This window comes from Actinoplanes sp. NPDC051470 (genome assembly GCF_040682035.1).
Classification (GTDB): domain Bacteria; phylum Actinomycetota; class Actinomycetes; order Mycobacteriales; family Micromonosporaceae; genus Actinoplanes.
Map to the genome: position 1 here is coordinate 342,227 of NZ_JBFBAA010000003.1, position 55,788 is coordinate 398,014.

Sequence of the window (55,788 nt, forward strand, 5' to 3'; positions counted from 1 at the left end):
CGGCTACCCGATCCTCAAGCTGCCCGACCCGATCGACGTGGTGGCCTACGTCCGCCGCACCGAACAGATGCTCATTGACGTGTGCGCCGAGTTCGGGGTGGCCGCCACCCGGGTCGACATCAAAGGGCGCAGCGGCGTCTGGGTGCTCGCCGACGACCGCGGCCCCGACCGCAAGATCGCCGCGATCGGCATCCGCGTCGCCCGCGGCGTCACCCAACACGGCTTCGCGATCAACTGCGACTGCGACCTGTCGAACTACGACCGTTTCGTTCCTTGCGGCATCCGCGACGCCGGCGTGACCTCGCTCAGCTGGGAGCTGGGCCGCGACGTCACCGTGGCCGAGGTGCGGCCCGTGGTCGAGCGTCACCTGCCGACTCTGCTTTCCTAGGGCATGGCCTTCGAGAAGCAACCGGACGACCCACGGGTCTTCCTGCCGCGGCCGGGCGGCGGCGTCTACCTGAACTTCGCCCACGGCATCGCGTGGGCGATCTTCCTGAGCATGACGGTGGTCCCGCTGGTCGTGGTCATCGCGACCACCCTCCTGCTCATCCTCTAGTCGTTCCTACGGGGTCAGCCGGTGCAGGTCGCGGGGAAACGCGGTCACCTCGCGCACGTTGCGGACCTCCAGCAGCCGCGCGACGAAGCGCTCCAGGCCGATCGCGAACCCGCCGTGCGGCGGCATGCCGTAGCGGAAGGCGTCCAGATAGCCGGCGTACGGTTCCAGGTCGCCCTTCAGCGCGGTCACGTAGTCGTCGTAGCGATGGAGCCGCTGCCCGCCGGTGACCAGCTCCATCCCGCGGAACAGCAGGTCGAAACCGTTCGACCAGCGGGCGTCGGCCGGGTCGGGATGGGTGTAGAACGGCCGCTTCGCCATCGGGTAGCCGGTCACGAACACGAAGTCCGAGCCGTGCTCCCGCTTCGCCCACGCGCCGAGCGCCCGCTCGCGGGCCGGCGCCAGGTCGGGCTCGTCGTCCGGGGCGCCGGCGATCCGCAGCGCCTCGGTGAAGTGCACGGCCGGCAGCTCGCTCTCGACCGTCAGGGCGGCCCACGGCTCGACGGCCGCCGCCATCCCGGCCAACGCCGAGGTCAGCACGGTCATCACGTCCCGGTGGTCGGTGATGAACCCCAGCTCGGCGTCGAGCGACGTGTACTGGGCCAGATGCCGGCCGGTGTCGTGCGGCTCGGCCCGGAACACCGGCCCCACCTCGAAGACCCGCTCGAACACCCCGACCATCATCTGCTTGTAGAACTGCGGCGACTGGGCCAGATAGCCGGGCCGCCCGAAGTAGTCGAGGGCGAACACGTTCGCGCCCGACTCGGTCGCCGACGCCACGATCTTCGGCGTGTGGATCTCGACGAACCGCTGCTCGGCCAGCGCCGACCGGAACCCCTCGGTCGCGGCGGCGGCCATGCGCAGAGCCGTCGCCCGGGTCGGGTGCCGCAGGGCGAGAGCCGCGTGGTCGAGCTGCGTCGGCAGGGTCGCGGTGAGCGCGGGTCGATGCAGTTCCAGAGGCAGGGGTACGGACACAGCGCTCCGTACCCGTACCGAAGGAGAAGTGAGCTCGACCCCCGCCGGCGCCGCCGCGTTGACGCTGACCCGAGCCGTCACCTCGACCACGCTCTCCTCGGAGATCGTCTCGATCTGAGCGCGCGTGGCCGGGTCGGTGACCACCACCTGGCTGAAGCCGGCGGCGTCCCGGACGATCAGGAAAGCGACCTGCTTGAGCAGGCGGCGACGATGCACCCAGCCGGCGATCATGACGATCTCACCGGGGTGCCGGGCCAGTTCGGTGGAGAGGATGCGTTGCATGGCGTGGTGACCTCCTTGGTTGCTGCAACGCGGCCCCAGGGAGGTGTGGGCGAGCGGGAAACCTCGCGGTGCCACCACACCTTCGCGCCTCGCGGCGCCTCTTGTCGTACCGCGGCTCAGGAGTGTCTTCGCGCCCGGCGCCGGGCCACCTTCACAGCTCACGGTGGCTCTCTCGGCCGGCGTGGTCGGGCGCTACTTGGCTCCGTCACAGCCGATGGACCGGACGTTAACAGGGGGCGACTCCGTGGCAAAGCGGGTTTACACGTGTCACGTGAGGGCACTCACACCGCCAGCCACGTGAGCCACGTCGCCCAGAGGCCAACGTCCGCTTGATCCGGCGTAACCTCGGCATTGTGACTATTGCTCCCGAGGGCCGCCGCATGCTGCGCATCGAGGCGCGCAACGCCGAGACTCCGATCGAACGGAAGCCTCCGTGGATCAAGGTCAAGGCGAAGATGGGCCCGGAGTACACGCAGTTGCGCGGATTGGTGCAGCGTGAAGGGTTGCACACGGTTTGTCAGGAAGCCGGCTGCCCCAACATCTACGAGTGCTGGGAAGACCGCGAGGCCACCTTCCTCATCGGCGGCGACCAGTGCACGCGGCGCTGCGACTTCTGCCAGATCGACACCGGAAAGCCCGCCGAGTTCGACGCCGACGAGCCGCGCCGGGTCGGCGAGTCCGTCGCCACCATGGGCCTGCGCTACGCCACGGTCACCGGCGTCGCCCGCGACGACCTGCCTGACGGCGGCGCCTGGCTCTACGCCGAAACCGTCCGCCAGATCCACAAGCTCCAGCAGGGCTGCGGCGTCGAGCTGCTGATCCCCGACTTCAACGCCGACGAGACCCAGCTCGCCGAGGTCTTCGGCGCGGCGCCCGAGGTGCTGGCCCACAACGTCGAGACCGTCCCGCGCATCTTCAAGCGCATCCGGCCCGGTTTCCGTTACGAGCGCTCGCTGTCGGTGCTGACCAAGGCCCGCGCCGCCGGCCTGGTCACCAAGAGCAACCTGATCCTCGGCATGGGCGAGGAGCGTTCCGAGGTGTCGCAGGCGCTGCGCGAGCTGTACGACGCGGGCTGCGAGATCATCACCATCACCCAATACCTGCGGCCCACGCCACGGCATCACCCGGTCGAGCGGTGGGTGAAGCCGGAAGAGTTCGTCGAGCTTCAGGCCGAGGCTGAGGCGATCGGGTTCGCCGGGGTGATGAGTGGGCCGCTGGTTCGGTCGTCTTATCGGGCTGGGCGGCTTTATCAGCAGGCTCTGGCCGCTCGCGGCTGAGTTTCTCGTTCTTTCCCGCGCCGCACGTTCACTTTCTTCGCGCTCCCCGGCGTTTCTTGTCGCTCGCGCCTACGCGTTTTCTTATCGCTCGCACCCGGGCGTTTCTTGTCGCTCGCGCCCCGCACATTCTCTTTCCCTCACGCCGCACGCGTTTCTTGTCCTCACGCCGCAGGCGTTCTCTTTCTTCGCGCCCCACGCGAAAGGCCGCGACCCCGCGTTCGGGGTCGCGGCCTTTCAACGCGCTCTCGCCTCTTGATCTTGATTTGGCGCGCGGCCACCGCCACCTCCCCCACCCCTGCACTGGGTGGGCGTCAAAGTAGCGGTCGGGTGTGACAGTTTCGAGTCTCTGTCCACAGGCCCGGGCGGGGCCTGCGTCTTCCCCAGGCCTGCGCGGCTCGCGCCTTCCTCAGGCCGGCGCGGCTCGCGCCTTTCTCAAATCCGCGCGGCTCGTCAGGCGATGACGGCGAAGCCGCCGGTCCAGCTGATCTTCTCGCCGGCGGCCAGGGTCATCTGCAGGAAGGCGAGCGCCTCGAGCTCGCGGGCGCGCTTGAGCGACCCCGCGTCGGCCGCCTTGAGGCCGCCCGCGGACACGATGCCGGCCAGCAGCGCCTTGGCCTCGGCGTCGTCGCCGGCGATCAGGACCGTGGTGGGCTCGGTGCCGACCGTGCCGCTGTTCAGGGTGGCGGCGAAGTTCGTGTTGAACGCCTTCAGCACGCGGGACTGCGGGAGCTTCGCGGCGATCTCGGCGGTGGCGGAGCTGTCCGCGGGTACGGTCAGCGAGTCGAAGGTCTCGAAGTTCAGCGGGTTGGTGATGTCGACGACCACCTTGCCGGCGAGCTGGTCGCCCCGCTCGGCCGCGACCTTGGCGACTGACGGGTAGGGCACCGCGAGGATCACGATGTCACCGGTGATCTGCTTGTCCGTGTCGGAGGAGTTGAAGAGCTCGACGGTGTTGCCGCCCTTGGTCACGAGCGAGGCGATGGCCGGGCCCATGTTGCCGGTGCCGAGGATGCTGACGTGGCTCATGATGCGCTCCCTGAGGTCTTGGTTGTCGCTACAACCAAGACTCTAGACCCAAAAAGTTGTCGCGACAACCTTTGCGTAGGAGAATGTGACCATGGACTCGCCTTGGCTGGACGACAAACAGCAGGCCGCCTGGGTACGCCTGGCCGCCGTCATGGAGCTGCTGCCCGGTGTGCTGGAGCGGCAGCTGCGCCGTGACGCCGAGCTGACCCACTTCGACTACTTCGTGGTGGCGATGCTGTCCGAGGCCCCCGGCCGGACGCTGCGCATGACCGAACTGGCCCGGCAGACCAACGCCACGCTCCCCCGGCTGTCCCATGTGGTGCAGCGGCTCGAGGAGCGCGGCCTGGTCGAGCGCTTCCCGTGCCCGCAGGACAAGCGGGCCACCAACGCGCGGCTGACCGACGCCGGCTGGGCCAAGGTGGAGGCCACGGCGCCGGGGCATGCGGCGACCGTACGTACCCATGTCATTGACGCTCTGACCCCGCAGCAGATCGCCCAGCTCACGGAGATCACCGACGCGATCCTGCACCGCCTCGACCCGAACGGCGCGATGAGCGGCGTCTACAACCGCTACGATCCGTAGCCGGCGCGGCGGCCCATCCGGTGGGCGGCCATGGAGAGCGCGGCGTACGCCCCGATCAGCGGCCCGTGGCGCAGCGCCAGAACGGCCAGATTCGCGCCGTACGTCTCCCGAGCGGACCGCGGCCCGACCGAGGTCAGGTCACCCGCGGCCGCCATGGTGGCCGCCGCCTTCCCCGCCCGGTAGCGCCCACACAGGAGGCCGGCCAGGTCGTACGCCCCGCGGTGCCGGACGACCATGCCGGCCGCGTACCCGATGGTCCCGCCGGCCCCGATCAGCCGCCGCGCCAGCTCCCGGTCCTGAGACTTGACGAAGCGCACGTCGAACCCGCCGACCTGCCGCAGCAGCCGCGCCCTGACCCCGAAGTTCCCGCCGTTGAGGTAGTCGACCGTCGCGCCGTTGACCCGGTCCCGGTTGTCGAACGCCAGCCGCCGGAGCCGCGACAGGGCCCCGGGCTCGACGTCTTCCAGGATCCGCCCGGCGACCGCGTCGACGGCGCCCAGCCGCTCCGTGAGGACGGCCAGCCACCGAGGGCCGGGCAGGACGTCGTCGTCGAGGAAGCCGATCAGATCGCCCTGAGCCCGCTCGACGGCCGCGCTCCGGGCGGCGCTGACACCACGCCGCTCAGGCAGCCGAACCACCTCGATCCCGGCCACGTCGGGAACGGGACCACCGTCGACCGCCACGATCACCTCGAAGGGCGGGGCCTGCTCCTGCCGGCCGAGCGCGTCGAGGGTGGCGCGCAGCGAGATGCGGCCGGTGGTCGGAATGACAACGGAGACACGAATCAGGTCACCCTAGCCCAGTGACTAGTCGCGCTCGGCGTCGGCCGGGATCCATCCGTGGTTCGGGTCGGTTGCCCAGGCAGGGTCGTAGGACTCGACGGCGGTGATGAAGGGCTCGGGCGGTGCGTACGCGTGGGCGGTAGATCACGTACTCGTCGCCGACCCGGACGATGTCATCGTCGCCATAGGTGTAGGGGGTCAGATCCTCGATGTACCCCACGGGGTCCTCCACAGACGGGAACGGCGGCCGCGCCGGAGCGCGACCGCCGTTCGATGACCGTACTGGGTCAGACGTTGTAGTACATCTCGAACTCGTGCGGGGTCGGGCGGAGGCGGACCGGGTCGATCTCGTTGGCCCGCTTCCAGTCGATCCAGGTCTCGATCAGGTCGTCGGTGAAGACGCCGCCCGCGGTGAGGAACTCGTGGTCGCCCTCGAGCGAGTTGAGCACCGCGTCGAGCGAACCCGGCACCTGCTTGACGTTGCCCCACTCCTCCGGCGGCAGGTCGTACAGGTCCTTGTCGATCGGCGCCGGCGGCTCGATCTTGTTCTTGATGCCGTCCAGGCCGGCCATCATCTGGGCCGCGAAGGACAGGTACGGGTTGCTCGACGGGTCGGGCACACGGAACTCGACGCGCTTGGCCTTGGGGTTGCTCCCGGTCACCGGGATGCGGGTGCAGGCCGAGCGGTTGCGCTGCGAGTAGACCAGGTTGACCGGGGCCTCGTAGCCGGGCACCAGGCGGCGGTACGAGTTGACCGTCGGGTTGGTGAAGGCCAGCAGGCTGGGCGCGTGGTGGAGCAGGCCGCCGATGTACCAGCGGGCCGTGTCGGACAGGCCGGCGTACCCGGTCTCGTCGTAGAACAGCGGCTCGCCGTTCAGCCACAGGCTCTGGTGGGTGTGCATGCCGGAACCGTTGTCACCGAACAGCGGCTTGGGCATGAACGTCGCGGTCTTGCCGTGCTCCCAGGCGGTGTTCTTGATGATGTACTTGAACATCTGCATCTGGTCGCCGGCGTGCAGCAGGGTCGAGAACTTGTAGTTGATCTCGGCCTGGCCCGCGGTGCCGACCTCGTGGTGCGACCGCTCGACGGTGAAGCCGGCGTCGATGAGCCGGCGGACCATGGCGTCGCGCAGGTCGGAGTAGTGGTCGAGCGGCGCGACCGGGAAGTAGCCGCCCTTGTACGCGGTCTTGTAGCCGCGGTTGCCGCCCTCCTCCTCCTTGCCGGAGTTCCAGGCGCCCTCGACCGAGTCGATGTAGTAGAACGACTCGTTGGCGCTGGTCGAGTGGCGGATCGAGTCGAAGATGTAGAACTCCGCCTCGGCGCCGAAGTAGGCCTGGTCGGCGATGCCGCTGGAGGCCAGGTAGGTCTCGGCCTTCTTCGCCACGTTCCGCGGGTCACGCGAGTAGGCCTCGCGGGTGAACGGGTCGTGGATGAAGAAGTTCAGCGCCAGCGTCTTCTGGATGCGGAACGGGTCGATGAACGCGGTGGCGACGTCCGGCAGGAGCATCATGTCGGACTCGTGGATGGCCTGGAACCCGCGGATCGAGGATCCGTCGAAGGCGAGGCCATCGGTGACGACGCTCTCGTCGAACGACTCCACCGGGATGTTGAAGTGCTGCATGACACCCGGCAGGTCACAGAAGCGTACGTCGACGAACTTGACGTCCTCGTCCTTGAGGTATCGCAGGAGTTCCTCGGGATTGGCGAACACACGTCCTCCTGGCAGGAAAATCGAACCGGGCGGGATGACCGCCACGTCGCTAGGCTGGTCGCGACGCTATGGGTACGCCGTTGCCCAGGCGTATCCCTATTGTTTCCGCCGTGTTACGGAGCCGGTGATCTGCCGCGACCTACCGGAGGTTACCCCGGTAGCGTGGTCTCCCGTGGCCGCTCGAACGAATTCCAGTCCGCCCGCCTTCGACCCCGGGTCCACCCTGCTCGCGGGCTTCGGCCGGCGGTTCGCCGCGCTGATGATCGACTGGGCGCTGTGCCTTCTGGTCGGCAGCCTGGTCGGCGATCCGCGCGGGGTCGCCTGGCCGCCGGTCGTCGCGCTGGTGCTGCTCAACACGTTCTTCATCGGCCTCTTCGGACAGACCCCGGGCATGGCGCTGGCCGGCATCCGGTGTGTCTCGATCGAGGACGGCGGCGCGATCGGCCTGGCCAAGGGGCTGCTCCGGGCCGTACTCCTGGCCCTGCTCGTCCCGGCCGTGATCATGGATCAGTCCCGCCGCGGCTGGCATGACCGGCTGGCGGGCTCCGTCGTGATCCTTCGTCCCCGAACCTAGGTCAGCGCGGGCGCTGCTGGCGGAACTGGCCCTTCGACGGGCGCATGTTCTTGGGGATCGCGCCCTTGGGCATCTGCGGCCGGGACATCAGCGCGGCGAGACGCTTGTCCAGGGCGTTCACGTCCTTGCCGGTGAGGTTGCGGGGCAGGCGGAGGAAGGTCGTGCGGAGCTTGCGTACGGAGACCTCGCCCTCGCCCGAGCCGACGATGTAGTCGTACATCGGCGCCTTGCCGATGACCTTGGAGAGGCGGCGCTTCTCCTGGCCGAGCAGGGTGCGTACGCGCTGCGGCTGGCCCTCGCCGAGCAGGATCACGCCCGGCCGGCCGATGACCACGTGCACCATGTCGAACTGGGTGGTCGAGCTGGCCGCGGCGCGCACCCGCCAGTCGCCGCGCATGTTCTCCACGATCTGCGCGGCCGAGCCCGGCTGGCCCTCGGCGACGTTCATCATGGCCGCGTTCGAGCGCAGGTTGAGCACGATCAGGGCGGCGAGCAGCGTGATCATGACGCCGAGCGGGATGACCACCCAGCCGAACCCGAGCAGGAAGAACAGCACGGTCAGCGCGATCGGGATCAGGACCGCCGCGATCAGGAGCGGCACGAACCACTTGTCCTGTTTCGCGGTGAAGGCGAAGACCTGGCCGATCTGCTTGAGCCGGGTGCCGAACGACACCTTCTCCTCGGGAGTTGCCATACCCGGAAGTGTAATGGTGCGCAGTAAGGGCCTTACGCCGCCCAGGCACCTCAGCAGCCAAACGTAAGGTACCTGCCCGCCCCAACATAGGGGTCGTTCCCCATGCGCCACGCCTGCCTTCACGCGGAAAGTCGTCATCAAGACCAAGAGATGCCGACGAGTACGCAAGGAGCAAGCGGATGTTTCCCTACACCGACGCGCAGACGATCCTCGACCTGCACCACCAGCGTGCCGACGAACTACGCCGCGAGGCCGACGCCCACCGTATGGCGCGTGGGGTGTCGCCGGCCGGACGGCATCGCCGCTTCGGCCGTGCCTCCCGATGGGCCACCGCGGTGCGGGCGCCGGCGCAGTAATGAGCTGGGCTGGTCCTCCGATGGGCATCGTCGGCGCCGAAATTCGGTCGTACCCCCATGGCATGCTCGACCTCATGACGGCGAGCGTGCGGAGCACCGACGTCCTGGTCGGCCGGGAGGCCGATCTGGCGCTGGTCCGAGACGCCCTCAAACGAACCCGCAGCGCCGAGCCGTCGGCCGTTCTGGTCGGCGGCGAGGCCGGGGTGGGCAAGACCCGGCTCATCGAAGAGTTCACCCGGGCCGCGACCGCCGACGGCGCCCAGGTGCTGACGGGTCACTGCCTCGAGCTGGGCGAAGAGGGCCTGCCCTACGCGCCGTTCGTGGGGGCGCTGCGCGAGCTGGTCCAGCGTGACGGCGCCGGGGTGTTCGAGGGGCGCGAGGGTGATTTCGTGCGCCTGCTGCCCGAGCTCGGCCCGCCCGAGTCGGGTGGCGACGCCCGCCGCGGGCACGGGTTCGAGGCGGTGGCGGGGCTCTTCGGCCGGTTGGCCGAACGGCAGCCGCTGGTGCTGGTACTGGAAGACCTGCATTGGGCCGACCGGTCCACCCGCGACCTGATCGGTTTCCTGCTGCGCGCCGCGCGCCTGCCGGGCGTCCTGCTGGTCGGCACGTTCCGCACGGATGAGATGCATCGGGGGCATCCGCTGCGGCCGTTCCTGGCCGAGCTCGACCGGGTGCGTGGCGTGCAGCGGCTCGAGCTCGACCGGCTCGACCGCGAGGGCACCGCCGAGATGCTGGCCCACCTGCTCGGCGCCGAGCCCGCACCGGGCGTGGTCGACACCCTCCATGAGCGCGCCCAGGGCAACCCGTTCTTCATCGAGCAGATCGCCGCGTCCGGCGACGAGTGCTGCGACATCTCCGACAACCTGCGCGACCTGCTGCTGTCCCGGGTCGACCAGCTCTCCGAGCCGGCCCAGCGGGTGCTGCGGGTGGCCGCGGTCGGCGGCACCAGGTTCGGCCACGGCCTGCTGACCCGGGTGGCCGGCGTGCCCGAGCCCGAGCTGGAGTCGGCGCTGCGGACGGTGGTCGCCGCCCAGCTGATCGTCGTCGACGCCAGCGGTGAGTACGAGTTCCGCCACGCCCTGGTGCGCGAGGCGGTGCACGACGACCTGCTGCCCGGCGAACACGCGCGGCTCCACGCGCGCTACGCCGAGGTGATCGAGGGCGAGCCGGGGCTGGTGTCGATCGGCCGGGCGCCCGCCGAGATCGCCCATCACTGGCACGCCGCCCACGACCACCCACGGGCCCTGGTGGCGGCGCGGGCGGCCGCGATCGAGGCGGGGCGGCGTTATGCCTACGGCGAGCAGGCCCGTCTGCTCGACCGGGTGCTCGAGCTGTGGGAACAGGTGCCCGACGCCGAGACGCTGCTCAACACCTGCCACGTCGACCTGCTGGAAGAGGCGGCCCTGGTCGCCATCGACGCCGGCGAGTCGATGCGGGCGCTGAGCCTGACCAAGCACGCGCTGCACGGCATCGACTACCAGGCCGAGCCGCTGCGGGCCGCGCGGCTGCTGGTGCGGCGCTCCAAGCTGCTGCAGAACGCGGGCAAGAGCGACGGCGCGGCCGAGTCGCAAGAGGCCTACGAGATCGTGCGGAAGCAGCCCCGAACCGCCGAGAGCGTGAAGCTGCTGGCCGACGTCGCCCACACGCTCAACCGGGCCGACGCCGAGCTGGCGGCCGACATCGCCAAGGAGGCGATGGCCGAGGCGGTCGAGCTGGGCGACGTGGCCGCCGAGGTCGCGGCGACGGTCACGTTCGGGCGGTTGTGCGCGGGCTCGGTGCCGCTCGAGGAGGCGCTGCCGGTGATCCGGACGGCCGCCGAGACCGCCCGCCGCACCGGCGATCGACAGAACCTGGCCTACGCGCTGGTCAACATCTCGGACGCGCTGTTCGAGGTCGGGCGCTACGCGGAGTCCGCCGACGCGGCGTGGGAGGGCGTGCCCAACGCCGACAAGGTCGGCATCAGCCGGACGACGGGCGTCTACCTGCTGGCGAACTACGCCGAGGCGGAGATCGCGCTGGGCGAGTGGGACGAGGCCGAGCGCCGGCTCGCCGAGGCCACCCGGCTCGACCCACCCGGCACGCTCGTGCTGCCGGTGGTGCGGCTGCGCGCCTGGCTGCGGCTGGCCCGCGGCAACGAGGGCGCCGAGGCGCTGCTGTCCCGGGCGTTCGGCTTCCTGAGCAAGCCCTACCTTCACGTGGAGACGCGGCTCTACCTCCTGGAACTACGCATCCTGTGCGCCCTGGAGTTCGGCGACAACGCCATGATCCGCATGGCCGCCAAGGCCGCCCTGGCCGAGCCCACGATCACCGACGACGCGCGGTACGGCTGGCCGGCCATCGCCGCGGCCGCGGCCGCCGCCGACCGGCTCGGCGACCCGCAGCTCACCGAGCTGGTTCGGGCGCAGGCACGCTGGCCACAGGTCAGATATGCGGTCGACCGGGCGTATGCGGCCCAGGTGACCGCCACGCTGAACCACGACCCGGCGGCGTGGCGTGAGGCGGTCGCGGCGTGGCGGGAAGACGGTCAGCGTTACCCCCTGGCAGCGGCGCTGCTGGGCTACGCCGAGGCGCTGGCCGGCGCCGGTGAGCGCGCCGAGGCGGGAATCGCCATCGAAGAGGTGGCCGAGATCGGCGGCCCCCTGGGTGCGGCGCCGCTGCTGTCCCGGGCCGAGACGCTGGCCCACCGGCTCGGCCTGCGACCGTCGGCGGCCGCGCAACCGGCCACCGAGATCCTGACCGCCCGCGAGCGCGAGGTGCTGACGCTGGTGGCCGAGGGACACAGCAACGGCCGCATCGCCGAGCAGCTCTACATCTCCCCCAAGACCGCGAGCGTCCACGTCTCCCGCATCATCGCCAAGCTCAACGTGGCCAACCGCGTCGAGGCCGCCGCCGTCGCCCGGCGCCTCGGCCTCCTCGAGCCGCAGCCGTGACCGGTCCCGCCTCCGGCCGGCCGGGCGACCTCGGCGACGCCGGGACGCACGCCGGGTGGGTGGGCGAGCCCGGCCATGCCGGAACGCACGCTGGATGGGCGGGCGAGCCGGGCCATGCCGGGACGCACGCCGGGTGGGTGGCCCTGACCTTCGACGACGGGCCGTCGATCTATCGGCCCGAGACGCTGGCGATCCTGCGGCGGCTGGCCGTGCCGGCCGCGTTCTTCGACGTCGGGATGCGGGTCGCGGCCAACCCTCACCTCGTCGGCTTCCAGGTGCGCGAGGGCCACCAGGTCTTCAACCACACCTACTACCATTCCGACCTCACCAGGCTGACGCCCGACGCGGTGCGCGAGGAGATGCGGCAGACCGAGGCGGCGATGCGGGCGGCCGGGGCGCCGATGCCGTTCCCGGGTATGCGGCCGCCGTTCCTGAACATCGACGATGCGGGGCGGAACGTGCTGGCGGGCCTCGGCTATCGCACGATCGTCCGGGTCGACGTGAACGCCGCCGATCCCGATGCGGCCACCACACCCGAGCAGGTGCGTGACGCGCTTCTCGCCGGGGTGGCGCCCGGCGTGATCCTGCTGCTGCACGACGGCAACGTCGACACGCCGTCGGGCCGGTCGGTGGTGACCGCGCTGCCCGAGATCATCCGGGGCGTCCGCGAGCGTGGCTACCGGTTCGGCGCGATCGGCGAGGACGGCGGGGTGGTTCCGGCCGAGCCTCTCCGCCCGTGCGACGAGCCGATCCCGGCGGTCACCGGCCCAGTCCCCTACCTGCCCCTGGTCGAGCGGTTCCGCGGTGACCCGCCCCAGGACGCGCCCGAGCCCTACGTGATCGTGGAGTCCCCGCACTCATGAGCTACGTCCTGGAGGCCGTGGTCGGCCGCGAACCGGCGCTGCGTTCCCTCGCCGCCGGCCATTCACCCGCCGTCGTGGTGCCGCTGGCGTTCGACCTGGCCCTGATCCCGATCACCCGGGAGGTCGCGGCGAGCCTGGCCGAGGCCTACGCCGGCGGGCTACCGAGCCGGCGACCCGACCTCGACCGGCTGCCCGACGCGGTGAAGGCCGAGCTGGCCCAGCGTTCGGCGGACGGGCCGATCGGCTACCTCGAGGCCGAGTTCTTCGGCGGTACGGGCACCCAGTGGGCCGCCCTGTGGTCGGGCGGCTCGATGGTGATCGGGCCGCTCAGCGTCGCCGAGGACGAACGCTTCCCGGCCGAGGGAAGCCCGATCTCCCAGGTGCTGGCCGCCCTCGGCGCGGAGCGGGGCGACCACTACGACGAGTTCGACGCCCCGACCTGCTCCGCCACAGGCACACCGACGACTGGACGGCAGACGCCTGACCGACGCCGGGCCGCCGCAGGCCGGGCCGCCGCAGGCCGGGCCGCCGCAGGCCGGGCCGCCGCAGGCGTGTGGACGCGAGTTGGGTGATGCGGGCATGCGGTGCGGGGCAGGGCGGCGGCGCAGGGCGGCGGCGTAGTGGTCACGATTCGAGAAGTTCGCAGGCCGGGCCGTTCCTAGCATGGGGTGAGACCAGCGAGAAGGAGCGGACGATGACCGCCAGGCAGACGAACGAGAAGAGCTACGACGGGTTCAGCGAGGACGAACGCAAGGCGATGAAGGAGCGTGCTCAAGAGCTGAAGACCGAGCGGCTGCCCCGGGGCAAGAAGGCTGACCCGGAAGCGGACCTGCTGGCGAAGATCGCGGAGCTGCCCGACGCCGACCGGGTCCTTGCCGAGGGGATCCATCGGATCGTCCAGGAGAGCGCGCCGGGGCTGGCGCCGAAGACCTACTACGGCATGCCCGCCTACGCCAAGGGCGGCAAGGTCGTGTGCTTCCTTCAGCCGGCCAAGAAGTTCGACACCCGGTACGCGACCCTCGGCTTCAACGACCCGGCCGAGCTGGACGACGGCGACATGTGGCCCACGGCGTTCGCCGTGACGACGCTGACGCCGGAGGTTGAGGCCCGGATCGGCGAGCTGGTGAAGCGGGCAGCCGGCTGACGTTCAGGGCGCCGCCATGACGACGTTGCCGGGACGCGCGGCGGGCGGCAGGCACCAAGTCGGCGGCAGGCGGCAGGCAGCGCTGGAGGCCGACGAGGTTCGCGGACCAGCGGCAGGCGGCGGGCGGCGGGCGGCGGCGGCAGCGGCAGCGGCAGCGGCAGCGGCAGCGGCAGGCAACGCTGGAGGTTGATGAGGCTTCAAGGGCGCCCGAACTGTCGTACCCGCGGATTAGCTTGGAGCCATGACGACTTTGGTGGGGCGTGAGCGCGCGGCGCTCCTGGTGATCGATGTTCAGAACGGTGTGGTGGCCGAGGCGTTCGAGCGGGACCGGGTCGTGGGCGCGGTGGCCAGGCTGGTTGAGCGGGCGCGCGGCGCGGGGGTTCCGGTTGTCTGGGTGCAACACTCGGATGACGGGCTGGTGCGCGGCAGCGACGACTGGCTGATCGTCCCGGAACTGGCGCCCGGCGAGGGTGAGACGGTGGTGGAGAAGCACCACGGGGATTCGTTCGAGGGGACGAATCTCGAAGAGGTGCTCGCGGGGCTGGGCGTGGGCGCGCTCTACCTGTCGGGGGCCGAGACCGATGCGTGCGTGCGGTCCACTCTGCACGGTGCGTTCGCCCGGGGCTACGACACCTACCTGGTCGGCGACGCGCACACGTCCGGCGATCGGTCGTCGTGGGGCGCGCCGGAGCCCGAGGCGGTCATCCGGCACACCAACCTCTACTGGAAGTACCAGACCGCGCCGGGCAAGTCGGCCGGTGTGGTTGATGTCGACGAGGTCGACTTCGCCAAGGCTTGATCCTGAAGCTAAGGCTTGATCTTGAAAACGCGGCGGGGCTGGTGGACGACCAGGTCGACGATGGTTTCCTCGGCCTCCTCGGGGTCGAGGCGGTGGGTGGCGACCAGTTCGGCCAGGAAGCCGGCGTCGAGGCGGCGCGACATGTCGTGCCGGGCGGGAATGGAGCAGAAGGCCCGGGTGTCGTCGATGAAGCCGGAGAGCTTGCTGAAACCGGCCGTCTCGGTGACCGCGCGCTGGTATCGGCGGATCTCGGTCGGGTTGTCGAGATACCACCACGGGGCGCCGGCGAACACGGCCGGATAGAAACCGGCCAGCGGGGCGATCTCGCGGGTGAAGACGTCCGGGTCGACGGTGAACAGCACCAGGTGGAAGCCGGGGTGGGTGCCGAACCGGTCGAGCAGCGGCCGCAACGACTCGGTGAACTCCACCGCCACCGGAATGTCGTGGCCGGTGTCGGGGCCGTGCCGGTCGAAGGTGGCCGTGTGGTGGTTGCGGAAGACGCCGGGGTGCAGGGTCATCACCAGGCCGTCGTCGCAGGACATCCGGGCCATCTCGACGATCATGTGGCGGCGGAAGGCGGTCGCCTCGGCGGGTGACACGTCGGATTTCAGGGCCGACCGATAGATCCGGTTCGCGTCGTCGAGTGACACCGGCGCCGCGCCGGCGTCGACGTGGCCGTGGTCGGCCGACACCGCGCCCGCCGACACGAAGTAGCGGCGGCGCTCCTCCAGCGCGGCGATGTAGCCGGCGTAGGAACCGACGTCTCCGCCGAGTTCCTTGACGATCGACGGCCACCCGGGGCGCCCGACCTCCAGGTAGCGGTCGGGGCGGAAGGTCGGCGCCACGCGCGTCGGCAGATCTCTTAACGCGGCGTGCGCGGCCAGGTCGTCGGCCGGGTCGTCGGTGGTGGCCATGAAGTCGATCTGGAAGCGGGACAGCAACGCCTGCGGCCGGTGGCTGGGCGTGCGCAGCAACGCGTCGATCTGGTCGTACAACTCATCGGCGTTGTCGGCCGACGGCCGTGAGGTGATCCCGAAGATCGAGTGCAGCTCGCTCTCGAACCAGTAGCGCACCGGCGTGCCCCGCAGCAGGTGCCAGTGGGCGCAGAACAGCCGCCACACCGAGCGCGGGTCGGCGTCCCCGAGCAGCGAGTCGAGCGGCACCCCGCCGGCGTGCAGCAGCCGCGTCACGTAGTGGTCGGGCTTGATGAACAGCGTCGCCGGGTCGGGGAACGGCGTGTCGTCGCGCAGCATCCGCGGGTCGACGTGCCCGTGCGGCGACACGATCGGCAGCGCCGCCACCGCCTCGTAGAGCCGGCGGGCGATCTGCCGGACGGCCGGGTCGGACGGCAGCAGCCGGTCGGGATGCGGTGCGAGAGCGGGCATGGCCCGAGCCTCGGGCCGTCCGTAAACGCACAGCAAGCGGTTGCCAGTTGTTGCCACGGGCGCGATGGCAACTGATGGCAACCAATTGCCATTCCGGAAACCAGCTCGTAACAGTGATGTCGGTCACTGCGGGATTGTTGGACCGGCAGGCGGACCGCGGCGAAGAAGCGAAACGGAGAACATAGCGATGCGTTACGGAAGAGCGATAGCGCTGGCCGGCGCCACCGTGCTGGTCGCCGCGATGACGGCCTGCGGCGGCGACGACGAGGGCGGCGGCGGGGACGGCGCGGGCAAGACGCTGAACGTGCTGATCGGCGCCAACACCCAGTACCCGGAGGAGTTCGCGGCCTGGCAGAAGTCGATCAGCGACAAGTTCAAGGCGCAGACCGGCGCCGACGTGAAGTTCGAGACGTTCGCCTCCGCGAACGACGAGCTGACCAAGATCCAGACCTCGGTGGTCGCCGGCTCCGGGCCCGACGTGTACGCGGTCGGCACCACGTTCACCCCGACCGCCTACTCGACCGGCGCGTTCGTGAAGCTGGGCGACGAGGAGTGGAAGAAGATCGGCGGCAAGGAGAAGTTCGTGCCGGCGACGCTCGGCATCTCCGGCCCGGACGACCAGAACCAGGTCGGCATCCCGTGGGTGAGCCGGCCGTTCGTGATGGCGTACAACACCGAGCTTCTCAAGGCGGCCGGCATCGACAAGCCGGCGACCACGTGGGACGAGCTCACCGCCCAGGCCAAGCAGCTCACCAAGGGCGACCAGTACGGCCTGGCGATCGCGTACAAGGACAACTTCGACCCGTGGAAGTTCGTCTGGGGCATGTCCACCCAGGCCGGCAACCCGCTGATCGACGGCAAGACGGCCAAGCTGCAGGACCCGACGGTGAAGAAGGCGTACGAGACGTACTTCGGCTGGCTGACCACCGACAAGGTCGTCGACCCGGCCGCCATCGGCTGGACCAACCCGCAGGCCGTCGCCGCGTTCTCCAAGGGCAAGACCGGCTACTTCGCGCTGACCACGGCGACCGCGATCAACTCGCTGGACCAGGGCGCGGTCAAGGGCAAGTGGGCGTTCACGCTGCTGCCGACCGTCCCGCCGGGCGCCACCAGCCGACCGGCCAACGGCGTCGAGGCGGCGAGCATCCTCTCCGGCGACAACCTGCTGGTCGCCGACTACTCGAAGAACAAGGACCTGGCCTTCGAGTACGTCAAGCTGGTCACCGATCAGGAGCAGCAGCTCGACTACTACAAGAAGTTCGGCAACCTGCCCGCGAACGCGGCGGCGCTGGACACCCTGAAGTCGGACCAGAAGCTGGCCCCGCTGACCGACGCGGCGCAGAAGTCGGTGGCGACCCCGTTCACCGGCGCCTGGGCCGACATCCAGCTCGCGCTGACCAACGTGGCCGTGCAGACCCTGCCCGACCTGGCCAAGGGCCCGGTGTCCGCGGCGACCCTGGACGGCCGCATCGCTGACGCGCAGAAGAAGGCCCAGTCGTCCCTGGACCGGGCCAAGTAGCCATGAGCGCCGTGACCGCCGCGCCGCCGGGGAACAAGCCGGGGAGCAAGGACGCGAAGCCGGGGAAGAAGGTGAGCGAGCGGCAGCGTCCGCTGTGGCTCCTCACCCCCGGCGGGCTCCTGATGACGCTGATCATCCTGATCCCGCTGCTGCTGGCCCTGTGGATCTCCCTCATCGACCTCGACCAGTACACGCTGCGCCGGTGGGTGGAGGCCCCGTTCATCGGGATCGGCAACTACGTCGAGTCGTTCGAGGCCGGCCTGCCGAAGTCGATCTGGCTCAGCGTGTCCTTCGCGGTGCTGTCGACGGCGGTGACGGTGCCCATCGGGATCGCGGCCGCCCTGGTCACGCAGAACGCGTACCGGGGCCGGGCCCTGGTCCGGGCGGTCTTCCTGATCCCGTACGTGCTGCCGTCGTTCGTGGTGGCCTCGGTCTGGCGGACCATGCTGCAACCGGACGGCATCGTCAACGAGACGCTGGGCCTCGGCAGCACGCTGTGGCTGAGCGGCCCGAACTCGTACTGGACGCTGGTGCTGGTGGAGATCTGGGCCGCGTGGCCGTTCATCTACCTGATGGCGCTGGCCGCCCTCCAGTCGGTCGACAACGAGGTGCACGAGGCCTCGGCGGTGGACGGGGCGAACTGGTGGGCCAAGCTGACCCGGGTGATCCTGCCCTACCTGCGGGGCCCGGTCCTGCTCGCCTGCCTGCTGGCCACCCTGAACCACATCAACAACTTCACGCTGCCGTTCGTGCTGTTCGGGGCGCCCGCCCCGGACGACGTCAACGTGATGCCGATGCTCGTCTACGTGACCAGCTTCCAGGGTCTGCGGTTCGGCCTCAGCGCCGCGATGGCCGTGATCTCGTTGATCCTGATCGCGATCCCGCTCTACGCCTACCTGCGGGCAGTGAGATTGGATGTGGACAAATGACCGCCCAGGCCGAGGCGCAGCGTCTGCTCCCCCGCCCGCTGCTGGTCACGATCACCGTGCTGCTCTGCGCGATGGTGCTCGTGCCGCTGGCGTACATCGTGCTGGCCTCGCTCAACTCGGACGTCGGGGTGGCGAGCGGCGAGTTCTGGCCGAGCTCGTTCACCGGCGAGAGCTACTCCAAGATCTGGACCACGGCCGACCTGTCCACCGGCATCGTCAACAGCCTGATCGTCTGCGCGGCCACCGCGGTCGCGTCCGCGCTGCTGGGTACGAGCACCGCGTACGTGCTGGTCCGGTACTCGTTCCTCGGCCGGCTGACGATCCTGCGGGGCCTGGTCGGGCTCCAGTCGATCCCGGGCACGCTGATGCTGCTCCCGGTGTTCGTGCTGTTCTCGTCGGCCGGCAACTACCTGGGCCTGACCGTGATCGGCACCCGCTGGGGCCTGTTCGTGGCGTACCTGACCTTCGCCCTGCCGTTCTCCACCTGGGTGATGGTCACCTACCTGCGCGGCCTGCCCCGCGAACTGGAGGAGGCGGCGCGGACCGACGGCGCGTCCACCCTGGTGGTGCTCTGGCGGATCGTGATCCCGCTGAGCCTGCCCGCGATCGTCGTCTCCGGCATCTTCGCGTTCCTGCTCGGCTGGAACGACGTGCTGTTCGCCTCGGTGCTCACCCGCCCCGAGACGCACACGGCGGCGGTCGCGCTGCAGATCTTCGGCTCGGCCCAGGAGGGCGGGGCGCTGCCGGTCTACTCGCAGATGATGGCGGCGGCGCTGATCTGTGCGGCTCCGGTCGTGATCCTCTACCTGCTGTTCCAGCGTTATCTGGTCGGCGGGCTGACCGCGGGCGGGGTCAAGTAGTGCCACGGGCGGTGGTGATCGGTCTCGGCACGATCTCGAAGGTGCATCTCGCGGCGATCGACGCCCTGCCCGAGGTCGAGCTGGTGGGCGCCACGACCCATGACTACAGGAAACTTCTCGATGAGGTACGCCCGGACGTCGCGCACGTCTGCACCCCGCACGACACCCATGCCGACATCGTCGTCGACTGCCTCGACCGCGGCGTCAACGTGCTGCTGGAGAAGCCGGTGGCCGACACGGTCGAGGCGGCCGAGCGGGTGATCGCCGCGGCCGCGCGGGCGCCGGGCCTCAAGGTCGGTGTCTGCCTCCAGAACCGTTACAACGCCGCCGTCCAGGCGGCCCGCAAGGTGATCACGCCGGGCGCTGCAAAAAGAACGCCGGATGCTACAGCAAAGGCGCCGAACCTCAGTGCTACAGCAACTTTGCTATGGCATCGCGACAGCGGTTACTACGCGAGCGCGCCGTGGCGCGGCCAGAAGAAGCGGGCCGGCGGCGGCGTCCTGATCAACCAGGCCATCCACACGCTGGACCTGCTGGAGTGGCTGCTCGGCGACGTCACCGGGGTCAGCGGTCACGTCGGCCACTACGGCGAGGTCGACGCCATCGACGTCGAGGACACCGCGAACGCGCGGCTGACCCACGCCGGCGGCGGGACGAGCGTGCTCTTCGCGACCACCACCAACGCCGTCGACTCCCCGGTCACCATCGAGATCGTCACCGGCGACGCGACGCTGCTGATCCGGGACGGCCTGACGATCACCCATCGCGACGGCCGCGTGGAGCACGTCGCGGAACGGCGCGCCGGCCCGGGCTCGAAGAGTTACTGGGGCGCGTCGCACGAGCTGCTGATCGCCGACTTCTACCGCACGTTGCACGACCCAGGCCCGTTCTGGATCGATCCGGCCGAGGGCACGAAGAGCCTCCGGCTCATTGATCAGCTCTACAGGAGGTAACGTCCGATGTGGACTTTGTCCGGCTTCGCCGACGAGATCTCACCCGACCTCGACGAGCAGTGCGAGGTGGCGAAGGAGTTGGGCCTGAGATACATCGAGGTGCGCAGCGCCTGGGGCGTCAACATCCTCGACCTGGACGACGAGCAGCTTCAGCTGATGAAGACGATTCTGGCCCGGCACGACCTCGGGGTCTCCAGCATCGGCTCGCCGATCGGGAAGATCCACATCGACGACGACTTCCCGCCCCACCTGGAGCGGATGCGCCACGCCGCCGGGGTCGCCCACTTCCTCGGCGCGCCGTACATCAGGATCTTCTCGTTCTTCCAGACGCCCGGCACCGACCCCGACCAGAAGCGGGCCGAGGTGATCGAGCGGATGCGGGCGCTGGCCCGGGTGGCCGAGGAGGCCGACCTGATCCTGCTGCACGAGAACGAGAAGGAGATCTACGGCGACATCCCGCGCCGGTGCCTCGACATCGTCCGCTCGGTCGGTTCGCCGCACCTGCGCCTGGCCTGGGATCCGGCGAACTTCGTGCAGGTCGGCGTGAAGCCGTACACCGAGGGCTACGCGGTGCTGCGGCCCCACCTGGAGTACGTGCAGATCAAGGACGCCCTGGCCGCCGACGGCACGGTGGTGCCGGCCGGCGAGGGCGACGGCGAGGTGGCGCGGACCATGCAGGCGCTGCGCCACGACGGGTTCGACGGGTTCTTCTCGCTCGAACCGCACCTGGCCGAGGGGCACGCCACCGGCGGCTTCTCCGGACCGGACAACTTCCGTAGGGCCTGGCTGGCCTTCACCGGCCTGCTCACCGCTGAGGGGATCGAGTATGCGTAAGGCCGCGGTGGTCGGCGCCGGCGTTATCGGCAAGCACCACGGCAAGGTGATCTCCCAGCTCGCCGACCGGATCGAGCTGGTGGCCGTGGTCGACGTCATCCCGGAGGAGGCGGCGGAACTCGCCGCGAAGCACGGCGGGCGTGCTTTTCAAGAGCTCGGCCAGGCGATCGACACCGAAGACATCGACGTCGTGGTGGTCTGCACCCCGACCGGCAAGCACGGTGAGCTGGCGATCGAGGCGCTCGAGGCCGGCAAGCACGTGATCGTGGAGAAGCCGGCCGAGGTCACCGTGGCCCGGACCGACGAGATCATCGCGGCCCAGCAGAAGGCCGGCAAGCTGGTCACGGTCATCTCGCAGCACCGCTTCGACCCGTCCACCGAGCAGGTCCTCGGCGCCATCGCGCGCGGCGAGCTCGGCCGGATCACGTCGGGCATCGCGTCGATCGACTGGTGGCGCGGGCAGAGCTACTACGACTCCGGGGACTGGCGTGGCACGTGGGCGCTGGACGGCGGCGGCGCGCTGATGAACCAGGGTGTGCACACGGTGGATCTGCTGGTCGCGGCGCTGGGCAACCCGGTCGAGGTGTTCGCGTACACCGGCACCCTGGCCCATCAGCGGATCGAGGTGGAAGACGTGGCCGCGGCGGTGGTGCGCTTCGAGAGCGGCGCGCTCGGGATGCTCCACGCCACCACCGCGGCCTACCCGGGCCTGAGCGCGCGGCTCCAGGTGCACGGCGACCGCGGCTCGGCCGTCATCGACAACGACCAGCTGGTGTTCTTCCAGGTCACGGCCGAGGGCGAAAACCCCCAAGAACGTCTGATGGGTACGAACACAGCACGCGAAGTCCCCACCGCCGGCAGCGACCCGGGAATGCTGTCCGATGCGCACAGGTCGCAGTACGAGAACTTCCTCGCCGCCCTGGACGGCACCGAGGAGCTCCGGGTCGACCTGGTCACCAACCGCCGCTCGATCGGCGTGATCACCGGGGTGTACGAATCCGCGCGCACAGGGAAACCGGTGGCCCTGGACGGAGGACGACAGTGAGCCGCATCGCCGCCAACCCCATCCCGTACTGGTCGAAGGCGGGCAAGACCCGGGAGGTCTTCGAGGAGGCGTTCCGGGACTTCCAGGCCATCGGCTTCACCGCGACCAAGGCCGACGTGCCGGACGGCATGACCGTCGGCGAATACCGGGAGTGGATCGCCGGTTACGGCCTCTCCCCCGCGCTGAGCCTGTTCAACTCCCCGTTCGACGAGACCGTGGACATGGCCGTGGAGCTCGAGAAGGCCAAGCGCTTCGGGGCGCAGCAGGCCGCGCTCGGGCTGGACCGCACGATGGTGTCGTCGATGGCCCGGCCCGAGCGCATCGCCCGCCCGGCCGTGGGGACGGGCTTCGACGCGGGCCGGCTGGACCGAGCGATCGAGAACGTGGGGGCGGTCTGCCGCGTGCTGCGTACCGAAGGCATCTGGCCGTTGCATCATTCGCACGTGGGCGGGGTCTTCGAGACCGGTGACGAGATCACCAAGCTGCTCGACGACCTCGGGCCCGACCTGATCGGCGCCGGCCCCGACACCGGCCACCTGGCCTGGGCCGGCGTCGACCCGGCGGCGTTCATCCGGCGCTACGCCGACCGGCTCGGCGGCATCCACATCAAGGACGTCTTCCCGCTGGCCGGCCTGCCCGACCTCAGCTATCCGGAGCTGGCGGCGACCAAACGGCTGTGGGCCGAGCCCGGCCTGGGCACCGTCGACTTCACGGCCGTCCTGGACGCGATCCCGGCCGGCTACGACGGCGACTTCATGATCGAGGTGGACGAGCCCAGCGTCGAGTCGAAGGCGGAATCGCACCGGATCTCGTACGAATGGGCGCGATCGTTCCTGGCCGGGCGCGTCACCTGAGCACGGCCGGCTTCGACGGCCTGGGGACGCCGCGGGCCGGTGCGCCGGCGGCCCGCCCGCGGTGACTCGTCGACTGCCGCACGACCAGGCGCATCGGCAGCACCAGCGGCGGCCCCTTGGGCACGGCGCCCAGCGCGACCGCGATGCAGTTCTGCACGCCGGTCAGGCCCATCCGGTACAGCGGTGAGGCGACGGTGGTGAGCTGCGGTTCGACCAGTTCGGCGTACGTGATGTCGTCGAACCCGACCACGCTCACCTCCTCGGGCACCCGTACCGCGAGCTTGCGCAGCCCCTTGACGATGCCGATCGCCAGCTGGTCGTTGTACGCCATCACGGCCGTCGCCTCCAGGCGCGCGACCCGGCGGGCGGCGCTCAGCCCGGCCAGCACGTTCGGCTCGTTCGGGCCGACCCGCCGCGCCTCCAGCCCCAGGTCGGCCGCCGCCTCCCGCAGCGCCCGCCAGCGCACCCCGTCCGACCAGCTGGTCTCCGGCCCGGCGACGTAGACGATCCGGTCGTGGCCGAGCGCGGCCAGATGTTCCGCGGCCAGCCGGATCCCCCGGTCGTTGTCGTTCAGCACGCAGCTGGCCTCGGGGATCATCCGGTTGAGCAGCACCACGGCCTTCTGCTTGGCCACCATCCGCAACGCCGAGTCGGACATCCGCGAGCTGGCGATCACGATGCCGTCGACCTGGGCCAGCTCGTGCTCGATGCTCTCCCGCTCGACCTCCGGCGACTCGTTGGTGTGGGTCAGGATGAGCTGGTAGCCGGCCTCACGCGCGGCCTCGTAGGCGCCCTTGATGATGTCGCCGTAGAACGGGTTGGTCACGTCCGCGACGACCAGGCCGATGGCCTTCTGGCGTTCGGCCGGCGGGCGCGTGGCCGGCGCGGGCGCGGCCCGGTAGCCGAGACGTTCGGCCGCCTCGAAGATGCGCTGGGCGGTGTCCGCGTGGACGCGCCCCGGCTTGGAATAGGCACGGGACACCGTCGAGGCGGCCACGCCCGCCTCGGCCGCCACGTCATAGATGGTCGGGCGCCCCGGCATGGCGCTCATCATGAACGCCTCGCAACGCGCGGGCAACACCTCGGAAACCGGCACCGCCGGGCCGCGACCGGCCCGGGTCGGACCTACGGCGACGCGGTGGGGCCGGCAGGGCAGAATCGGACCCGTGGACATCGGGGTGCTCGGGCCGCTCGAGGTGCGTGCCGACACCGGCGGGACGGTGCCGGTGGCCGGCGCGCGCCTGCGTACCCTGCTGATTGTTCTCGCCCTCGACGCCAATCGGGTGCTGTCCACCGATCGGCTCATCGACGCCGTCTGGGGCGACGATCCACCCGCCGCGGCCGGCAACGCCCTGCAGGCGCTGGTCTCCCGGCTGCGCCGCACCGGGCTGGTCATCGACACCGCCCCGACCGGTTATCGCCTGGTCATCGACCCGGAGCGGATCGACGCGGTGCGGTTCATGCGGCTCGCCTCGGCGCGGCCGGCCGAGGCGCTGGCGCTGTGGCGGGGCGAGCTCGACTTCCCGGAGGCGTCCCGGGCCGAGGCGACCAGCCTCACCGAGACGCGCCGCACCGCCCACCGGGCCGTCCTGGCCGAGCAGGTGCGGCGCGGCGCCGACGTCACGGTCGCCCTGGAGGCGCTGGTCGCCAGGCATCCGCTGGACGAGGGGTTCGCCGGGCTGCTGATGCGCGCGCTCGCCGACCAGGGGCTGCCGGGCCGGGCGGTGCAGGTCTTCGCCGATCTCCGGCAGCGGCTGGCCGACACGTTGGGCACCGATCCGGCGGCCGAGCTGGCCGAACTGCACCTGGAGCTGCTCCGGGGCAAGCCCCGGGGGAACCTGTCGGCGTCGGTGAGCAGCTTCGTGGGCCGGGAGGACGACGTACGGGAGATCCGCGCCCTGGTCGCCGGGCACCGGCTGGTCACGCTGACCGGGCCGGGCGGCAGCGGCAAGACCCGGCTGTCGATGGAGGCCGGGGCCGGCGTCCGGGGCGAGGTGTGGCAGGTCGAGCTGGCGCCGCTGACCGACCCGGCCGAGATCCCCTCGGCCGTCCTCACCGCGTTGCGGCTGCGCAGCCTCGTCCTTTCGAACAAGGCGACGGTCGACCCGCTGACCCGGCTCTGCGAGGCGCTGGCCGGGCGGGAGATGCTGATCCTGCTCGACAACTGCGAGCACCTGATCGCCGACGTGGCCCGGGTGGCCGACGCGATCCTGCGGGCCGCGCCGGGGTTGCGGCTGCTGGCCACCAGCCGGGAGCAGCTCGGCCTGCCGGGTGAGCGGCTGCGGCCGGTCGAGCCGCTGCGGCTGCCGCCCGAGGGCGCGCCGCCCGAGGTGGCGGCCGGGTTCCCGGCGGTCCGGCTGCTGCTCGACCGGGCCGGGCCGGGGCTCACCCTGGACGCGGCGACCACCGGGCCGATCGAGACGATCTGCCGCGCGCTGGACGGCATGCCGCTGGCCCTCGAGCTGGCCGCCGCGCGGCTGCGTACCCTTCCGCCCGGCGTGGTCGCGGACCGGCTGGCCGACCGCTTCCGGTTGCTCACCGGCGGGAGCCGCGCCGCCCTCCCCCGGCACCAGACGCTGCGCGCGATGGTCGACTGGAGCTGGGAGCTGCTGACCGAACCGGAACGCACCCTGTGGCGGCGCTTCTCGGTGTTCCACGGCGGCGCCGACGTGACCGCGGCCGAACGGGTCTGCGGCACCGACATCGACGTGCTCGGCGCCCTGGTCGACAAGTCGCTGCTGGTGCTGCGGGCCGGCCGGTTCCGGATGCTGGAGACGATCCGCGAGTACGGGCTGGAGCGGCTGGCCGAGGCCGGCGAGGTCGAGCCGATGCGCCGCGCCCACGCGGCCCATTTCGGCGAGCTGCTGGCGACGGCGGAACCCCACCTGCGCCGGGCCGAGCAGCTGGAGTGGCTGGCGGTGCTGAACGCCGAGCACGACAACCTGCACGCCGCCCTGCGCGGAGCGGTCGACGCCGGCGACGCCGCGACCGCCTTCGCGCTGGCCGCCCGGCTCGGCTGGTACTGGTGGCTGAGCGGGCACCGGGCCGAGGGCTCGATGATGGCCCGGGACGTGCTGGCGATGACCGGCGAGGCCGATCGCGAGGACCGGGCCACGGCGTTCGCCTTCGCCGCGATGAACGGCCTGGAGGGCGCGGCGCCGATGCCCGACGTGCGGGCCTGGTTCCGCGAGGCCGAGCGGCTGGTGACCGGCGACACGACGGTCAACTCGGCGCTGCGGATGGTCGTCCCGATCAGCGCGATGTTCCAGGCCGCGGCCGAGACCCACGCGTTCGACAGGCTCGCCGAGCTCTTCGACGCCGACGATCCGTGGCTGCGCGGGACGGCCCGGATGATGAACGGCCAGCTGATGCTGAACTTCGGGTTCAGCGTCGAGAAGGCCGCCGCCGAGCTGCGTACGGCGCTGGAGATCTTCCGGTCGATCGGCGAGCGCTGGGGCATCGGGTTCTCGCTCAGCCAGCTCGGCGACCTGGCCGCCGCCCAGGGCGATTTCGCGCAGGCGGTGCGCTGGCAGCGGGAGGCGATCGGGCTGATCCGCGAGGTGGGCATCCGCGAGGACATCCCGCAGGTGCAGGTGAAGCTGGCCCATCAGCTGTGGATGGCCGGCGACCGCGCCGAGGCGCGGCGGATGGTCAAGGACGCGCGGGAGTCCGCGGAGGCGATCGGGCTGGCCGAGGTGATGGGTTCGGTCGAGTACGCCGCCGCGACCCTGGCCCGGCTGGAAGGTGACCTGGACGCGGCGCGGGAGCACGCCGGCCGCGCGATGAAGCAGATGCCGCCCGGCCTGTTCGCGCCGCAGTTCGCCTCGATCGCCCGATCAGCCCGCGGGCTGATCGAGGCCGCCGCCGGGAACCTGACCCTGGCCCGGCGGCTGCACACCGAGGCGGTCGAGCTGGCCGTCACCTCGTCCGACCAGCCGGTGATGGCGCTCGTCCTGACCGGATGCGCCGACCTGGTGCTGCGGGAGGGTGACGCGCGACGGGCGGCCCTGCTGCTGGGCGCGGCCGACGGCATCCGCGGTTCGCTCGACCGTTCGCTGCCGGACGTCGGGCGGCTGACCGCCGAAGCCCGCGCCGCGCTGGGCGACGCGGGCTTCGAGGCCTGCTACGACGAGGGTCTGCGGGTCACCCCGGCGACCATCCGGGAGGCGACCGGCCTACACCCGGCGGCGGAAGGCCCAGACCGACAGCGGGGCGAAGACCACCAGGAAGCCGCACGCCCAGAGCAGTGACTGGGTCACCGGGCCGGACACGTCGCCCCCGTTGAGCAGGCCGCGGACCGCGTCGGCGAGCACCGTCACCGGGTTGACCTTCACCCAGGCCTGCAGCCAGCCGGGCATGGTCGCGGTCGGCGCGAACGCGTTGCTGGCGAAGGTGAGCGGGAAGAGCAGCGCGAACCCGAAGATCTGCACCTTCTCGGGCGCGCTCACCAGCATCGCCACCAGCACCGACATCCACGAGGCGCAGAAACCGAAGAACAACAGCAGACCGAAGGCGGCGAGTACGTCCAGAGGGCCGGAGCCGAACCGGAAGCCGAGGATCACGCCGACGATCAGCAGCAGCGCCACCGCCCACGCCTGCTTCACCACGTCGGCGACGATCCGGCCGGCCAGCGGCGCGAACCGGGCGATCGGCAGCGACCGCAGCCGGTCGAAGACGCCCTTGGTCAGGTCGGTGTTCAGCCCGACGCCGGTGTTCATGGTGGCGAAGAGCAGGTTCTGCACGATGATCCCGGCCAGCCCGAACTTCAGGTAGTCGCCGGGCGAGCCGGAGATCGCGCCGCCGAAGACGTAGGTGAACAGCAGCAGGAACATCACCGGCTGCACGCTGAAGTCCATCAGCTCGAACGGGTTGTGCTTGATCTGCACCAGGGTCCGCCAGGCCAGCGTGAGCGTGTGCCGGACGCCCTGGATCGGGGTGACGCGGGGTTCCGCGGCCAGAGTCGTCATTTCGTACCACCGGTCAGGGTCAGGAAGACTTCGTCGAGGCTGGGGCTGCGCAGGGACAGTTCGGCGACGAGCAGGTTCTCCTCGTCGAGCCGCCGGACCAGGTGGGCCAGGGCGCCCGGGTCGGTGACCGGCGCGGTGACCAGGCCGGACGACCGGGTGATGGGGCCGGCCGCGACCGACTCGACCGCGGCGGCGACCTTCTCCAGCTCGTCCTCGGCGATCGGGCGCACGGTCACGGTCTGCGCGCCGGTGCGGGCCTTGAGCTGGTCGGCCGTTCCGGTGGCGATCACCCGGCCGTGGTCGATGACCACGATCTCGTCGGCCAGCTGGTCGGCCTCGTCCAGGTACTGGGTGGTGAGCAGCACGGTGACGCCGTCGGCGACCAGGCCGCGGACGATGTCCCAGACCTCGTTGCGGCTGCGTGGGTCGAGGCCGGTGGTCGGCTCGTCCAGGTAGAGCAGGCGCGGGGCGCCGACCAGGCTGGCCGCGAGGTCGAGGCGTCGCCGCATGCCGCCGGAGTACTTCCCGGCCGCCTTGTCGGCGGCGTCGCCGAGCCGGAACCGGTCGAGCAGCTCCCGCGCCTTGGCCTTGACGTCCCGGCGGGACATGCCGAGCAGGCGGCCGATCAGGATCAGGTTCTCGGCGCCGGTCAGCGTCTCGTCGACCGAGGCGTACTGGCCGGTGAGGCCGATCAGGCCGCGGACCTGGTGGGCCTGGCGGACGACGTCGTAACCGCCGACCGTGGCGTGGCCCTCGTCGGGCCGGATCAGTGTGGCCAGCAGACGGACCGCGGTGGTCTTCCCCGCGCCGTTCGGGCCGAGCAGCCCGAGCACGGTGCCGCTGCGGACCTCGAGGTCGACGCCGTCCAGGGCGGTGGTGTCGCCGAAGCGTTTGACCAGCCCTTCGGCGACGATCGCGTGGTTCATGATTTCTCCCTCGTGAGTTCGACGGGAGAAGAGTGCGCCGACCGCCTGACACGGCGCTGACACGGACATCAGCGTCGTGTCAGTGCAGGTCAGCATGGTGCTTTCACGACTTGACGGCGCCCTCCATGATCCCGCGTACGATCTGCCGGCCACCGAGCAGCAACAATGCGATCAGCGGGACGGTGGCGACGAACGCGCCGGCCAGCACCCGCCGGTAGATCACGTAGTTGCCGCTGGCCAGGTCGGACAGGGCCACCATCGAGGTCGGGAACTCGGTGCCGTTGAGCGTGATCAGCGGCCACTGGAACTCGTTCCAGGTGGCCACGAAGGTGAGCAGCCCGAGCACGGCCAGGGCCGGGCGGATCGCCGGCAGGATGATGCTCCAGTACACCCGCATGGTCAGCGCGCCGTCCATCCGGGCCGACTCGACCAGCTCGTCCGGCACCGCCTGCAGGATGAACTGGCGCATGTAGAAGACGCCGAACGCGGTGACCAGCCCGGGCGCGATCACCGCGAGCAGGGTGCCGTTCCAGCCCAGCTTGCCCATCAGGATGTACAGCGCGACCACGCCGAGCTGGTTGGGCACGGTGAGCGTCAGGATCACCACGATCATCAACCCGTTGCGGCCGCGGAAGCGCAGCTTGGCGAAGGCGAACCCGGCCAGGGAACAGAAGAACAGCACGGACGCGGTGACCACCGACGAGACGATGGCGCTGTTGATCAGCGACGCCGTGAAGTAGACGTCCTGCAGGGTGAAGACCTCACGCAGGTTGGCGAGCAGCTGCGTGCCGGGTACGACCGACGGCGGGATCTGCGAGACCGCCTCCTCGGTGCTGGTGGCGATGACGAACATCCAGTACACCGGGAACGCCGAGATCAGCAGGATCGCGGTCAGCGAGAGGTAGGTCTTCCAGGTGCCACGGGTGTCCTGCGGCGCCCGGCCGATCTCGCGGCCGTGCCGGACCAGCTGGGACGTGCTCATCGACGGCCTCCACTGAGCCGGTTGGTGGCCAGCGCGTTGACGCCGGCCACGATCAGGATGATCAGGAACAGGGCCCAGGACATCGCGGCCGCGTACCCGAGATTGAGGTTCTTCCAGCCGACCTGGTAGATCAGCTGGGCGATGGTCTGGAACTGCCCGTCCGAACCGCCGCTGGCCGACTGGGGGTTCGCGTCGAACAGCATCGGCTCGTTGAACAGCTGCAGGCCGCCGATGGTGGACAGCACCACGGTGAAGATCACGACCGGTTGGATCATCGGCACCGTGATCCGCCAGAGCTGCCGCCACGGCCCGGCGCCGTCGACCGCCGCGGCCTCGTAGATGTCCTTCGGGATGGACTGCATCGCGGACAGGTAGAGCAGCGCGTTGTAGCCGATCCACTTCCAGTTGACCATGGTGGCGATGGCGATCCACGAGCTCCACTTGTCGGCCCGCCAGTCGATCGGGTTCTCGGTCCCGAACCCGACCAGGGACAGGAACCAGTTGGCCATGCCGTTGTCGCGGGCGAAGAACACCGAGAACAGCAGCGTCGAGGCGGCGGCCGGGGTGACGTACGGCAGCAGCACGCCGATCCGCCAGAACGTGGTGCCCCGCAGCCGGCGGTTGAGCAGGTTGGCCAGCATCAGCGCGATCAGCAGCTGGGGCACGGTGGACAGCACGAAGATGCCGAACGTATTCAGCAGCGCGTTCCAGAAGTCGGAGTCGCCGAGCAGCTTGGCGAAGTTGTCCAGGCCGGCCCAGCCGTCCTGGCCGGGGTCGTCCAGCCGCCAGGTCCGCAGGGCCACGACGCCGTTGAAGATGATCGGGAACAGGCCGAAGACCGCGAAGAACAGGAAGAACGGCGCGATCAGCAGGTACGGCGTGCGCTTCATGTCGAAGCGGTGCAGCCAGTTCCGCGCTCGCCTCGGCTCGGGCGACTGCTGCTCGGCCTGGCGTGGCGGGTCGGTGCGGGTGAGGGTCACGGGCTCGCTCCTTCGCTTCACGTCGCGGAGGGGCGGGACGGCCTCAGGCCGCCCCGCCACGGTCGTCGATCAGGACTTGGCGGCCTTCTCGGCTTCCTTGACCACGACCGGCCACGCCGCGTCCGGCGAGAGCTTGCCCTGCTGCACCCGGGTGATGACGTTCTCCACCGCGACCCGGGTCGGGCCGTTCTTCTTGCCCAGATACTGCGGCTTCAGACTTTCCGCGGTGGCCGCGAAGATCTGGCCGGTGGGCGCGTTGCTCATGAACTCCTTCTTGTAGTCGAGCACCGCCGGATCCTTGTACAGCGCGGGCTGCGAGGGCAGGTTGCCGACCTTCTTGAAGATGGAGATCTGCTGCGCCGGCTGGACCATCCACTCGACGAACTTGTACGCCTCGTCGACGTTCTTGCCCTGCTTGGGGATGGTCCAGAAGGAGCCGCCCCAGTTGCCGCCGCCGCCGGGGATCGAGGCGATGTCCCACTTGCCCTTCTGGTTGGGCGCGGTCTCCTGGATGTGGCCGATCATCCACGCCGGGCAGGCCAGCACCGCGAACTGGTCCTTCTTGAAGCCCTGGTCCCAGTTGGGCTGGAAGCTGACCAGGTTGGCCGACAGGCCGGCCTTGATCGCCTGCATGCTCACGTCGAACGCGACCTTGGGGCCGCCGTCCATCTGGAGCTGGTCCTGCTCGTTGTAGAAGCCCTGCGGCTGCTGGGCGATCACCGGGTTGAACATGTTGCTGGCCGAGTCGATGAACTTCTTGCCGGTGGCCTGGGTGTACTTCTGGCCGGTCTTGATGAACGACGGCCAGTCGGGCCAGAGCTTGGAGACCTCGGCCCGGTCGGTGGGCAGGCCGGCCGCCTTGAACAGGTCGCTGCGGTAGCACATGGCCAGGCCGCCGACGTCGGTGCCGAGCCCGATCTGGGTCTTGCCGTCCGGGGACAGCGTCTGCTTCCACTTCCAGTCGAGATACTTCGCCTGGTACGAGCCTGCGCCCTTGTCGAGCAGGTTGACGAACTTGTCGGACTGGCCGCGGAACTGCACGGCGAAGCCCTCGTCGATGGCCGAGACGTCCGGGGCGCCGTTGCCGGCGACCAGCTTCTTCTGCAGGTCCTCGTGCTGGGCGTTGAACTCGCCCGAGTTGAGCACGATCTTGACGTTCGGGTGCTCCTTCTCGTACTGCGCCTTCAGGTCGTTGAGCCCGAAGTCACCCCAGAAGTTGACCTTGAGAGTCACGGCGCCGGCGGTCGCGTCGCCGCTGCCACCACCGCCCGACAGCTTCTCGCCGCTGCAGCCGGACAACGCCAGCGCTGTCACGAGCACCAGCGCGCCGCCTCGTGTACCGAACCGTCCCATGTGGGCCTCCCCCTGGAGCAATGAGCCGAACGACGTTACTGAACCGGGTAAGTGGCGCGACCGTATGACGCCCGTCGATCGGTGTCAATACCGCGTTACAGCACGATGTCCGGATGACCTCTGGTGCTCGGTAAGGCGGATAAATCCGGCGTTGCCCCACCGCTACATGACCCTTAGTGTTGTGGCCTGAGCCACTTAATCGGTCAAGTGACCAGGCCATACGGGTTCGGGGGAGATCACATGAAGCGGCCGACGATCGCCGACATCGCCCAACGGGCCGGGGTCTCCAAGGGCGCCGTCTCCTATGCCCTCAATGGACGGCGCGGCGTCTCCGACGCGACCCGGCAGCGCATCGTCGCGATCGCCCGGGAGCTGGGCTTCAACCCCAGCAACGCGGCCCGGGCGCTGTCCGGCGCCAGCGCCTGCGCGGTCGGCATGACCCTCTGCCGGCCGGCCGAGATCCTCGCCGTCGAGACCTTCTTCATGCGCCTGATCAGCGGGTTCGAGGCCGAGCTGGCGGCGCGCGGCTTCGCCCTGACGATCCAGGTGGTGTCCACCCCGGCCGACGAGATCGCGGTCTACCGGCGCTGGTGGGGCGAGCGCCGGGTGGACGGCGTGTTCGTCACCGACCTACGCGGCGACGACGTCCGCATCCCGGTGCTCCGGGACCTGCGCCTGCCGGCCGTGGTGATCGGCGGGCCCGGCGACACCGGGCCGATCAGCCAGGTCTGGTCCGACGACGCCCCCGCCATCACCGAGGTGGTGCGCTATCTGTCCACTCTCGGACATCGGCGGATCGCCCGGGTCGGTGGCATGCCCGAGCTGCTGCACACGCAGACCCGGACGCGAGCGTTCGAGGAGGTCTGCGCCACGGTCGGGATGGAGTCGGCGGTCTCGGTCTTCTCCGACTACACCGGCGAGGGCGGCAGCGTCACCACCCGGCGGCTGCTCACCGGGGACGACCGGCCCACCGCAATCATTTACGACAACGACGTGATGGCCGTCGCCGGGCTGGCCGTCGCCCAGGAGCTCGGCATCGGCGTACCCGCCGACCTGTCGATCGTGGCCTGGGACGACTCGCCCCTGTCGAGCCTGGTCCACCCGCCGCTGAGCGCGCTGCGACGGGACATCGCCGAGTACGGCGCCCACGCCGCCCGCCAGCTGCTGGCCACCATCGCCGGCGACAACGTCGGCCACCTCAGGGCCGGCGCAGCTCACCTGATCCCACGCGGGAGCACGGCGCCGCCACCGGCGGGGTCCAGATGAGCAGCGCGGCCGAGAAATAGACGTACAGGTTGCTCCCGACCAGCTCCACCGGCGGCCGCGGCGGGTTCTCCCACAGCCACAGCAGGCGGGACGTCATCACCAGATAGGCGCTCACCGCCAGCGCCTTGACCCCGCGCCCGCGGCCTCCGCCTTCGCCTCCGCCGCCTCCGCCAGCTCCGCCTTCGCCTCCGCCGCTGAGGCAACGGATCAGCGCGGGCAGCAGCCACACGCAGTGGTGGACCCAGGTCACCGGACTGATCAGGCAGCTCAGCACGCCGGTCAGCGCCAGCCCGCCGACGACATCAGCCCTCCGGACCCGCCACACCCACCACCCCAGTGCGATCAAAACCAGACAGATCCAGATGTACGTCGCGGAGCCCTCGAACGGCAACCGCGCCACGAAGCCCCGCAGCGACTGATTGGACACATACGACAGATCGCCGACCCGATCGGTGTCCCACAGCGCGGCCGTCCAGAACTCCCGCGACTGATCCGGAAAGATCGCCGCGGCCACCAGGGTCGCCGCGACGGCCGTACCCATCGCCGTAAAGGCCGCCCTCCACCGGCGCGTGACCAGCAGATAGACGATGAACACCCCCGGCGTGAGCTTGATCGCGGTGGCCAGCCCGACCCCCACGCCGGCCCAGCGCCGCCCCGCGCTGAGCCCGAACAGCAGATCCGCCGCCACCACCACGAGCAGCACCATGTTGACCTGCCCGAGCGTGATCGTCTCGCGCACCGGCTCGAAGCAGAGCGCCAGCCCGACCCCCACCGCCGGCCCGAACCAGCCCTTGTCCGGGCTCAGCCAGCGCACGAGCAACACCGTCGCGCCCACCGTGGCCACCGTGGTGACGACCAGCACCACCGGGAACGGCACCACCGCCATCGGCGCCATCACCAGCCCCGCGAACGGCGGATAGGTGAAGCCGTACGGCGAGTTGAGCCGCAGGAAGTCGTAGACCATCCCGCCGTCGTCGAACCAGTAGTTGATCGCCCCGTAGTAGACCCGCGCGTCGAACCAGGTGTTCCGCCGCTCGCTGAGCCACAGCACGACCAGCGTGACCACCGCCAGGCCGGCGACGGCGGCGACCCGCTTCTTCATGACCGGCGCCGCCGCCGCACCGCGTAGACCACCACACCCACCACCACGACCGTCATCGCGATCGCGCCCTGCGCCTTGGCGGCCAGCGCCAGGTTGTAACCATCCGGCAGACACAGCACCGACGCCACCGCACACGGCACGACCAGCCACCGCGTGTCCCTGCGTAGCGTCGCCGCGAGCACCGCCAGCGGCCACGTCAGATACCAGGGGTGAAATACCGGCGCCAGCGCCACGGTAGTCACCAACGCCAGCCCGGCCCCTTTGCTCTGCGAACTCATACTCACCTCTAGGCGCGCGACAACGCCGCGTCTCGCGCTGACCTGCGTGTTCGTGCGAGCCGGCCGGCGCTGATGACTCTCACCGGCCTGCGCACCCACCGGCACTTCCGGGTCGGGATCAACCGCCTCAGCCCCCCTGACCTGCGCACTCTCCGGCAACCCTTGGCGCACGACCAGGGGGTGAGTATGGGTGCGCAGAGCAAAGCGCCACCAGAGGGTGATGAGCAGTAGCGCCAGCGCGGCCAGGCCGACCAGGCGGGCGACCGTGATCGCGGTGTCACCGGCGCCGAGCAGGGAGGCGGTCATGCCGACGGCGGTGGGCGGGGACGTCCACTGGACCGAGACGCCGCTGCCGGCCAGCGCGAAGAGCCAGCCGAAACCCAGCCCGGAGGCCAGTGACGCCAGGCCCAGCGACAGGACGGCGCCCAGGGCGACCCACCAGTTCCGGCGCAGCGGCAGCACGACGAAGGGCAGCACGACCAGGGCGGTCGCCTTCACGCCGCCGGCCAGGCCGATCAGGGCACCGGCGGCGAGCAGCCAGGCCGGTCGCTCACGGAAGACCAGGGCCAGGCCGGCCATGAGAAGGCCGACCATCACGGCGTCGTTGTGGGCGCCGGAGATCAGGTGGATCGGGACCAAGGGGCAGGCCACGGCCAGGAAGACCGCGCGGCTGGGGTCGACGTCGTGGCGGCGGGCCAGGGCGGGCAGGCCGGCGGCGAGCAGGACGACGCCGAGGACGGCGATCACCCGGAGCAGGGCGAGCGTGCCGGTCAGGGAACCGCCGGCCACCGTGGTCAGGGCCGCCAGCAGCAGGAAGACCGGGCCGTAGGGGGCCGGCGAGGAGCGCCAGGTGGGTGCGACGGCGTCGAGCCAGGGGCACTGGTACGCGGCCACGCCGGCCGCGTAGGGATCGTGGCCGGCGGTCAGCGCCCAGCCCTGGCAGGCGTACGAGTAGACGTCGTAACTGCCCAGCGGCAGCACGAACAGCAGCGGCAGCGCCCACAGCGCGGCCGTCACGTAGGCCCAGCGCAGCGACGGCACCCGGTGGCGGCCGAGCCACCACGCCGCCACGAGCAGGAGCGTCCCGGCGAGCCAGCAGAGCGGCACGAGCCGGCCGTCGGCGCCGGAGAGGATGGTGCGGGCGGTCATGGGCGGCGACCACGGAGTGTGGGCGCCGCGGACGTAGGCGGCCACGGCCAGCAGCAGGCTTCCGGCCAGTCCCCCATAGCGGAGGGTTGCGGGGCCGGGCATGGCGGCCACCCTACCGTGACGTGAAGCAACCACCGGTAGGGTCGGCGGCGTGTGGGCGCGGCGCCGGCTGGAGTGGGTGACGGCCGGGTGGGCGGTGGCGCTCGCGGCGGTCTATCTCGTGCTGCCGCCCCTGGGGTCGGACCTGTCGGCCCAGGTCGCACGGGCCGGGTTCTTCGCCGACCACGGCTGGGCGCCGGTCGACCTGCGCTGGTACGGCGGCGTCAACCAGCTCGGTTACAGCCTGGTGTCCCAGCCGGTGATGGCCACGCTGGGTGTTCGGGTGACCGGTGCGCTGGCGCTGGTCGCCGCCGCGGCGATCTTCGCTGTCCTGCTGCGGAGGGTGAGCGCCCCCCGACCGTGGCTGGGCTCGCTGATCGGTGCCGCGTGCATCGCCGGCAACCTGGTATCGGGGCGGGTCACGTACGGCCTCGGGGTCTGCTTCGGGCTCGGGGCGCTGCTGCTCCTCACCTACCGGAAAGCGGCCTGGCTGGCGGCGCCGGTCGCGCTGCTGGCCGGGGCGACGTCGCCGGTGGCGGGGCTGTTCGTCGGGCTGGCGGGCGCGGCGCTGCTGCTCGCGGGGCGGGTCCGGGACGGGCTGCTGGTGGCCGTGCCGGCCGCGGTGCCGGTCGGGGTGGCGGCGCTGCTCTTCGGCGACGGGGGCTGGATGAACATCAGCCTTCAGGACATGCTGCGGTCGGCGGGGGTGAGCGTGCTGGTGGCGCTGCTCGCCACACCGCGGGCGGTGCGGATCGGGGCGGCGTTGTCGGCGGCGGGGGTGCTGGCGGCGTGGCTGATCCACACGCCGGTCGGGCTCAACGCGACCCGGCTGGTGACCATGTTCGCGCTGCCGGTGCTCGCCGCGTACGCGAGGGTTCCGAAGTGGGCGGTGCCGCCGGCGCTGGTGGCGGTGTGCGCGCTGCTGTCCCCGGTGGTCGTCGGTGACGTGCGGGACATCGGCAACCCGACCTCGGACCCGGCGTACTTCCGGCCGCTGCGGGACCGGCTGGCGATGGTGTCGCTGACCGGCCGGGTCGAGGTGCCGCCGACCCGGGACTACTGGGAGGCCGCCCACCTGGGTGACGTGCCCCTGGCCCGGGGCTGGCTCCGGCAGGCCGACATCGACCGCAACCCGCTGTTCTTCGAGAAGGTGCCCGGTGCCTCGGGTACGGGCGTAAAGCTCACCGCCGACAGCTACCGCGCCTGGCTGGCCGAGACGTCGGTGCAGTACGTCGCCCTGCCCGACGCCGAGTTCTCCTGGCCCGGGGGGGCCGAGGCGGCGCTGGTCGAGGGTGGCCTGCCCTACCTGCGGCAGGTGTGGTCGGACGAGCACTGGCGGCTCTACGCGGTGGTGGACGCCGAGCCGGTGGTGGCGCCGCCGGCGGTGACGGTCGAGCAGGCCGGGGCGTCGGTGACCTTCGACGCTCCGGCGGCCGGCGACGTGATGGTGCGGGTGCGCTACTACCGCTGGCTGCGGGTCGAGCCGCCCGCGGTGGTGGAGCCGGCCGGGGTGTGGACCCGCGTCCGGGTCCCCGGCCCCGGTCGCTACCGGCTCACTTCGGCACTGCGTACGTCAGGTGCGTGACGCCCGTACCCTCGACGATCTTGATCGGGCCCGCGAGCTGGACCGGCTTGACGCCCAGGCTGGGGAAATACGGTGTGCCCGCGCCGAGCAGCACCGGCGCCAGGTCGACGTGCACCTCGTCGAGCAGGCCGGCGTCCAGCGCCTGCCGGGCCATCTCGCCGCCGTTGACGCCGACGTTGCGGTCGCCGGCGATCTCCTTGGCCTTGGCCACGGCGGCCTCGATGCCCTCGGTGACGAAGACGAAGTTCTCGTCCGCGGCCGGCCGATCCGCCGGCGGCTGGTGGGTGAGCACCACGACCGTGACGTCCAGCGGGTGCCGCCCGCCCCAGGCGTTCGTCAGGTCGTAGAGGTGCCGGCCGACGACCAGCGCGCCGAACGCGCTGTTCCAGTCGTCGAGGTGTTCCTTGCTGGCCTGGGAGACCTTCATGGTCAGCCCGGGCATCGCGGTCGGCACCTCGATGTCGCCGTTGTTGTACCACTGGAACAGCAGGTCGAACCCGCTGTCGCCCGGGCCGGCGATGTAGCCGTCGATCGACATCGTGGCGCCCGTCGCAACCTTGCCCATTTTTCCCAACTCCTTGATGAGGTGTCCGACACCCCTGGGTCGGAGCGGGATCGGCGTCCTCGACATCAGATCCGGCCGATTTCCGAGCCGATCCGGCGCATGCCCTCCATGACGTCGCCGGTCACCGGGCGGGCGGACGGATCCCAGTTGGCCAGGACCGCGTACGCCAACGGCTGGTCGCCGCGCAGATAGCCGACGTCGGCGCGTACCCCATCGTCGGTCCCGGTCTTGTTCCGCAGGCGTTCGCCCAGGTGGGCCAGCGGGTCGAGGTGGAAGGCCGAGGCGACCATGGAGAGGTCGGTGTTCAGCGCCAGCCACCCGTCGACCCGCGCCGACACCGCCGGCGAGATCACCCTGCCACGGGCCAGCCGGAGCATCAGGGCGGCCAGTTCACGGGCCGAGCCGGTCGAGAGCTTGGTGTGTACGCCGGGCGGCCGGATGCCGACCATCCGGTTGAGCGCGGTCTGCTCGAGCCCCAGCGAGGCCGCCACCGCGCGGACCGCCTCCGGGCCGACCCGCTGGAGCAGCACGTTCGTCGCGTAGTTGTCGCTGGCCGCGCCGATCAGCGCGGCCACGTCGGCGACCGGCAGCGCGTCCACGGCCAGGTGCTGCCACAGTCCCGAGTCGGCGACCGCGACGGCCGGGTCGCGGCGCAGCACCTCCCCCGGGTCGAGCGTCCCCTCGGCGATCTGCCGGGCCGTCTCGATCAGCAGCAGGATCTTGCCGATGCTGGCGGTGGACAGCTTGCGCCCCGGGTCGTGCGCGGCCTCGGCGCCGGGCCGCCCGGTGACCGCGATCGACCAGCTGACCTCGGGCGTGCCGGCGACCACCTCGGCGACCACGGCGGAGAGCGTCATGCCGCCATCCTCCCCCTCCCGGGGAACCCAAATCGGACCCCACCTTGACGACCATTCCCCACCTCGTCCATTATTCCCATGGAACAGATGGGATAAGAAGAAAACGAGGGGTGAGGCGTGTGCATGTCCTGGCCCGCACCGACTACGCCGTCCAGGCGATGCTGTCGCTGACCGCCCGGCACCCCGACCTGGTCAAAGCCGCGACCCTGGCCGCCGATCAGGACATTCCGCTCAGCTTCCTGCAGGGCATCCTGCTCGACCTCAAACGCGCCGGCCTGGTGCACAGCCACCGCGGCGTGGACGGGGGCTACCACCTGGCCCGCGACGCCGCCGAGATCACCGTCGGTGACGTGGTCCGCGCGGCCGGCGGTGCGCTCACCACCGTCCGGGGCCTGCCCACCGCCACCGCCGTCTACCACGGCGCGGCCACCGGCCTGCGCGATGTCTGGGTCGCCGTCGAGGCCGCCATCGAGGGCGTCATCGACCACAAGACCCTGGCCGAACTGACTGCTGTTTCCGCTCTGGAAAAGATCGAGAACTGAGGACCCTGTGCGCCGCTTATTGAGTACGCTCGCCATCGCCGCCCTGGCCGCCACGGCGCTCAGCGCCTGCGGCGACGACGCCGCCTCCTCGTCCTCCGGCGGCGACGGCGCCGCGGCTGAGGCATCCGCCATCCGGCTCGGCTACTTCCCCAACATCACCCACGCGCCGGCCCTGATCGGCGTCAAGGACGGCCTGTTCCAGCAGGCCCTCGGCTCGACCAAGCTCGAGGCGAAGACCTTCAACGCCGGCCCGGCCGCGATCGAGGCGCTGTTCTCCGGCGCGATCGACGCCACGTACATCGGGCCGAACCCGGCCATCAACGGCTGGTCACAGTCCAAGGGCACCGGCCTGAAGATCATCGCGGGCAGCACCTCGGGCGGCGCCGGCCTGGTGGTGAAGCCGGGCATCACCGGCCCGGCCGACCTCAAGGGCAAGAAGATCGCCACCCCGCAGCTCGGCAACACCCAGGACGTGGCACTGCGCGCCTGGCTCAAGCAGAACGGGCTGAACGCCGACCAGCAGGGCGGCGGCGACGTCTCGGTGCTGCCGCAGGACAACGCCACCGCCACCCAGGCCTTCGCCCAGGGCGCGATCGACGGCGCCTGGGTGCCCGAGCCCACGCTGAGCCGGATGCTGCTCGACTCCAAGGGCAAGCTCCTGGTCAACGAGAAGGAGCTCTGGCCCGGCGGTCAGTTCGTCACCACCCACCTGATCGTCAAGCAGGACTTCCTGAAGAAGTACCCGGGCACGGTCAAGAAGCTGCTGCAGGGCCACGTCGCGTCGATCAAGTACATCAAGGACAACGGCGACAAGGCTCAGACCGACGCCAACGCCCAGCTCGAGGCGCTCAGCGGCAAGCCGCTCAAGCCCGAGGTGCTCAAGGCCGCCTTCGCCAACCTGAGCTTCACCACCGACCCGATCGCCCCGTCGCTCTACACCAGCGCGCAGCACGCCCAGGACGTCGGCCTGCTCAAGCCGGTCGACCTCAAGGGAATCTACGACCTGACCCTGGTCAACGAGGTGCTGCAGGCCGACGGCCAGCCGGCGATCACCGACGCGGCGTCCTGACATGAGCGTCCTGACCCTCGACCGGGTCTCCAAGCGGTACGGGTCCCTGCTCGCGCTGGACCACGTGTCGCTCGAGGTGGCGCCGGGCGAGTTCGTCTGCCTGCTCGGCGCCTCGGGATGTGGCAAGAGCACCCTGCTGTCCCTGGTCGCCGGGCTCGACGAGATCAGCGGCGGCGTCCTGGACATCGGCGGGCGGCGCGTCTCGCTGATGTTCCAGGAGGCCGCGCTCTTCCCGTGGCTGTCGGTGCGGGGCAACATCGAACTGCCGTTGCGGCTGAACGGCGTGGGCCGGGCCGAACGCCGGGCGCGGGCCGAGGACCTGCTGGAGATCGTGCGGCTGCGCGAGTTCGGCGACAAGCGGCCGCACGAGCTCTCCGGCGGCATGCGCCAGCGGGTCGCGCTGGCCCGGGCGCTCGCCCAGGAGGCCGACATCCTGCTGATGGACGAGCCGTTCGGCGCCCTGGACGCGATGACCCGCGACATCCTGCACGACGAGCTGGAGCGGATCTGGCGGGAACAGTCGCTGACCGTCCTGTTCGTCACGCACAACGTCCGCGAGGCGGTGCGCCTGGGCGACCGGGTGATCCTGCTCAGCAGCCGTCCCGGCCGGGTCATCGAGGACTTCCCGGTGACCTCCCCCCGCCCCCGGCGGATCGACTCGCCCGAGGTGTCCACCCAGGCCGCCGAGATCACCGACAAGCTCCGCGCGGAGGTGGCGCGCCATGCACACTGACCTGATCCCGAACCAGCGCGACACCACCGCCGGCCTGGATGCTCTGGAGCTGGCGCCAGTCCAGCGGCGTACCGATCTGGGCCGTCGCGTCTGGCGCAGCGCCTGGCCCAAGCTGCTGGCGATCGCGCTGGTCATCCTGATCTGGGAACTCGTGGTGCTCTCGGGCTGGAAGGAAGCCTTCGTGCTCCCCGGGCCGGCCGCGGTCTTCCAGGACCTGGGCAGCCTGATCACCACGGCCGACTTCTGGGCCGGCGTGCGCCTGACGATGACCCGGGCGGTCACCGGCTTCGCGCTGGCCGTGCTGATCGGCACCCTGGTCGGCGCGGCCGTGGCCACCATCCCGCCGCTGCGCGCGGCCATCGGCTCGCTGATCACCGGCCTGCAGACGATGCCGTCGATCATGTGGTTCCCGCTGGCCATCCTGCTGTTCCAGCTGGGCGAGAAGGCGATCCTGTTCGTCGTCGTGATCGGCGCCGCCCCGTCCGTGGCCAACGGCCTGATCAGCGGCATCGACTACGTCCCCCGCACCTGGTTGCGGGTGGGCCAGGTGCTGGGCATGAAGGGTTTCGCGAAGTACCGCCACCTGATCCTGCCCGCGTCCCTGCCGTCGTTCGTGTCCGGCCTCAAGCAGGGCTGGGCTTTCTCCTGGCGCAGCCTGATGGCGGGCGAGCTCCTGGTCATCGTGCCCGGCGCCGTCTCCATCGGCGTCCGCATGCAGAATGCTCGCGACCTGTTCGAATCCAGCCTGGTGATCAGCTACATCATCGTGGTCCTGGTGATCGGCATCATGATCGACCTGCTCTTCAACCTCGCCGACACCTCGCTGCGCAAACGCTGGGGCCTCACCGACTCGTAGCGGTCCAACCCGCCACCTCCGCCAGCATCTCCTGGACGGCCCCGGCCAGGTCGTCGTCGGTGGCGATCAGGACGGCCCGGCGCACCAGCTCCTTCATGAAGGAGGCCGTCACGCCCTCGCTGCGGGCGGCGACGTCGTCCAGGACGGCGGGCGAGAAGGTGATCCGGCGCGCAGCCCGAGCGCTGGCCGAACCGCCCGCCTCCGACGCCGGTTCGCGACCATCAGATCAAGAGCTTGCGGTCGCACCTGGGTGGGGCGTGCAGACCGCAGCTCCCGACACCCCTTGACAGAGGGGCGCCGGGAGCTGCGGTCAGTGCCACCCACCCAGGCACGACATCGTGCTCTTGATCGGGGGTTATTTGACCGCGCCGGCGACCAGACCGCTCACGTAGTAGCGCTGGAGCAGCAGGTACAGCACGATGCACGGGATGGCGGTGACGGCGACGCCGGCCTGCATGACGCCCCAGTTCAGGGTGCCCATCTGGTTGGAGGCCAGGACGGTCAGGGTGACCGGCAGGGTGAACTTGGTCTCGTCGGTGACCAGGATGAGCGCGGCGAAGAACTCGTTCCAGCTGGTGAAGAACGTGAACAGGGCCGTGCTGATCACGCCGGGGATGGCGACCGGGAGCATGACGCGGCTCATGGCCGAGAAGAAGCCGCAGCCGTCGATCAGGGCGGCCTCCTCGATGCTGGCCGGCAGCGCCGCGAAGCTGTTGCGCATCAGGAAGATGCCGAACGGCAGCTGGAACGTGGTGTAGACCAGGGTCAGGCCGAGCAGGGTGTTGCTCAGGCCCAGGCCGTGCAGAATCGAGAACAGCGGCGTGATGATGGCCTGGAACGGGATCATGAAGGTGGCCAGGATGACGAAGAACAGCAGGCCGCTGCCACGGAAGCGGAGCTTCGCGAACGAGTAGCCGGCCAGCGTGGCCAGGGCGACCGTGAGCAGGGTGGCGCCGATCGAGACGATCACGCTGTTCGAGATGTGCGTCCAGATGCCGACCTGGCCGGTGTTGCTGAGCGCCTTGAAGTTGTCGGCCGACAGGGCGTGCGGGAACAGGGTGGGCGGGTTCCGGGTCGCCTCGCCGACCGGCTTCGACGACTGCGACACCATGATGTAGAGCGGATACACCACCATGACGGACAGGCAGACGCAGATGGCCCACCAGGCCGCGCGCGGGACGGCCCGTCGAACCTCGGTTATGGCGTTCATGAGTGGTCCGTCCTCCGCAGCAGAAGCATCTGCGCGGCGCTGACCGCGGCCAGGACCACCATCAGCATGGCGGACAGCGCGGCGCCGTACCCGAGATCGAAGTTGATGAAGCTGGTGCGGTAGATCTGGTAGACGGCGGTGATCGTCGTGTTGGACGGGCCGCCCGCGGTCATGATGAAGAACTGGTCGAAGGCCAGCAGCGAACCGGCGACCGAGAAGACCAGCACCAGGGCCAGCGTCGGCCGCAGCAGCGGCAGCGTGATGTAGCGGAACGCCTTCCACCGGCCGGCCCCGTCGATCCGCGCGGCCTCGTTCAGCTCGTCCGGAATCGACTGCAGGCCGGACAGCAGCAGGATCATCTGCATGCCGGTCTGTTTCCACACCACCATGAGGCTGACCAGGAGCAGCGCGCTGGTGCCGGTGGCGAACCAGTTGTCGGTCGAGTCGGAGAAACCCAGCTTGGCCGACAGGTCGGCGAGCGGGCCCAGGCCGGGCTGGGCCAGATAGAGCCAGAGGTACGCCCCGGCGGCGAAGCCGATCACCACCGGCAGGAAGAAGATCGTCTGGAAGAACCGCGCCCCGCGACCGGGCCGGTTCACCAGGAAGGCCTGGATCAGCGCCGGTATCAGCAGCGCGGGCGTGATCAGCAGCGTGTACTTCAGGGTGAACCAGATCGCGTTCGTCCACTCGGTGTCGTCCACGGCCTGCTTGTAGTTGGCCAGGCCGACGAACTCGTGGTCGCCGAGCAGCGGCCAGTCGTGCAACGACATCCAGAACGTCATCACCAGCGGCACGAGGAAGAAGACGATCACGACGACCAGCGCCGGCGACACCAGCAGCAGGCCCATGAGCTGACGGCGGCGCCGGTTCGTGAGCCAGGGCCGCCTGGGTTCCGACGGCGCGATCTCAGTCGCCGGATGAGCCAAAGTCTCGGTCATTGGTAGGACTCCCGGGAAGGGGACCCGCCGCGGCCGACGGGCCGGCCGCGGCGGGAGCTCATGGAAGGTCAGGCGCCCTTGTCGATGATGGCCTGGGCCGCCTTGTTGGCCGTCTCCTGCGCCTGCCTGATGTCACCGGCGCCGAAGACACCCTGGTTGATCAGCGTGGCCCAGGGGCCGTTGTTGTCGTTGATGATGCCGTTCTCGACCACGCTGTAGGGCGTCTGCCCGGTCGACATGGCCTCGCCCAGCGGCTTGTAGCGGGGGTCGATCGGCGCGTAGATCTTGTCGATCAGGTCGGTGCGGACCGGGACGATCGAGTTCTTGGCCAGGATCATCTGCGCCTCCTCGCTGGTGGCCCACTTGACGAAGTCGTACGCGACGGCCTTGTTCTTCGCGCTCTTGGTCACCGCGATCTCGTCGCCGCCGGCGAACGACGCCGTGCCGCCGTCCTTGCCCATGATCGGCGTGACCCCGAAGTCGACCTTCTTGTCGGCCATCAGCGTCTGCACGTAGAACGCGCCGAGCGTCACCATGCCGGTCTTGCCGCCCTGGAACGTGGTGCCCTGGATGGAACCGTTGTCGGTCTTGGCGTTCGGCGGCATCAGGCCCTCGGTCCACATCTGCCGGTAGAACGTCAGGACGTCGGTGACCTCCGGGCTGGTGAACTGCGCGGTCTTGCCGTCCTCGGACAGGATGTCGCCCTTGCTCGCCCAGATGTGCGGCGCCACCTCGAAGACGTTGCAGCCACCGCACTGCCCGGCCATCGTGAAGCCGTAGTAGTCCTTGCCCAGCGCGTGGATCTTCCGGGCGGCGTTGAGCATCTCGTCGAAGGTCGTCGGCGGTTTTGACGGGTCCAGGCCGGCCTTGGTGAACAGGTCCTTGTTGTAGAAGATCATCGACGCCTCGGCGGTGAACGGCAGCGCGTACACCTTGCCCTCGTACTCGGCGAGCTTGCGGTGCGCCGGGCTCAGCGCGTCCTTCCAGGTGAGCTGGTTCTGCACCTCGGTCAGGTCGTCGAGCACGCCCTTGGAGGCGAAGAACGGCAGGTAGACCAGGTCGATCGAGGCGATGTCGGGTCCGGAGCCGGTCTGCGCGGCGGTGCCGAACTTCTGCACGAAGCTGGCCGCCGGGATCACGGTGACCTGGATCTTGCCGTCGTGGGTCTTGTTGTACTGGTCGGTGAGCAGGTTGATGAAGCCCTTCTGGCTGTCCCGGACCCACAGGGTCGCGTTGCCGGTGGGCTTGTCGGTGGCGCTGGACTCCGGGGTGTCGCCCCCACCGCACCCCGTGACGGCGAGGGCGAGAGCAGCCGTCGCGGCGGTCACCGCGAGCGGGGTGGATCTCCTGATCATCTTCTTCGACCTTCTTCAGAGAGTGGGTATCCAGACCCGCATGGCGCCGGGTCCACGGTTGGCCCAGGAGTGGTACGGGATCGCGGTGAAGGTGATCGGTTCGCCCGCCTCGCCGTCACCCGCGGCCGAGTAGAGCTCGGTGTTCAGGGCGGCCGCCCGACCGGTGAGGCGGAGTCGGTCGCCCTCGACCGAGATGGGCGCGGCCGGGTCGAGCCGGATCTGTTCGACCAGCACGCCGCCGGGCAGGTCGGCCTGCTCGATGCAATAGACCAGCGGGCCGCGGAGGACGACCACGCAGCCGCGGACGGCGTCCACCCGGTCGTCGGCGCGCACCAGCCGCGGCGTCATCGGCAGGCTCAGCCGGATCGTCTCACCATCCACACCGGACACTCGAAGGTATTCGCCCGGCACGGGTTCGCCGTCGGACCCGGCCGCGTCGATGGAGGCGCCGCTCGCCCAGGCCGGCACGCGGATGGCAAGCTCACCGGCGCCCCGCACGCTGATCGTCAGTTCACCATCGCTGGGGTACGCGGTGAGCACGGTGACCGTCATGCCGGGCGCTTCGTAGGTACCCGCCGCGAGCAGATGCAACTGGAGGCCGGAGTCGTCGGACGTCGCCGCGTAGCCGCCGAGCGAGGCGAGCAGCCGGGCCAGGTTCGGCGGGCAGCAGGCGCAGGCGTACCAGGGGAGCCGCTCGCTGGGTGAATCCTCGTCCGAGCCCTCGTGGCCGGTGCGCAACTGCAACGGGTTGGAGTAGAAGAACGCCCTGCCGGTCGACGCGGTGGAGGCGGCGATGGCGTTCAGCAGCGCCCGTTCCATCTCCTCGGCGTAGCGCGCCCGGCCGGTGGCGAGCAGCAGCCGCCAGCACCACTGGAAGGCGGCGATCGAGGCGCAGGTCTCCGCGTACGCGCGGTCCGGCGGCAGTTCGTACGGGTCGCCGTACGCCTCGTCGCGGTGCCGCGAACCGTGCCCACCGGTGACGTAGAGCTTGGTCCGGAAGGCCGAGTCCCACAGCCTCTCCATCGCGGCCAGCAGGGTCTCGTCGCCGTTCTCCAGATAGAGGTCGGTGACCCCGGCGGCGAGGTAGAGCTGGCGCACCGAATGCCCGAGCGCCTCGGCGTTCTCGCGGACCGGGAGGTGGTCCTGGTAGTAGAGCGAGCCGAACCGGCCGGGCTCCAGCCACCGGTGCCCGCGGCGCTCGATCTGGAGCTCGGCGGCGTGCAGGTAGGCCGGCTCGCCGGTCTCCCGGTAGAGCTCGACCAGCGCGGTCTCCACCTCGGGGTGACCGTCGATGAGCGGCTCGCCGTCGTCGCCGAACCGCGTCACGACCAGGTCGCCGAGCCGCCGGGCCACGGTCAGAAACCGCTCGTCGCCACTCCCCCGGTGCAGCGCCACGGCGGCCTGCATGAGGTGGCCGGCGCAGTAGAGCTCGTGGGCGTACTCGGGGTGGGCGAACTCGGTCTCGCCCGGCGTGCCCTGGACGTAGGTGTTGAGGTAACCCTCGCTGGTCTGCACCTGCTCGAACAGCGCGGCCACCTCGTCGAGCAGCGCCGTGTGGTCCCGGGCGCCGCTGCGGGCCTGCTCCCAGCCGATCGCCTCGAGCGTCTTGTAGAGGTCGGAGTCGGCGAACCAGAAGCCGCGGAACTCGCCGGCCGGGCCGTCCGCGCCACCGTCGGCGAGGCGGCGGAAGTTGTCGACCACGCCGGAGGTCTCGAGGTTCTCGACGCAGTGCGGGATGGTCGCGGCCGCGTTCAGCTCCTGCCAGGCGCCGAGGAACTCGCCCGCGTCGAGACGCCCTTCGGCCGGGACGAGACGGGTCTTGCCGCGTGGGGCGACGGGGGTGCTCACAGGGCCTCCGCTTCCGGAAACTTCTAGGAAACCGTTTGTTCAACCGCCAAGTTAGGAGGGCGCTTGTCCGCTGGTCAAGCGCTCGTTGCAGTGTTCTCTAATCGAGAATGCCGCTTCACTTGGAGGGAAAACGTTTTCCTGTCTAGGCTGTGGCGATGACAGTTCCGGCCACCCGCCGCGTCGGGATCGCCGACGTCGCCGCCCTCGCGGGTGTCTCGCTGGGCACGGCGTCCAAGGCGCTCAACGGCCGCGGCACGCTGCGTGCGGAGACCAGGGCCCGGGTACGCGCGGCGGCCGACCAGCTGGGCTTCACCCCCAACGCGGTGGCCCGCAGCCTGCTCAGCGGCCGCACCTTCACGGTCGGCATCATCACCACCGACAGCTACGGCCGGTTCAGCATCCCGATGACCCGCGGCGTCGAGGACTCGCTGGGTGTCGGCGAGATGATCGCCTTCCTCTGCGACAGCCGCGACGACCCGATCCGCGAACAGCACCACCTGCGCAAGCTGCTGGAACGCCAGGTCGACGGCATCATCGTGGCCGGCCGCCGCACCGACGCCCGCGAGCCGCTGGCCGACAACCTGCCGGTTCCGGTGGTGTACGCGTTCGGCCGCAGCCGCGACCCGCACGACTGCAGCGTGGTCAGCGACGAACGGGGCGCCGCCCACCTGGCCGTCGAACACCTGGTGAAGACCGGCCGCCGGCGCATCGCCCACATCACCGGCCCGCAGTCGCACGAGTCGGCCCGGTCACGCGCGTCCGGCGCCGCCTCGTCCCTGGCCGCCTTCGACCTCGAGATGGTCGGCGAGCCGCTGTTCGGCAGCTGGACCGAGGCGTGGGGCCGCTTCGCGGTGGCGCAGGTGCTGCGTACGGCCCCCGACGTCGACGGCGTCTTCTGCGGCAACGACGTGATCGCCCGCGGCGTCCTGGACGGCCTGCGCGAGGCCGGCGTCTCCCTGCCCATGCAGGCCGGCGTCGTCGGCATCGACAACTGGGGCGTCATCGCCGAGGCCGCCCGCCCACCCCTGACCACCGTCGACCTGGGCCTGGAGGAAATCGGCCACCGAGCCGGCGACCTCCTCCTGGCCGCCATCGACGGCCACCCCACCCCCGGCGTCCACATCGTGCCCAGCCACCTGGTCGTCCGGGAGTCCTGACCAGGTGACCGGCGGAGGACACGGTCCGTTGGTCCGAAAACGCGGACCGTAAAGGCGTCCACATCGGAGAGGGCGCGTCCTACCGTGAATCGATGCTTCCCGCCCCGTCATCCGAATGCCCCGAGGGCCGGTGGTCCGCGTGACCGGTCAAGTGTTCGTCACGCCTCCCGGCTGGCCCCAACCGCCTGACGGCTGGGTTCCACCGCCCGGGTGGGCCCCTGATCCGAGCTGGCCTCCGGCGCCGCCTGGATGGCAGTTCTGGCGCGCTCCCGTGAGCAGCGCGCTGACCAACCAGGCGGCCGAGCCGGTCCTGCCGGTGAAGGCGTCCGCCGGGTTGTTCGGCGGGCGGCGCAAGGAGCTCGAAGCCGAGGTCAACGCCTTGGGAATCGTCGTGGCCGGGGCACGGGACGAGAACACCAGGCTGTCACAGCGAAACGTCGCGCTACAGACCGAGATGGATCGGCTCACGGCCGCGGTGGAGGCCTCGAACAGCGAGCTGAGACGGATCCTGGGTCTCGACCCGGGGCTCCTGCGCGGCGAGGCAGCTCGCCTGGTCCACGAACGTGACGTTGCCCGGGAGCAGGCCGCGGTGGCGACAGCACAACTGGCCGCGCTGCGGCAGCAGCTGGTCGCGGTGCAGGAGACCGCGATCCTGCAGGAAGCCGGCATCTACGAGTACCTGCATCCGCTGGAGGACGCGGTCGCCTACAAGGCCCGGCTGGCGGGCATCAAGGACAAGATCAAATCGATGACACGCTCGGACGCGGCGGTCAACGCGACGACGAACTGGACCGTGAACGGGTCCGCTCGCGAGGGCATGGCGATGGTTCGCGACTTCTCCAAGTTGATGTTGCGCGCCTACAACGCCGAGGCCGACAACTGCGTTCGCACCGTACGTCCACATCGGCTGATCGCGGTCACCGACCGGCTGACCAAGGTCCGGGACACCATTGCCCGGCTCGGCAAGACGATGGACATCGTGATCTCCGCCGAGTACCACCGGGCTCGGCTGTCGGAGATCAGGCTCACCGCCGACCATCTCGGCAAGGTCGAGCAGGAGAAGGAGCGGATCCGCGCTCAGCGGGAACAACAGCGCGAGGAGGAACGGGCCCAGCGCGAGTTCGAGCGCGAGAAGGCCCGGCTCCTCAAGGAACAGGCCCACTACCGGGCCGTCCTGCAACGCATGCGGGATCAGGGCGACGCCGCGGGCGCCGAGCAGCTCGCCGGCAAGCTGGACGAGATCGCCGGCGCCATCCACGGTGTCGAGGAACGTGAAGCCAACATCCGCGCCGGTTACGTCTACGTGATCAGCAACATCGGCGCCTTCGGTCCCGGCATGGTCAAGATCGGGATGACTCGCCGGCTGGAGCCCAGCGACCGGATCAGGGAACTGGGCGACGCCAGCGTCCCGTTCCGCTTCGACACCCACGCTCTGATCTTCAGCGACGATGCCGTCGGGCTCGAGGCCCGCTTGCATCAGACGCTCGCCGACCGCAAGGTCAACCTGGTGAACCAGCAGCGGGAATTCTTCTACTCGTCGCCGACCGAGGTGCGGGACATCCTCGCCGCGGTTGCCGGTCAACACCTGCTCGAATACCACGAAGCAGCGGAGGCGGTGGAGTGGCACACCAGCCAGAAGAGCCGCAAGGACGCGGGTAGGTAGACCTGCTTCAGGCGGTGGGGACCGAGCGGCCAGCACCGTAATTCGTGCCTGCTCGGTCTCGTTCCAGCCAGCCCGTGTCGACCATCATGCGGCGGACGCCGGCGACGTCGTCGGTGACCGCGGCCAGGCGCTGGTTGATCTCGTCCTCGGTGTAGAGGCCGTCGAGGGCGAGGAAGCGGGCCAGCAACTCGCCGAGCTGGGTGTAGCGCTCGCTCAGGGTGGGTGGCAGCGACGCCAGGCGTCCGTGGGCGAAATAGCCCCGGAGCTGCGGGTACGACTCCAGGAGCGGGGCGATCGGCTGGAGGCGGTCGACCGCGGCCGACGCCTCGCGCAGGCCCTCGGGCCGGGCCCGGTAGACGCCGTTGCCGGAGCCGGTGGCCAGGGACAGCGCGACGAGGCGGGCGCAGGCGTCACCGGTCTGCGGCACCGAGGCGTCCAGCGCGTACGCCAGCTCGGCGATCGTGGCGCCCTCGGGGCCGCGGCGGGTGAGTTCGGCCAGCGCGCTCAGGCGGATCGGGCTGGACAGCGCGGCGAGCACGTCGGCGGCACGCGCGGCTTCGAGCGACATGGGCACCACCGTACGAGAGCGGGGCGCCGCCGCACACTGCTTTATCGCGACGGGCCGGTCAGCCGACCTTGATCAGCTTGGGGTAGTTCTTCGCGCCGGCGGTGACCAGGTCGGCGTCCATCGTGACGCCCCAGCGCGGGTCGGAGACGACCTTGCGCGCCTCGGTGACCGTCAGCGGCGGCGCGGTCTCGGGGTTGCCGGCGCCGTCCCACGGCAGGCAGGTGGACACGGCCAGGAAGACGTGGGTGCCGTCGTCCCAGTCGGACCGCACGAGCACGTTCTGGATGCAGTTGCTCTCCTGGTGCTCGACGGTGATCTTCGGGCCGGTCGTGCGTACCTGGGAATCGGGGTTCTTGTCCCGGGTGACCTCGATCGACACGCGGCCGGGGCCGTCGCCGCCGTCCATCAGCACCTGCGCCCAGATCCGGTCGCCGTCGTCCACGGTGGCGCCCCGGGACAGGGTGCGGTCGGGGAACATCCGTGACAGCAGCTCGAGCATCGCGCTGGGGGTCGCGGCCTTCGTCGCCGGTGCGGGCGCGGCGGCCGGCTTGCGTGGCGGGCTCGACGGGTCGGTGGCCGCGGTGCCGCCCGCGCGCTGGACGGCGACACTGCCTGGCCGCGGCGCCTCGGGCGCGTCGGCCCGGCCGAGCGAGGGCACGAGGGCGAAGCCGAGCACGGCGGCGGCGGTGAGGGCGACCGCGCCGCCGGCCGCGGCGAAAGCGTTGCGCTTGCGGCGGCGGGCGGTCCGTGCGGTGAGACGTTCGACCGAGCGGGGCACGCGCTGAGCGATCGGCCGCGCGACCGGCGCGGACATGACCACCGTGTCCTCGGTGAGCAGGGCGTCGAGCAGCTGCCGCGCGGTCGGCCGCTGAGCCGGGTCCTTGGCCAGCGCCCGGTCGACCAGGCCGCGGATCGGTTCGGTGAGCCCGTCCAGGTTCGGCGGCTGGGAGAGGATCCGCATCGCGGTGGCGGGCGGCGAACCGGCCGCGAACGGCGTGCGCCCGGTGGCCGCGTACGCCACCATCACACCCCAGGCGAAGATGTCCGCGGCCGGCGTGACCGTGCGGCTGCCGTCCGAGGCGAACCGTTCCGGGGCCATGTAGGCGACCGTCCCGACCATCTGGTCGGTGCGCGTGTGCAGGCTGGTCGCGTCGAGCGTACGGGCGATCCCGAAGTCGATGACCTTGACCCCGCCTACCGGGAGCAGCACGTTCTCGGGCTTGAGGTCGCGGTGGATGACGCCGGCCCCGTGGATCGCGGACAGCGCGGTGGTGATGCCGATGGCCACGCTGTGCAGCTTCTGCGGCGACAGCGGGCCACGGTCGCGGACCACGTCGGCCAGGCTGGGGCCGTCCACGTACTCCACGACGATGTACGCCGGGTCGTGGTCGACGTCGGCGTCCAGCACGGCCGCGGTGCAGAACGACGGCACCTGACGCAGCCGGTTCACCTCGCTGCGGAACCGGGCGCGCAACTCGTGGTCGCTCAGTTCGGCCCGGATCACCTTGATGGCGACCTTGCCGCCGTCCGGTGCCCGTCCCAGGTAGACCGTGCCCATACCGCCACGGCCCAACCGCCCCACCAACTCGTAGTCACCGAGCCAGGTCGCCTCGCCCGGATGCAGGGGCATGCTCATCCCGATTTCCCCTCCGATATCAGCCCGGCACGCCGTCGCGGACCTTACTCCTGATCAACGCGGTTCGGCCCGCTCGGCGCACGCGCGGCGGAAGATCGAAGTCAATCGTGCAAAGTGAGGGGGAAGATGAACCCGATCCATGATTCCTTCGTATTCAGAGAGACTGTCTTCCGGGCCCGCTAACCTGCCCGCATGGCCGTTCACCAGCTCACTCGCGCCGAGGCCCGGCAGATCGCGATCACCGCGCAACTGCTTGATCACGCACGGCCACCAGACCTGACCGCGGTCATCCAACGGCTCACCCTTCTGCAGTACGACCAGACGGCCGCCGTCGCGCCGAACGCCGACCTGATCCTCTGGAGCCGCCTCGGCCCGGCGTACGCGCCGGAAGACCTTGCCGCCGCGCTGGCCGGCCAGTCGCTGATCGAGCTGAACATGATGATCCGCCCGGCCGAGGACATCGCGCTGTTCCGCGCCGACATGGCCGACTGGCCCGGCCGCGGCGAGGTCAGCGAGTGGGAGGCGGCGCTGGAGGACTGGGTGGCCGCGAACGACGAGTGCCGCCGCCACATCCTGGCCCGCCTCTACGACGAGAACCCGCTGACCGCCCGCGCCTTCCCCGACCTGACCATCGTCCCGTGGCGCTCCTCGGGCTGGAACAACGACCGCAACGTGATCCGCCTGCTCGACCAGATGGCCGCCCGCGGCGAGGTGGCCGTGGTCGGGCGCCGCGGCCGCGACCGGCTGTGGGACCTCGCCGAACGCGTCTACCCCGACGACCCGCCGGTCCCGCCCGACGAGGCGAATCGCATCCGCGACGAGCGCCGGCTGCACGCCCTCGGCATCGCCCGGGCCCGCGCGACGGCCGTGCCCGGCGAGCCCAACCATGTGGGCGAGGCCGGTGAGCCGGCCACGATCGAGGGGGTACGCGGGAAATGGCGCGTCGACCCGGCGTACCTCGGCCGAGATTTCGAGGGCCGCACGGCGCTGCTGTCCCCGCTCGACCGGCTCGTCTACGACCGCAAGCGGATGACCGAGATCTTCGAGTACGACTACCAGCTGGAGATGTACAAGCCGGCGGCGAAACGGCGCTGGGGCTACTGGGCCCTGCCGATCCTGCTTAGTGACCAACTAGTCGGTAAGGTCGACGCCACCACCGATCGGGCCGCGGGCGTGCTCCGGGTCGACGCGATCCACGAAGACGTGCCGTTCGATCGGGCGGCGGTCCACGCCGAACTCGACGACCTGGCCGGCTGGCTCGGCCTCGACCTGCTGATCAAGTGATCCCGGCGGCCCACAGCAGCCCGCGCTCGGTGAGCGTCCGGGTCTGTGGCACGGCCAGATCGTCCGGCCCGTGCCCGAGCGTGCTCACGAAGACCCGCCCGGCGCCGTGCTCCCGCACCCACGCCATCGGCATCTCCACCCCCGCGGTCTCCGGGTAACCGTGCCCGCCGTCGAAGACGCTGGTGGCGAGCACGGTGAGCGAGGGGTCGACGTGGCCGTAGTACTGCTCGGTGTGCACGTCGACGTCGTCGAGCCCCGCCGCGATCGGATGGTCGTCCGCGAACCGCACCCGGTAGTCGACGAAATCCCCCGGGTGCACCAGAAACCGCCCGCCGACCATGAACTGGTAGCGCCACGCCTGGAACCCGACGGCCAGCACGCCACCGTGCCACCCCGCGAACCCGGCCCCGTCACGGACCCGGTCGACCAGCCCGTTCTCCTGCTCCTCGGTGAACTCGCCGCGTGTCCACGACTGCACGATCAGATCGGCGGCGGCGAGTTCGGCGCGGTCGGCGTACACCTCGAGGGTGTCGGCCGTTCGAATCTCGAAGCCGTGCCCTTCCAGGAAGCCGCGGAAGAGCTCGGTGCACGCCACCGGCTGGTGACCTTCCCACCCGCCGCGAACGATCAAGGCCCTCATCCCGCCGACGCTACCGCCCACAGCCAGCCACGATCAGTTCCGCCCCGCACGGTCCTCGGCGGGCACGAGGGGTTTTCTGGGTGACCACGCACGCAGAATGAAGGGCGCGGGCGGCCGTTATGGACGCGCCAGCGGCCAGGCTGATCGCGCCCGGCCTCGGCGGGAGCTGCGGTCTGCACCATCCACCCAGGTGCGACATGAAGCTCTTGACCGCGATTTGGGGTGGGAAGTCCACCTTGTCTCCCCCGATCGGGTGACCAGGGCGGATTGAGCGGTGCGGATGCGTACCACCACCCGTGGTGACCGTGGTTAGCGTCAGGTCATGGACACGCTGACCATCGGGGAACGGATCCGGCACCGGCGGCTGTTGCGGGGCTGGAGCGTACGCCACGCCGCGAGCCGGGCCGGGATCTCGCATGCCACCTGGAGCCGCATCGAACGGGGGCGGCAGGCGGCCGACAACCGGTTCGTGCTCGCGGACATCGCCACCGCGCTGGAGTGCTCGACCGTCGAGCTGGCCGGGATGTTCGTGCCGTCCGGCGACCGCAACGCGCTGGCCGCGCATGCCGGGGTGCACGCCATCCACCAGGCGCTGATCGAGACCGACCTGAACGAGCCCGCCGACCGGCCGGCGCTCACCGTGCAAGAGCTGACCCGCACCCTCGACCTGGTCGAGACGTTGCGGCGGGCCTGCGACTACGCGGGGGCCGCGCGCGTGCTGCCGGACCTGCTCCGCGATCTGCACGCGCTGGCCGAGGACCCGGCGCAGCGGCAGGTCGCGCTGCGGATGCTGTGCCACGCGACGTTCCTGGCGTCGGGCGCGGTGCGCAACCTGGGGCATCCGGCCGAGGCGTGGCTGGCCGCGGAGCGGTGCCGGGAGGCGGCGGCCGCGACGGAAGATCCGGTGCTGATCGGGTACGCCGGATACGCGCGAGCCAATGCCGCGCTGGCCGCCGACGCGTTCCAGCGCGGGCTGGCGATCGCCGGACGTGCGGTGGACGAGATGCAGCCTCATCTGGGCCTGCCGGGCGCCCTCGAGACGGTCGGCACGTTGCAGCTCGTCTCGGCGTACGCGAGCCGGGGTCTGAAACGGGTCGAGGACAGCCGCGGGTGGACGGCGGAGGCGGCGGGGCTGGCCGCCCGGACCGGCGAGAGCCCGGCGCTGGGGCTGACCTTCGGACCGACCAATGTGGACATCTGGCGGATCGGCATCGAGGTGGACGGCGGCGAGCCCGACACCGCGGCCGGCAT

Annotated in this window: 53 protein-coding genes (2 of these 53 only partly in view); 29 read left to right on the forward strand and 24 right to left on the reverse strand. The window is 70.5% G+C overall.

Annotated features, from left to right (window positions below; genetic code table 11):
* Positions 1–388, forward strand: partial view of a lipoyl(octanoyl) transferase LipB gene (gene lipB / locus AB0M54_RS08705; RefSeq protein WP_364328173.1) — the 3' portion only. Its footprint begins 251 nt before the window's first position; 388 of the gene's 639 nt are visible here — the last part of the coding sequence; the start codon falls outside the window, past its left edge; its stop codon occupies positions 386–388.
* Positions 389–391: 3 nt separating this feature from the next.
* Positions 392–556, forward strand: a complete 165-nt coding sequence (locus tag AB0M54_RS08710) for a peptide ABC transporter substrate-binding protein (protein WP_364328170.1) — start codon at positions 392–394, stop codon at positions 554–556.
* Between the two features lie 6 nt (positions 557–562).
* Here AB0M54_RS08710 and aspS read toward each other — a convergent pair whose 3' ends face one another.
* A complete protein-coding gene (aspS, locus tag AB0M54_RS08715; protein WP_364469931.1) occupies positions 563–1,810 on the reverse strand; it encodes an aspartate--tRNA(Asn) ligase in 1,248 nt (415 codons plus the stop codon).
* 380 nt (positions 1,811–2,190) lie between these two features.
* Here aspS and lipA point away from each other — a divergent pair, with 380 nt between their 5' ends.
* Positions 2,191–3,087: a lipoyl synthase gene (gene lipA, locus AB0M54_RS08720; protein WP_364328408.1), complete on the forward strand. Its 897-nt coding sequence runs from the start codon at positions 2,191–2,193 to the stop codon at positions 3,085–3,087.
* 450 nt (positions 3,088–3,537) lie between these two features.
* Here lipA and AB0M54_RS08725 read toward each other — a convergent pair whose 3' ends face one another.
* Entirely contained in the window at positions 3,538–4,113 is a 576-nt protein-coding gene (locus tag AB0M54_RS08725; protein ID WP_364328164.1) for an NADPH-dependent F420 reductase, read from the reverse strand.
* A gap of 91 nt (positions 4,114–4,204) precedes the next feature.
* Between AB0M54_RS08725 and AB0M54_RS08730 the strand changes: the two genes are divergently transcribed.
* The gene (locus tag AB0M54_RS08730; RefSeq protein ID WP_364328161.1) at positions 4,205–4,696 is read left to right on the forward strand and encodes a MarR family transcriptional regulator; all 492 of its coding nucleotides are present in this window, start codon (positions 4,205–4,207) and stop codon (positions 4,694–4,696) included.
* Here the strand turns inward: AB0M54_RS08730 and AB0M54_RS08735 are convergent.
* Positions 4,684–5,484, reverse strand: coding sequence for a glycosyltransferase (locus AB0M54_RS08735; protein WP_364470059.1), 801 nt, complete (start codon positions 5,482–5,484; stop codon positions 4,684–4,686). The genes AB0M54_RS08730 and AB0M54_RS08735 overlap by 13 nt on opposite strands.
* A gap of 281 nt (positions 5,485–5,765) precedes the next feature.
* Positions 5,766–7,190, reverse strand: coding sequence for a type I glutamate--ammonia ligase (gene glnA, locus AB0M54_RS08740; protein ID WP_364328158.1), 1,425 nt, complete (start codon positions 7,188–7,190; stop codon positions 5,766–5,768).
* A gap of 172 nt (positions 7,191–7,362) precedes the next feature.
* On the opposite strand from glnA, the gene AB0M54_RS08745 reads away from it, so the two are divergent.
* Positions 7,363–7,764, forward strand: a complete 402-nt coding sequence (locus tag AB0M54_RS08745; protein WP_364328155.1) for an RDD family protein — start codon at positions 7,363–7,365, stop codon at positions 7,762–7,764.
* A gap of 1 nt (position 7,765) precedes the next feature.
* Here the strand turns inward: AB0M54_RS08745 and AB0M54_RS08750 are convergent, their stop codons facing one another.
* Positions 7,766–8,458 carry a DUF4191 domain-containing protein gene (locus AB0M54_RS08750; RefSeq protein WP_364328152.1) on the reverse strand — a complete coding sequence of 231 codons (693 nt, stop codon included), beginning with the start codon at positions 8,456–8,458 and terminating at the stop codon, positions 7,766–7,768.
* A 179-nt stretch (positions 8,459–8,637) separates the two neighbouring features.
* Here AB0M54_RS08750 and AB0M54_RS08755 point away from each other — a divergent pair, with 179 nt between their 5' ends.
* From AB0M54_RS08755 to AB0M54_RS08780, 6 genes are all read left to right on the forward strand, one after another.
* Positions 8,638–8,814: a hypothetical protein gene (locus AB0M54_RS08755; protein WP_364328149.1), complete on the forward strand. Its 177-nt coding sequence runs from the start codon at positions 8,638–8,640 to the stop codon at positions 8,812–8,814.
* A gap of 62 nt (positions 8,815–8,876) precedes the next feature.
* The gene (locus AB0M54_RS08760) at positions 8,877–11,744 is read left to right on the forward strand and encodes an AAA family ATPase (protein ID WP_364328146.1); all 2,868 of its coding nucleotides are present in this window, start codon (positions 8,877–8,879) and stop codon (positions 11,742–11,744) included.
* The gene (locus AB0M54_RS08765) at positions 11,741–12,607 is read left to right on the forward strand and encodes a polysaccharide deacetylase family protein (protein WP_364328143.1); all 867 of its coding nucleotides are present in this window, start codon (positions 11,741–11,743) and stop codon (positions 12,605–12,607) included. Before AB0M54_RS08760 ends, AB0M54_RS08765 begins: the two co-directional genes overlap by 4 nt.
* Positions 12,604–13,179, forward strand: a complete 576-nt coding sequence (locus AB0M54_RS08770) for a hypothetical protein (protein WP_364469933.1) — start codon at positions 12,604–12,606, stop codon at positions 13,177–13,179. Before AB0M54_RS08765 ends, AB0M54_RS08770 begins: the two co-directional genes overlap by 4 nt.
* 122 nt (positions 13,180–13,301) lie before the next feature.
* On the forward strand, positions 13,302–13,751 hold the full coding sequence (locus AB0M54_RS08775) for a hypothetical protein (protein ID WP_364328137.1): 450 nt from the start codon (positions 13,302–13,304) through the stop codon (positions 13,749–13,751).
* A gap of 241 nt (positions 13,752–13,992) precedes the next feature.
* Entirely contained in the window at positions 13,993–14,550 is a 558-nt protein-coding gene (locus AB0M54_RS08780) for an isochorismatase family protein (protein WP_364469936.1), read from the forward strand.
* Between the two features lie 8 nt (positions 14,551–14,558).
* Here the strand turns inward: AB0M54_RS08780 and uxaC are convergent, their stop codons facing one another.
* Positions 14,559–15,935, reverse strand: a complete 1,377-nt coding sequence (gene uxaC / locus AB0M54_RS08785; RefSeq protein ID WP_364469938.1) for a glucuronate isomerase — start codon at positions 15,933–15,935, stop codon at positions 14,559–14,561.
* A 187-nt stretch (positions 15,936–16,122) separates the two neighbouring features.
* Between uxaC and AB0M54_RS08790 the strand changes: the two genes are divergently transcribed.
* The 7 genes from AB0M54_RS08790 to AB0M54_RS08820 are packed head-to-tail and all read left to right on the forward strand — an operon-like array spanning position 16,123 to position 22,929.
* Positions 16,123–17,454: an extracellular solute-binding protein gene (locus tag AB0M54_RS08790; protein WP_364469940.1), complete on the forward strand. Its 1,332-nt coding sequence runs from the start codon at positions 16,123–16,125 to the stop codon at positions 17,452–17,454.
* Positions 17,455–17,456: 2 nt separating this feature from the next.
* Entirely contained in the window at positions 17,457–18,383 is a 927-nt protein-coding gene (locus AB0M54_RS08795; protein WP_364328125.1) for a sugar ABC transporter permease, read from the forward strand.
* Positions 18,380–19,243: a carbohydrate ABC transporter permease gene (locus tag AB0M54_RS08800; protein WP_364328122.1), complete on the forward strand. Its 864-nt coding sequence runs from the start codon at positions 18,380–18,382 to the stop codon at positions 19,241–19,243. The genes AB0M54_RS08795 and AB0M54_RS08800 overlap by 4 nt, the downstream gene beginning before the upstream one ends.
* Positions 19,243–20,196 (forward strand): Gfo/Idh/MocA family oxidoreductase, encoded by a 954-nt coding sequence (locus AB0M54_RS08805; RefSeq protein WP_364469942.1) that lies wholly within the window; start codon positions 19,243–19,245, stop codon positions 20,194–20,196. The genes AB0M54_RS08800 and AB0M54_RS08805 overlap by 1 nt, the downstream gene beginning before the upstream one ends.
* A 6-nt stretch (positions 20,197–20,202) precedes the next feature.
* Positions 20,203–21,030, forward strand: coding sequence for a sugar phosphate isomerase/epimerase family protein (locus tag AB0M54_RS08810; protein WP_364469944.1), 828 nt, complete (start codon positions 20,203–20,205; stop codon positions 21,028–21,030).
* Complete coding sequence (locus AB0M54_RS08815) at positions 21,023–22,075, forward strand: Gfo/Idh/MocA family oxidoreductase (protein ID WP_364469946.1); 1,053 nt, start codon at positions 21,023–21,025, stop codon at positions 22,073–22,075. The genes AB0M54_RS08810 and AB0M54_RS08815 overlap by 8 nt, the downstream gene beginning before the upstream one ends.
* A complete protein-coding gene (locus AB0M54_RS08820; RefSeq protein ID WP_364469948.1) occupies positions 22,072–22,929 on the forward strand; it encodes a sugar phosphate isomerase/epimerase in 858 nt (285 codons plus the stop codon). The genes AB0M54_RS08815 and AB0M54_RS08820 overlap by 4 nt, the downstream gene beginning before the upstream one ends.
* Here the strand turns inward: AB0M54_RS08820 and AB0M54_RS08825 are convergent.
* Positions 22,922–23,971 carry a LacI family DNA-binding transcriptional regulator gene (locus tag AB0M54_RS08825; RefSeq protein ID WP_364469950.1) on the reverse strand — a complete coding sequence of 350 codons (1,050 nt, stop codon included), beginning with the start codon at positions 23,969–23,971 and terminating at the stop codon, positions 22,922–22,924. The two genes, AB0M54_RS08820 and AB0M54_RS08825, sit on opposite strands and share 8 nt — an antisense overlap.
* Before the next feature lie 124 nt (positions 23,972–24,095).
* On the opposite strand from AB0M54_RS08825, the gene AB0M54_RS08830 reads away from it, so the two are divergent.
* The gene (locus AB0M54_RS08830; RefSeq protein ID WP_364469952.1) at positions 24,096–27,179 is read left to right on the forward strand and encodes a BTAD domain-containing putative transcriptional regulator; all 3,084 of its coding nucleotides are present in this window, start codon (positions 24,096–24,098) and stop codon (positions 27,177–27,179) included.
* Here the strand turns inward: AB0M54_RS08830 and AB0M54_RS08835 are convergent.
* The 5 genes from AB0M54_RS08835 to AB0M54_RS08855 form a co-directional block, all read right to left on the reverse strand.
* Positions 27,105–27,896, reverse strand: coding sequence for an ABC transporter permease (locus tag AB0M54_RS08835; protein ID WP_364469954.1), 792 nt, complete (start codon positions 27,894–27,896; stop codon positions 27,105–27,107). The genes AB0M54_RS08830 and AB0M54_RS08835 overlap by 75 nt on opposite strands.
* Entirely contained in the window at positions 27,893–28,822 is a 930-nt protein-coding gene (locus AB0M54_RS08840) for an ATP-binding cassette domain-containing protein (RefSeq protein WP_364469955.1), read from the reverse strand. Before AB0M54_RS08840 ends, AB0M54_RS08835 begins: the two co-directional genes overlap by 4 nt.
* Positions 28,823–28,925: 103 nt before the next feature.
* Positions 28,926–29,804 carry a carbohydrate ABC transporter permease gene (locus AB0M54_RS08845; RefSeq protein ID WP_364328096.1) on the reverse strand — a complete coding sequence of 293 codons (879 nt, stop codon included), beginning with the start codon at positions 29,802–29,804 and terminating at the stop codon, positions 28,926–28,928.
* Entirely contained in the window at positions 29,801–30,784 is a 984-nt protein-coding gene (locus AB0M54_RS08850; RefSeq protein WP_364328094.1) for a sugar ABC transporter permease, read from the reverse strand. The genes AB0M54_RS08845 and AB0M54_RS08850 overlap by 4 nt, the downstream gene beginning before the upstream one ends.
* Positions 30,785–30,853: 69 nt before the next feature.
* Positions 30,854–32,137 (reverse strand): ABC transporter substrate-binding protein, encoded by a 1,284-nt coding sequence (locus AB0M54_RS08855; RefSeq protein ID WP_364328091.1) that lies wholly within the window; start codon positions 32,135–32,137, stop codon positions 30,854–30,856.
* A 240-nt stretch (positions 32,138–32,377) separates the two neighbouring features.
* Between AB0M54_RS08855 and AB0M54_RS08860 the strand changes: the two genes are divergently transcribed.
* Positions 32,378–33,403 (forward strand): LacI family DNA-binding transcriptional regulator, encoded by a 1,026-nt coding sequence (locus AB0M54_RS08860; RefSeq protein ID WP_364469957.1) that lies wholly within the window; start codon positions 32,378–32,380, stop codon positions 33,401–33,403.
* Here AB0M54_RS08860 and AB0M54_RS08865 read toward each other — a convergent pair.
* Positions 33,336–34,505: a glycosyltransferase 87 family protein gene (locus AB0M54_RS08865; protein ID WP_364469959.1), complete on the reverse strand. Its 1,170-nt coding sequence runs from the start codon at positions 34,503–34,505 to the stop codon at positions 33,336–33,338. The two genes, AB0M54_RS08860 and AB0M54_RS08865, sit on opposite strands and share 68 nt — an antisense overlap.
* Positions 34,502–36,067 (reverse strand): polyprenol phosphomannose-dependent alpha 1,6 mannosyltransferase MptB, encoded by a 1,566-nt coding sequence (mptB, locus tag AB0M54_RS08870; protein ID WP_364469961.1) that lies wholly within the window; start codon positions 36,065–36,067, stop codon positions 34,502–34,504. The genes AB0M54_RS08865 and mptB overlap by 4 nt, the downstream gene beginning before the upstream one ends.
* A gap of 34 nt (positions 36,068–36,101) precedes the next feature.
* Between mptB and AB0M54_RS08875 the strand changes: the two genes are divergently transcribed.
* Positions 36,102–37,616, forward strand: a complete 1,515-nt coding sequence (locus AB0M54_RS08875; RefSeq protein WP_364470061.1) for a hypothetical protein — start codon at positions 36,102–36,104, stop codon at positions 37,614–37,616.
* Here AB0M54_RS08875 and AB0M54_RS08880 read toward each other — a convergent pair.
* Both AB0M54_RS08880 and AB0M54_RS08885 read right to left on the reverse strand, forming a co-directional pair.
* Positions 37,585–38,181 carry a dihydrofolate reductase family protein gene (locus AB0M54_RS08880; protein ID WP_364328080.1) on the reverse strand — a complete coding sequence of 199 codons (597 nt, stop codon included), beginning with the start codon at positions 38,179–38,181 and terminating at the stop codon, positions 37,585–37,587. The genes AB0M54_RS08875 and AB0M54_RS08880 overlap by 32 nt on opposite strands.
* 65 nt (positions 38,182–38,246) lie before the next feature.
* A complete protein-coding gene (locus AB0M54_RS08885; protein WP_364469963.1) occupies positions 38,247–39,038 on the reverse strand; it encodes a serine hydrolase in 792 nt (263 codons plus the stop codon).
* A gap of 119 nt (positions 39,039–39,157) precedes the next feature.
* Here AB0M54_RS08885 and AB0M54_RS08890 point away from each other — a divergent pair, with 119 nt between their 5' ends.
* From AB0M54_RS08890 to AB0M54_RS08905, 4 genes are read left to right on the forward strand one after another with little or no spacing between them, the layout of a single operon-like run.
* Positions 39,158–39,580 carry an Rrf2 family transcriptional regulator gene (locus AB0M54_RS08890; RefSeq protein WP_364328399.1) on the forward strand — a complete coding sequence of 141 codons (423 nt, stop codon included), beginning with the start codon at positions 39,158–39,160 and terminating at the stop codon, positions 39,578–39,580.
* A 19-nt stretch (positions 39,581–39,599) separates the two neighbouring features.
* Complete coding sequence (locus AB0M54_RS08895; protein ID WP_364469965.1) at positions 39,600–40,649, forward strand: ABC transporter substrate-binding protein; 1,050 nt, start codon at positions 39,600–39,602, stop codon at positions 40,647–40,649.
* A 1-nt stretch (position 40,650) separates the two neighbouring features.
* On the forward strand, positions 40,651–41,382 hold the full coding sequence (locus tag AB0M54_RS08900) for an ABC transporter ATP-binding protein (protein WP_364328071.1): 732 nt from the start codon (positions 40,651–40,653) through the stop codon (positions 41,380–41,382).
* The gene (locus AB0M54_RS08905) at positions 41,372–42,238 is read left to right on the forward strand and encodes an ABC transporter permease (RefSeq protein ID WP_364328068.1); all 867 of its coding nucleotides are present in this window, start codon (positions 41,372–41,374) and stop codon (positions 42,236–42,238) included. The genes AB0M54_RS08900 and AB0M54_RS08905 overlap by 11 nt, the downstream gene beginning before the upstream one ends.
* Here AB0M54_RS08905 and AB0M54_RS08910 read toward each other — a convergent pair.
* The 5 genes from AB0M54_RS08910 to AB0M54_RS08930 form a co-directional block, all read right to left on the reverse strand.
* Positions 42,225–42,350 (reverse strand): hypothetical protein, encoded by a 126-nt coding sequence (locus AB0M54_RS08910; protein ID WP_364328065.1) that lies wholly within the window; start codon positions 42,348–42,350, stop codon positions 42,225–42,227. The genes AB0M54_RS08905 and AB0M54_RS08910 overlap by 14 nt on opposite strands.
* 243 nt (positions 42,351–42,593) lie before the next feature.
* Entirely contained in the window at positions 42,594–43,448 is an 855-nt protein-coding gene (locus tag AB0M54_RS08915; protein ID WP_364469967.1) for a carbohydrate ABC transporter permease, read from the reverse strand.
* Positions 43,445–44,296 (reverse strand): sugar ABC transporter permease, encoded by an 852-nt coding sequence (locus AB0M54_RS08920; RefSeq protein ID WP_364469969.1) that lies wholly within the window; start codon positions 44,294–44,296, stop codon positions 43,445–43,447. The genes AB0M54_RS08915 and AB0M54_RS08920 overlap by 4 nt, the downstream gene beginning before the upstream one ends.
* Positions 44,297–44,454: 158 nt before the next feature.
* Positions 44,455–45,741, reverse strand: a complete 1,287-nt coding sequence (locus tag AB0M54_RS08925) for a sugar ABC transporter substrate-binding protein (RefSeq protein WP_364469971.1) — start codon at positions 45,739–45,741, stop codon at positions 44,455–44,457.
* 15 nt (positions 45,742–45,756) lie between these two features.
* Positions 45,757–47,589 carry a beta-L-arabinofuranosidase domain-containing protein gene (locus tag AB0M54_RS08930; RefSeq protein WP_364469973.1) on the reverse strand — a complete coding sequence of 611 codons (1,833 nt, stop codon included), beginning with the start codon at positions 47,587–47,589 and terminating at the stop codon, positions 45,757–45,759.
* A 155-nt stretch (positions 47,590–47,744) separates the two neighbouring features.
* Here AB0M54_RS08930 and AB0M54_RS08935 point away from each other — a divergent pair, with 155 nt between their 5' ends.
* Together AB0M54_RS08935 and AB0M54_RS08940 are read left to right on the forward strand one after the other, a co-directional pair.
* Positions 47,745–48,746, forward strand: coding sequence for a LacI family DNA-binding transcriptional regulator (locus AB0M54_RS08935; protein WP_364328052.1), 1,002 nt, complete (start codon positions 47,745–47,747; stop codon positions 48,744–48,746).
* 271 nt (positions 48,747–49,017) lie between these two features.
* Positions 49,018–50,409, forward strand: a complete 1,392-nt coding sequence (locus AB0M54_RS08940) for a DUF4041 domain-containing protein (RefSeq protein WP_364328050.1) — start codon at positions 49,018–49,020, stop codon at positions 50,407–50,409.
* Between the two features lie 7 nt (positions 50,410–50,416).
* On the opposite strand, the gene AB0M54_RS08945 is transcribed toward AB0M54_RS08940, so the two are convergent.
* Both AB0M54_RS08945 and AB0M54_RS08950 read right to left on the reverse strand, forming a co-directional pair.
* Entirely contained in the window at positions 50,417–50,977 is a 561-nt protein-coding gene (locus AB0M54_RS08945) for a DUF2087 domain-containing protein (protein WP_364328048.1), read from the reverse strand.
* 58 nt (positions 50,978–51,035) lie between these two features.
* The gene (locus tag AB0M54_RS08950; protein ID WP_364469975.1) at positions 51,036–52,613 is read right to left on the reverse strand and encodes a serine/threonine-protein kinase; all 1,578 of its coding nucleotides are present in this window, start codon (positions 52,611–52,613) and stop codon (positions 51,036–51,038) included.
* 192 nt (positions 52,614–52,805) lie between these two features.
* On the opposite strand from AB0M54_RS08950, the gene AB0M54_RS08955 reads away from it, so the two are divergent.
* The gene (locus tag AB0M54_RS08955; RefSeq protein WP_364469977.1) at positions 52,806–53,897 is read left to right on the forward strand and encodes a crosslink repair DNA glycosylase YcaQ family protein; all 1,092 of its coding nucleotides are present in this window, start codon (positions 52,806–52,808) and stop codon (positions 53,895–53,897) included.
* On the opposite strand, the gene AB0M54_RS08960 is transcribed toward AB0M54_RS08955, so the two are convergent.
* Entirely contained in the window at positions 53,890–54,537 is a 648-nt protein-coding gene (locus tag AB0M54_RS08960) for a ThuA domain-containing protein (protein ID WP_364328042.1), read from the reverse strand. The two genes, AB0M54_RS08955 and AB0M54_RS08960, sit on opposite strands and share 8 nt — an antisense overlap.
* Positions 54,538–54,859: 322 nt before the next feature.
* Here AB0M54_RS08960 and AB0M54_RS08965 point away from each other — a divergent pair, with 322 nt between their 5' ends.
* On the forward strand, positions 54,860–55,788 hold the 5' portion of the coding sequence (locus tag AB0M54_RS08965) for a helix-turn-helix transcriptional regulator (RefSeq protein ID WP_364469979.1). 268 nt of this gene lie beyond the right edge of the window; the window shows 929 of its 1,197 coding nt (coding positions 1–929); it begins with the start codon at positions 54,860–54,862; the stop codon falls past the right edge of the window.

Bases quoted from the DNA above. Each gene is read 5' to 3' on its own strand.
- AB0M54_RS08710 (WP_364328170.1), top strand. From the start codon at position 392: ATGGCCTTCGAGAAGCAACCGGACGACCCACGGGTCTTCCTGCCGCGG.
- aspS (WP_364469931.1), bottom strand. From the start codon at position 1,810: ATGCAACGCATCCTCTCCACCGAACTGGCCCGGCACCCCGGTGAGATC.
- lipA (WP_364328408.1), top strand. From the start codon at position 2,191: ATGCTGCGCATCGAGGCGCGCAACGCCGAGACTCCGATCGAACGGAAG.
- AB0M54_RS08725 (WP_364328164.1), bottom strand. From the start codon at position 4,113: ATGAGCCACGTCAGCATCCTCGGCACCGGCAACATGGGCCCGGCCATC.
- AB0M54_RS08730 (WP_364328161.1), top strand. From the start codon at position 4,205: ATGGACTCGCCTTGGCTGGACGACAAACAGCAGGCCGCCTGGGTACGC.
- AB0M54_RS08750 (WP_364328152.1), bottom strand. From the start codon at position 8,458: ATGGCAACTCCCGAGGAGAAGGTGTCGTTCGGCACCCGGCTCAAGCAG.
- AB0M54_RS08755 (WP_364328149.1), top strand. From the start codon at position 8,638: ATGTTTCCCTACACCGACGCGCAGACGATCCTCGACCTGCACCACCAG.
- AB0M54_RS08760 (WP_364328146.1), top strand. From the start codon at position 8,877: ATGCTCGACCTCATGACGGCGAGCGTGCGGAGCACCGACGTCCTGGTC.
- AB0M54_RS08770 (WP_364469933.1), top strand. From the start codon at position 12,604: ATGAGCTACGTCCTGGAGGCCGTGGTCGGCCGCGAACCGGCGCTGCGT.
- AB0M54_RS08775 (WP_364328137.1), top strand. From the start codon at position 13,302: ATGACCGCCAGGCAGACGAACGAGAAGAGCTACGACGGGTTCAGCGAG.
- AB0M54_RS08780 (WP_364469936.1), top strand. From the start codon at position 13,993: ATGACGACTTTGGTGGGGCGTGAGCGCGCGGCGCTCCTGGTGATCGAT.
- uxaC (WP_364469938.1), bottom strand. From the start codon at position 15,935: ATGCCCGCTCTCGCACCGCATCCCGACCGGCTGCTGCCGTCCGACCCG.
- AB0M54_RS08790 (WP_364469940.1), top strand. From the start codon at position 16,123: ATGCGTTACGGAAGAGCGATAGCGCTGGCCGGCGCCACCGTGCTGGTC.
- AB0M54_RS08795 (WP_364328125.1), top strand. From the start codon at position 17,457: ATGAGCGCCGTGACCGCCGCGCCGCCGGGGAACAAGCCGGGGAGCAAG.
- AB0M54_RS08800 (WP_364328122.1), top strand. From the start codon at position 18,380: ATGACCGCCCAGGCCGAGGCGCAGCGTCTGCTCCCCCGCCCGCTGCTG.
- AB0M54_RS08810 (WP_364469944.1), top strand. From the start codon at position 20,203: ATGTGGACTTTGTCCGGCTTCGCCGACGAGATCTCACCCGACCTCGAC.
- AB0M54_RS08815 (WP_364469946.1), top strand. From the start codon at position 21,023: ATGCGTAAGGCCGCGGTGGTCGGCGCCGGCGTTATCGGCAAGCACCAC.
- AB0M54_RS08825 (WP_364469950.1), bottom strand. From the start codon at position 23,971: ATGCCGGGGCGCCCGACCATCTATGACGTGGCGGCCGAGGCGGGCGTG.
- AB0M54_RS08835 (WP_364469954.1), bottom strand. From the start codon at position 27,896: ATGACGACTCTGGCCGCGGAACCCCGCGTCACCCCGATCCAGGGCGTC.
- AB0M54_RS08840 (WP_364469955.1), bottom strand. From the start codon at position 28,822: ATGAACCACGCGATCGTCGCCGAAGGGCTGGTCAAACGCTTCGGCGAC.
- AB0M54_RS08845 (WP_364328096.1), bottom strand. From the start codon at position 29,804: ATGAGCACGTCCCAGCTGGTCCGGCACGGCCGCGAGATCGGCCGGGCG.
- AB0M54_RS08855 (WP_364328091.1), bottom strand. From the start codon at position 32,137: ATGGGACGGTTCGGTACACGAGGCGGCGCGCTGGTGCTCGTGACAGCG.
- AB0M54_RS08860 (WP_364469957.1), top strand. From the start codon at position 32,378: ATGAAGCGGCCGACGATCGCCGACATCGCCCAACGGGCCGGGGTCTCC.
- AB0M54_RS08865 (WP_364469959.1), bottom strand. From the start codon at position 34,505: ATGAAGAAGCGGGTCGCCGCCGTCGCCGGCCTGGCGGTGGTCACGCTG.
- AB0M54_RS08880 (WP_364328080.1), bottom strand. From the start codon at position 38,181: ATGGGCAAGGTTGCGACGGGCGCCACGATGTCGATCGACGGCTACATC.
- AB0M54_RS08885 (WP_364469963.1), bottom strand. From the start codon at position 39,038: ATGACGCTCTCCGCCGTGGTCGCCGAGGTGGTCGCCGGCACGCCCGAG.
- AB0M54_RS08900 (WP_364328071.1), top strand. From the start codon at position 40,651: ATGAGCGTCCTGACCCTCGACCGGGTCTCCAAGCGGTACGGGTCCCTG.
- AB0M54_RS08905 (WP_364328068.1), top strand. From the start codon at position 41,372: ATGCACACTGACCTGATCCCGAACCAGCGCGACACCACCGCCGGCCTG.
- AB0M54_RS08915 (WP_364469967.1), bottom strand. From the start codon at position 43,448: ATGAACGCCATAACCGAGGTTCGACGGGCCGTCCCGCGCGCGGCCTGG.
- AB0M54_RS08920 (WP_364469969.1), bottom strand. From the start codon at position 44,296: ATGGGCCTGCTGCTGGTGTCGCCGGCGCTGGTCGTCGTGATCGTCTTC.
- AB0M54_RS08925 (WP_364469971.1), bottom strand. From the start codon at position 45,741: ATGATCAGGAGATCCACCCCGCTCGCGGTGACCGCCGCGACGGCTGCT.
- AB0M54_RS08935 (WP_364328052.1), top strand. From the start codon at position 47,745: ATGACAGTTCCGGCCACCCGCCGCGTCGGGATCGCCGACGTCGCCGCC.
- AB0M54_RS08945 (WP_364328048.1), bottom strand. From the start codon at position 50,977: ATGTCGCTCGAAGCCGCGCGTGCCGCCGACGTGCTCGCCGCGCTGTCC.
- AB0M54_RS08950 (WP_364469975.1), bottom strand. From the start codon at position 52,613: ATGAGCATGCCCCTGCATCCGGGCGAGGCGACCTGGCTCGGTGACTAC.
- AB0M54_RS08955 (WP_364469977.1), top strand. From the start codon at position 52,806: ATGGCCGTTCACCAGCTCACTCGCGCCGAGGCCCGGCAGATCGCGATC.
- AB0M54_RS08960 (WP_364328042.1), bottom strand. From the start codon at position 54,537: ATGAGGGCCTTGATCGTTCGCGGCGGGTGGGAAGGTCACCAGCCGGTG.